54 protein-coding genes (2 of these 54 only partly in view) are annotated in these 55,651 nt (G+C 73.5%); 24 read left to right on the top strand and 30 right to left on the bottom strand.

Annotation, left to right across the window (positions count from 1 at the left end; all coding sequences use genetic code 11):
• Positions 1-875: the 5' portion of a trypsin-like peptidase domain-containing protein gene (locus tag PO879_RS03075; protein WP_278236471.1), read on the bottom strand. The gene continues 787 nt to the left of window position 1, outside the view; 875 of the gene's 1,662 nt are visible here — the first part of the coding sequence; it begins with the start codon at positions 873-875; the stop codon falls past the left edge of the window.
• Positions 876-977: 102 nt separating this feature from the next.
• Between PO879_RS03075 and PO879_RS03070 the strand changes: the two genes are divergently transcribed.
• The gene (locus PO879_RS03070) at positions 978-1,133 is read left to right on the top strand and encodes a hypothetical protein (RefSeq protein ID WP_278236470.1); all 156 of its coding nucleotides are present in this window, start codon (positions 978-980) and stop codon (positions 1,131-1,133) included.
• On the opposite strand, the gene menD is transcribed toward PO879_RS03070, so the two are convergent.
• The 3 genes from menD to PO879_RS03055 all read right to left on the bottom strand — a co-directional run bounded on the left by menD (position 1,130) and on the right by PO879_RS03055 (position 4,224).
• Entirely contained in the window at positions 1,130-2,962 is a 1,833-nt protein-coding gene (gene menD, locus PO879_RS03065) for a 2-succinyl-5-enolpyruvyl-6-hydroxy-3-cyclohexene-1-carboxylic-acid synthase (RefSeq protein ID WP_278236469.1), read from the bottom strand. The two genes, PO879_RS03070 and menD, sit on opposite strands and share 4 nt — an antisense overlap.
• Positions 2,959-3,975 (bottom strand): o-succinylbenzoate synthase, encoded by a 1,017-nt coding sequence (locus PO879_RS03060; RefSeq protein ID WP_278236468.1) that lies wholly within the window; start codon positions 3,973-3,975, stop codon positions 2,959-2,961. The genes menD and PO879_RS03060 overlap by 4 nt, the downstream gene beginning before the upstream one ends.
• Positions 3,976-4,038: 63 nt before the next feature.
• Positions 4,039-4,224 carry a hypothetical protein gene (locus PO879_RS03055; RefSeq protein WP_278236467.1) on the bottom strand — a complete coding sequence of 62 codons (186 nt, stop codon included), beginning with the start codon at positions 4,222-4,224 and terminating at the stop codon, positions 4,039-4,041.
• A gap of 92 nt (positions 4,225-4,316) precedes the next feature.
• Between PO879_RS03055 and PO879_RS03050 the strand changes: the two genes are divergently transcribed.
• Entirely contained in the window at positions 4,317-5,315 is a 999-nt protein-coding gene (locus tag PO879_RS03050) for a 1,4-dihydroxy-2-naphthoyl-CoA synthase (protein WP_278236466.1), read from the top strand.
• Here the strand turns inward: PO879_RS03050 and PO879_RS03045 are convergent.
• Positions 5,309-6,391, bottom strand: coding sequence for a DUF3048 domain-containing protein (locus PO879_RS03045; RefSeq protein WP_278236465.1), 1,083 nt, complete (start codon positions 6,389-6,391; stop codon positions 5,309-5,311). The two genes, PO879_RS03050 and PO879_RS03045, sit on opposite strands and share 7 nt — an antisense overlap.
• 48 nt (positions 6,392-6,439) lie before the next feature.
• Positions 6,440-7,522, bottom strand: coding sequence for a DUF3048 domain-containing protein (locus PO879_RS03040; protein ID WP_278236464.1), 1,083 nt, complete (start codon positions 7,520-7,522; stop codon positions 6,440-6,442).
• 74 nt (positions 7,523-7,596) lie between these two features.
• On the opposite strand from PO879_RS03040, the gene PO879_RS03035 reads away from it, so the two are divergent.
• Together PO879_RS03035 and PO879_RS03030 are read left to right on the top strand one after the other, a co-directional pair.
• Positions 7,597-8,754: an AMP-binding protein gene (locus PO879_RS03035; RefSeq protein ID WP_278236463.1), complete on the top strand. Its 1,158-nt coding sequence runs from the start codon at positions 7,597-7,599 to the stop codon at positions 8,752-8,754.
• Positions 8,755-8,765: 11 nt separating this feature from the next.
• Entirely contained in the window at positions 8,766-9,635 is an 870-nt protein-coding gene (locus PO879_RS03030; protein ID WP_278236462.1) for a 1,4-dihydroxy-2-naphthoate polyprenyltransferase, read from the top strand.
• A gap of 13 nt (positions 9,636-9,648) precedes the next feature.
• Here PO879_RS03030 and PO879_RS03025 read toward each other — a convergent pair whose 3' ends face one another.
• The gene (locus tag PO879_RS03025; protein WP_278236461.1) at positions 9,649-9,981 is read right to left on the bottom strand and encodes a DUF4229 domain-containing protein; all 333 of its coding nucleotides are present in this window, start codon (positions 9,979-9,981) and stop codon (positions 9,649-9,651) included.
• Between the two features lie 70 nt (positions 9,982-10,051).
• Between PO879_RS03025 and PO879_RS03020 the strand changes: the two genes are divergently transcribed.
• The gene (locus PO879_RS03020) at positions 10,052-10,414 is read left to right on the top strand and encodes a PLD nuclease N-terminal domain-containing protein (RefSeq protein ID WP_278236460.1); all 363 of its coding nucleotides are present in this window, start codon (positions 10,052-10,054) and stop codon (positions 10,412-10,414) included.
• A 298-nt stretch (positions 10,415-10,712) separates the two neighbouring features.
• Here the strand turns inward: PO879_RS03020 and ccsB are convergent, their stop codons facing one another.
• The 5 genes from ccsB to PO879_RS02995 are packed head-to-tail and all read right to left on the bottom strand — an operon-like array spanning position 10,713 to position 15,446.
• Positions 10,713-11,690 carry a c-type cytochrome biogenesis protein CcsB gene (ccsB, locus tag PO879_RS03015; protein WP_278236459.1) on the bottom strand — a complete coding sequence of 326 codons (978 nt, stop codon included), beginning with the start codon at positions 11,688-11,690 and terminating at the stop codon, positions 10,713-10,715.
• A gap of 1 nt (position 11,691) precedes the next feature.
• A complete protein-coding gene (locus PO879_RS03010; RefSeq protein WP_278236458.1) occupies positions 11,692-13,425 on the bottom strand; it encodes a cytochrome c biogenesis protein ResB in 1,734 nt (577 codons plus the stop codon).
• Positions 13,425-14,219 (bottom strand): cytochrome c biogenesis protein CcdA, encoded by a 795-nt coding sequence (locus PO879_RS03005; protein ID WP_278236457.1) that lies wholly within the window; start codon positions 14,217-14,219, stop codon positions 13,425-13,427. Before PO879_RS03005 ends, PO879_RS03010 begins: the two co-directional genes overlap by 1 nt.
• A gap of 1 nt (position 14,220) precedes the next feature.
• A complete protein-coding gene (locus tag PO879_RS03000) occupies positions 14,221-14,802 on the bottom strand; it encodes a TlpA disulfide reductase family protein (RefSeq protein WP_278236456.1) in 582 nt (193 codons plus the stop codon).
• Positions 14,802-15,446: a histidine phosphatase family protein gene (locus tag PO879_RS02995; RefSeq protein WP_278236455.1), complete on the bottom strand. Its 645-nt coding sequence runs from the start codon at positions 15,444-15,446 to the stop codon at positions 14,802-14,804. The genes PO879_RS03000 and PO879_RS02995 overlap by 1 nt, the downstream gene beginning before the upstream one ends.
• Positions 15,447-15,675: 229 nt before the next feature.
• Here PO879_RS02995 and PO879_RS02990 point away from each other — a divergent pair, with 229 nt between their 5' ends.
• Positions 15,676-16,227: a YceI family protein gene (locus PO879_RS02990; protein WP_278236454.1), complete on the top strand. Its 552-nt coding sequence runs from the start codon at positions 15,676-15,678 to the stop codon at positions 16,225-16,227.
• A 215-nt stretch (positions 16,228-16,442) separates the two neighbouring features.
• Here PO879_RS02990 and PO879_RS02985 read toward each other — a convergent pair whose 3' ends face one another.
• Together PO879_RS02985 and PO879_RS02980 are read right to left on the bottom strand one after the other, a co-directional pair.
• The gene (locus PO879_RS02985; protein ID WP_278236453.1) at positions 16,443-17,135 is read right to left on the bottom strand and encodes a redox-sensing transcriptional repressor Rex; all 693 of its coding nucleotides are present in this window, start codon (positions 17,133-17,135) and stop codon (positions 16,443-16,445) included.
• Positions 17,132-17,374, bottom strand: a complete 243-nt coding sequence (locus PO879_RS02980) for a glutaredoxin family protein (protein WP_278237443.1) — start codon at positions 17,372-17,374, stop codon at positions 17,132-17,134. Before PO879_RS02980 ends, PO879_RS02985 begins: the two co-directional genes overlap by 4 nt.
• Before the next feature lie 80 nt (positions 17,375-17,454).
• On the opposite strand from PO879_RS02980, the gene PO879_RS02975 reads away from it, so the two are divergent.
• Positions 17,455-18,270 (top strand): HAD-IB family hydrolase, encoded by an 816-nt coding sequence (locus tag PO879_RS02975; RefSeq protein ID WP_278236452.1) that lies wholly within the window; start codon positions 17,455-17,457, stop codon positions 18,268-18,270.
• 105 nt (positions 18,271-18,375) lie between these two features.
• On the opposite strand, the gene PO879_RS02970 is transcribed toward PO879_RS02975, so the two are convergent.
• Complete coding sequence (locus PO879_RS02970; protein WP_012085056.1) at positions 18,376-18,474, bottom strand: AURKAIP1/COX24 domain-containing protein; 99 nt, start codon at positions 18,472-18,474, stop codon at positions 18,376-18,378.
• A 169-nt stretch (positions 18,475-18,643) separates the two neighbouring features.
• Entirely contained in the window at positions 18,644-19,819 is a 1,176-nt protein-coding gene (locus PO879_RS02965; protein WP_278236451.1) for an acetoin utilization protein AcuC, read from the bottom strand.
• An 85-nt stretch (positions 19,820-19,904) separates the two neighbouring features.
• On the opposite strand from PO879_RS02965, the gene PO879_RS02960 reads away from it, so the two are divergent.
• The 5 genes from PO879_RS02960 (at position 19,905) to PO879_RS02940 (ending at position 24,915) form a co-directional block, all read left to right on the top strand.
• Positions 19,905-21,299 (top strand): potassium transporter TrkG, encoded by a 1,395-nt coding sequence (locus PO879_RS02960; protein WP_278236450.1) that lies wholly within the window; start codon positions 19,905-19,907, stop codon positions 21,297-21,299.
• Positions 21,300-21,330: 31 nt separating this feature from the next.
• Positions 21,331-21,999 (top strand): TrkA family potassium uptake protein, encoded by a 669-nt coding sequence (locus tag PO879_RS02955; protein ID WP_278236449.1) that lies wholly within the window; start codon positions 21,331-21,333, stop codon positions 21,997-21,999.
• A 179-nt stretch (positions 22,000-22,178) separates the two neighbouring features.
• The gene (locus tag PO879_RS02950; RefSeq protein WP_278237442.1) at positions 22,179-23,231 is read left to right on the top strand and encodes an ABC transporter permease; all 1,053 of its coding nucleotides are present in this window, start codon (positions 22,179-22,181) and stop codon (positions 23,229-23,231) included.
• Entirely contained in the window at positions 23,231-24,043 is an 813-nt protein-coding gene (locus PO879_RS02945; RefSeq protein ID WP_278236448.1) for an ABC transporter ATP-binding protein, read from the top strand. Before PO879_RS02950 ends, PO879_RS02945 begins: the two co-directional genes overlap by 1 nt.
• Positions 24,040-24,915 carry an ABC transporter ATP-binding protein gene (locus PO879_RS02940; protein WP_278236447.1) on the top strand — a complete coding sequence of 292 codons (876 nt, stop codon included), beginning with the start codon at positions 24,040-24,042 and terminating at the stop codon, positions 24,913-24,915. Before PO879_RS02945 ends, PO879_RS02940 begins: the two co-directional genes overlap by 4 nt.
• On the opposite strand, the gene PO879_RS02935 is transcribed toward PO879_RS02940, so the two are convergent.
• From PO879_RS02935 to PO879_RS02925, 3 genes are read right to left on the bottom strand one after another with little or no spacing between them, the layout of a single operon-like run.
• A complete protein-coding gene (locus PO879_RS02935) occupies positions 24,881-25,492 on the bottom strand; it encodes a TetR family transcriptional regulator (protein WP_278236446.1) in 612 nt (203 codons plus the stop codon). The genes PO879_RS02940 and PO879_RS02935 overlap by 35 nt on opposite strands.
• A 19-nt stretch (positions 25,493-25,511) precedes the next feature.
• Entirely contained in the window at positions 25,512-26,339 is an 828-nt protein-coding gene (proC, locus tag PO879_RS02930) for a pyrroline-5-carboxylate reductase (RefSeq protein WP_278236445.1), read from the bottom strand.
• Positions 26,340-26,350: 11 nt separating this feature from the next.
• A complete protein-coding gene (locus tag PO879_RS02925; protein ID WP_278236444.1) occupies positions 26,351-27,013 on the bottom strand; it encodes a hypothetical protein in 663 nt (220 codons plus the stop codon).
• A gap of 112 nt (positions 27,014-27,125) precedes the next feature.
• On the opposite strand from PO879_RS02925, the gene radA reads away from it, so the two are divergent.
• Positions 27,126-28,556, top strand: a complete 1,431-nt coding sequence (gene radA / locus PO879_RS02920) for a DNA repair protein RadA (RefSeq protein WP_278236443.1) — start codon at positions 27,126-27,128, stop codon at positions 28,554-28,556.
• Positions 28,557-28,587: 31 nt separating this feature from the next.
• A complete protein-coding gene (disA, locus tag PO879_RS02915; RefSeq protein WP_278236442.1) occupies positions 28,588-29,673 on the top strand; it encodes a DNA integrity scanning diadenylate cyclase DisA in 1,086 nt (361 codons plus the stop codon).
• Between the two features lie 3 nt (positions 29,674-29,676).
• Here disA and PO879_RS02910 read toward each other — a convergent pair whose 3' ends face one another.
• Positions 29,677-30,567, bottom strand: coding sequence for a hypothetical protein (locus tag PO879_RS02910; RefSeq protein WP_278236441.1), 891 nt, complete (start codon positions 30,565-30,567; stop codon positions 29,677-29,679).
• Between the two features lie 561 nt (positions 30,568-31,128).
• Between PO879_RS02910 and PO879_RS02905 the strand changes: the two genes are divergently transcribed.
• Positions 31,129-31,998 (top strand): A/G-specific adenine glycosylase, encoded by an 870-nt coding sequence (locus PO879_RS02905; protein WP_278236440.1) that lies wholly within the window; start codon positions 31,129-31,131, stop codon positions 31,996-31,998.
• A 173-nt stretch (positions 31,999-32,171) separates the two neighbouring features.
• Here PO879_RS02905 and PO879_RS02900 read toward each other — a convergent pair whose 3' ends face one another.
• The 4 genes from PO879_RS02900 to PO879_RS02885 all read right to left on the bottom strand — a co-directional run bounded on the left by PO879_RS02900 (position 32,172) and on the right by PO879_RS02885 (position 37,531).
• Positions 32,172-34,214, bottom strand: a complete 2,043-nt coding sequence (locus tag PO879_RS02900) for a beta-galactosidase (protein ID WP_278236439.1) — start codon at positions 34,212-34,214, stop codon at positions 32,172-32,174.
• 85 nt (positions 34,215-34,299) lie between these two features.
• On the bottom strand, positions 34,300-35,634 hold the full coding sequence (locus PO879_RS02895) for a sugar ABC transporter substrate-binding protein (RefSeq protein WP_278236438.1): 1,335 nt from the start codon (positions 35,632-35,634) through the stop codon (positions 34,300-34,302).
• Between the two features lie 59 nt (positions 35,635-35,693).
• Positions 35,694-36,611, bottom strand: coding sequence for a carbohydrate ABC transporter permease (locus tag PO879_RS02890; protein ID WP_278236437.1), 918 nt, complete (start codon positions 36,609-36,611; stop codon positions 35,694-35,696).
• A gap of 2 nt (positions 36,612-36,613) precedes the next feature.
• A complete protein-coding gene (locus PO879_RS02885) occupies positions 36,614-37,531 on the bottom strand; it encodes a sugar ABC transporter permease (protein ID WP_278236436.1) in 918 nt (305 codons plus the stop codon).
• 171 nt (positions 37,532-37,702) lie between these two features.
• Here PO879_RS02885 and PO879_RS02880 point away from each other — a divergent pair, with 171 nt between their 5' ends.
• Positions 37,703-38,773: a LacI family DNA-binding transcriptional regulator gene (locus PO879_RS02880; RefSeq protein WP_347568613.1), complete on the top strand. Its 1,071-nt coding sequence runs from the start codon at positions 37,703-37,705 to the stop codon at positions 38,771-38,773.
• A 10-nt stretch (positions 38,774-38,783) separates the two neighbouring features.
• Here the strand turns inward: PO879_RS02880 and PO879_RS02875 are convergent, their stop codons facing one another.
• Together PO879_RS02875 and PO879_RS02870 are read right to left on the bottom strand one after the other, a co-directional pair.
• A complete protein-coding gene (locus tag PO879_RS02875) occupies positions 38,784-39,302 on the bottom strand; it encodes an amino-acid N-acetyltransferase (protein ID WP_278236435.1) in 519 nt (172 codons plus the stop codon).
• 73 nt (positions 39,303-39,375) lie between these two features.
• Positions 39,376-40,329, bottom strand: coding sequence for a sugar-binding domain-containing protein (locus PO879_RS02870; RefSeq protein WP_278236434.1), 954 nt, complete (start codon positions 40,327-40,329; stop codon positions 39,376-39,378).
• A gap of 111 nt (positions 40,330-40,440) precedes the next feature.
• Between PO879_RS02870 and PO879_RS02865 the strand changes: the two genes are divergently transcribed.
• The 4 genes from PO879_RS02865 (at position 40,441) to PO879_RS02850 (ending at position 46,136) form a co-directional block, all read left to right on the top strand.
• On the top strand, positions 40,441-42,183 hold the full coding sequence (locus PO879_RS02865) for a glycerol-3-phosphate dehydrogenase/oxidase (RefSeq protein ID WP_278236433.1): 1,743 nt from the start codon (positions 40,441-40,443) through the stop codon (positions 42,181-42,183).
• 123 nt (positions 42,184-42,306) lie between these two features.
• Complete coding sequence (locus tag PO879_RS02860) at positions 42,307-43,041, top strand: MIP/aquaporin family protein (RefSeq protein WP_278236432.1); 735 nt, start codon at positions 42,307-42,309, stop codon at positions 43,039-43,041.
• A 61-nt stretch (positions 43,042-43,102) separates the two neighbouring features.
• Positions 43,103-44,617 carry a glycerol kinase GlpK gene (glpK, locus tag PO879_RS02855; protein WP_278236431.1) on the top strand — a complete coding sequence of 505 codons (1,515 nt, stop codon included), beginning with the start codon at positions 43,103-43,105 and terminating at the stop codon, positions 44,615-44,617.
• 202 nt (positions 44,618-44,819) lie between these two features.
• The gene (locus PO879_RS02850; protein ID WP_278236430.1) at positions 44,820-46,136 is read left to right on the top strand and encodes an alpha/beta fold hydrolase; all 1,317 of its coding nucleotides are present in this window, start codon (positions 44,820-44,822) and stop codon (positions 46,134-46,136) included.
• 168 nt (positions 46,137-46,304) lie between these two features.
• On the opposite strand, the gene PO879_RS02845 is transcribed toward PO879_RS02850, so the two are convergent.
• Positions 46,305-46,730 (bottom strand): DUF4260 domain-containing protein, encoded by a 426-nt coding sequence (locus PO879_RS02845; protein ID WP_278236429.1) that lies wholly within the window; start codon positions 46,728-46,730, stop codon positions 46,305-46,307.
• Between the two features lie 127 nt (positions 46,731-46,857).
• Here PO879_RS02845 and PO879_RS02840 point away from each other — a divergent pair, with 127 nt between their 5' ends.
• Positions 46,858-48,183, top strand: coding sequence for a hemolysin family protein (locus PO879_RS02840; RefSeq protein WP_278237440.1), 1,326 nt, complete (start codon positions 46,858-46,860; stop codon positions 48,181-48,183).
• Here PO879_RS02840 and PO879_RS02835 read toward each other — a convergent pair.
• Complete coding sequence (locus PO879_RS02835; protein WP_278236428.1) at positions 48,180-49,661, bottom strand: helix-turn-helix transcriptional regulator; 1,482 nt, start codon at positions 49,659-49,661, stop codon at positions 48,180-48,182. The genes PO879_RS02840 and PO879_RS02835 overlap by 4 nt on opposite strands.
• 128 nt (positions 49,662-49,789) lie before the next feature.
• On the opposite strand from PO879_RS02835, the gene PO879_RS02830 reads away from it, so the two are divergent.
• Together PO879_RS02830 and PO879_RS02825 are read left to right on the top strand one after the other, a co-directional pair.
• Entirely contained in the window at positions 49,790-51,706 is a 1,917-nt protein-coding gene (locus PO879_RS02830) for a phosphoenolpyruvate carboxykinase (GTP) (protein WP_278236427.1), read from the top strand.
• Between the two features lie 136 nt (positions 51,707-51,842).
• Positions 51,843-53,105 (top strand): cation:proton antiporter, encoded by a 1,263-nt coding sequence (locus PO879_RS02825; protein WP_278236426.1) that lies wholly within the window; start codon positions 51,843-51,845, stop codon positions 53,103-53,105.
• Between the two features lie 10 nt (positions 53,106-53,115).
• Here the strand turns inward: PO879_RS02825 and PO879_RS02820 are convergent, their stop codons facing one another.
• Complete coding sequence (locus tag PO879_RS02820; RefSeq protein WP_278236425.1) at positions 53,116-54,174, bottom strand: proline racemase family protein; 1,059 nt, start codon at positions 54,172-54,174, stop codon at positions 53,116-53,118.
• A complete protein-coding gene (locus PO879_RS02815) occupies positions 54,164-55,273 on the bottom strand; it encodes an alcohol dehydrogenase family protein (protein ID WP_278236424.1) in 1,110 nt (369 codons plus the stop codon). The genes PO879_RS02820 and PO879_RS02815 overlap by 11 nt, the downstream gene beginning before the upstream one ends.
• Before the next feature lie 137 nt (positions 55,274-55,410).
• On the opposite strand from PO879_RS02815, the gene PO879_RS02810 reads away from it, so the two are divergent.
• Positions 55,411-55,651 carry the 5' end (the start) of a tRNA (cytidine(34)-2'-O)-methyltransferase gene (locus PO879_RS02810; RefSeq protein WP_278236423.1) on the top strand. Its footprint extends 251 nt past the window's final position, so the window shows 241 of its 492 coding nt (coding positions 1-241); its start codon is at positions 55,411-55,413; its stop codon lies beyond the right edge, outside the window.

Raw genomic sequence — 55,651 nt, 5'->3', positions numbered from 1 at the left:
GGGTTGCCGACGGCCAGCACGGAGTCGCCCACCTGCACGCTGTCGGAGTCACCGAACGCCGCGGGCTGCAGGTCGTCCGGCGGGTCGGTCAGCTGGACCACGGCGAGGTCCGTCGTGGCGTCGGTCCCCACGATGGTCGCCTCGTACAGTCGGCCGTCGGACAGCGTGACCTGCACGGTGTCGTTCGAGGCGCCGGAGACCACGTGGTTGTTCGTCAGGACGTGCCCCGACTCGTCGAGGACGACGCCGGAGCCCTCGGACCCGCCGGCCTGGCTGGTGACCTGGATCGCGACGACGGAGGGCGCCACTGCGGAGGTGACCGCCTGCCAGTCCGGGTTCTCGCTCGTGGAGCTCGCCACGGGGGCCGCGTCGGAGCTCTGCGAGGTGCCGACCTCGGCGAGCGAGGAGCCGGCCGCGTCGTCGTCGAGCAGCGTGATGGCACCGGCGGTGGCCGCGCTGGCGATCACGGCCGCCCCGGCGGCCACGGCCACGATCGGCACCCACGGGGTGCGACGCCGCTCCGGGACCGGCTGTAGGTTCTGCTGGTGCGCCGGCGGGTAGGACGTCGGGCCGCCACCGTGCCCGCCGTACGCGGGAGCCGCCTGGTACGCCGGTGCACCGAACGTGCCAGCGGGCTGCTGCGGGGCGTGCGGAGTGCTCGGCTGCTGCGGAGCCTGCTGGGCGGCCGACTGCTGCGCGTGCTGCGCGCTCGGCTGCGCAGGCGCTGTCGCCGGCTCCGCGGACGCCGTCGTCTGCTCCGCGGCCTCGGTGTCGCGCTGCGGGGCCGCCGTCGTCGGCAGCGGGGTGGTCGGCTGCTCGACGGGGTGCTGCGGGCCCGACGGCTGCTGCGGTGCGGGGGTGTGGTCGGTGCTCATGTGCCCTCCTCGATGTCTGCACCCCACACAACACCCTCATCCTTGGCCGTCCCTTGGGCGAACCTGAGAGTTCCCTGTCAATCGGCGTCGGCCTAGGCTGTCGTGACCAGCCGCACGACTGCGCAGGCCTTCCGGGGCGCGGAGCTGACGACCCTGGTCGTCGCGGCGATCACCGTCGCCGGCGCGGGCGGACTGCTCGTGCTCGTGGGAGCCGGTTCGGTGCTGGCCTCGGCCCTGGCCCGCCACCGCGTCGACTAGCGGGTCGCCGCGCGCACCGCCTCGGCGACCCGCGTAGCCAGACCGCGGGACTCGGCGAGCCGGTCGGCCCGCGGCAGCCGGACCTCGACCACGCTCACCCCGGCGGGCGGCTCCGCGAGCGCCGCACGCAGCGCGGCCACGTCCCCGACCCGTCGGTGAGCCACGCCGTAGCCGGCGCACAGCGCCCCCAGGTCGGCGCCGTGCGGGGTGCCGAACACCCGCTCGAAGGTCGCGGCCGCCGTCGGCCCGTCCTGGGCGAGCTGCCCGTGCTCGAGGGTGGCGAAGATGGAGCCGCCGTCGTCGTTGGCGACGACGACCTGCAGGTCGACGGGGTCCTCGTCCGGACCGCGCAGCAGGCCGCCGACGTCGTGCAGGAACGTCAGGTCGCCGACGAGCGCCCGCGTGCGCAGCCCACGGCGCGCGGCGGCCAGCGCGACGCCGGTGGCCGTGGCGACCGTCCCGTCGATGCCGGCCAGCCCGCGGTTGGCCAGGATCTGCGGCGGCGGGGCGTCCTCGGCGACGTCCAGCCCGACGACGAGGTCCACGTCCCGCACCGGGTTGGAGGCCCCGACGACCAGGACGTCCTCGGGACCGGTCGCCGCGACGACGGCCCGCGCGACCGCGAGCGCCGCGTGCGGCCCCATGGACAGGTCGGCGCCGACCGCCGGATCCCGCGTGGCGGCGTCGACCTGCCCGGCGGCGGCCCGGCTCGCCGCCGCCCAGCGGGCGGCGAAGGTCCCGCCGTCGGAGGGGTCGGCCGGGACGAACCACCGCTCGGCGAGCCGTTCGACGACGCGGGCGGCATGCCGCGCGGGGTCGGGCCAGGGACCGCCGCCGGGCGCGACGACGGTGACGGTGACGTCCGGGCGAGCGAGCAGCCGCTGGACGGGCCGGGACAGCGTGGGGCGGCCGAGGACGACGACGTGCTCGACGTCCGCGGCGATGCCGTCGGCGCCCAGCACGGAGCGGTAGGCGGCCACGGCCCGCGGTCCCCCGCAGGCGCCCGACGTCGGTTCGGCGAGCAGGGGCCAGCCGCGGGCCTCGGCGAGCCGCCGCGCGTCGGGTCCCGCGCCGTCGCCGGCGACGACCAGGGTGCGGGCGGGGTCCCCGGGCAGGGCCGGGTCCGCGCCGGGGCCGGGTGCGGGCGGCACCACCTCGACCCCGGGCGAGGGTTCCGGGGCGGCCGGTGGCTCCGGACCGTCCGTGGGGTGCAACGGGTCGCGGTAGGCCAGGTCGAGCTGGACGGGGCCGGGACGCCGGTCGCGCAGCCCCCGGGCGGCGGCCAGCGCCCGCCGGGCCGTGGCCAGCAGGTCGCGGACCTCGCCGTCGCGGCCGTCGGGTGCCGGGACGTCGACGGCGTACCGCACCGCGGTGCCGAAGATCCCGACCTGGTCGGTCGTCTGCGAGGCCCCGGTCCCGCGCAGCTCGTGGGGGCGGTCCGCGGTCAGCACGACCAGCGGCAGGCCGGCGTGCGAGGCCTCGAGGACCGCCGGGTGCAGGTTGGCCACCGCCGTGCCCGACGTCGTCACCACCGCCACGGGTGCCGGAGCGGCCGGGGCGTCCGCGACCTCCGGGGCACCGTCCGCGACGGCGCCCGGCAGGGCCGACCCGCGCGACAGCCCGAGGGCGAGGAAGGCCGCCGACCGCTCGTCGATCCGCACGTGCAGCCGCACCCGCCCGGCGGCGGCCGCCTCGGCCAGGGCGTACGCCAGCGGGGCCGACCGGGAACCGGGTGCCAGGACGACGTCGTGCACGCCCTGGGCGGCGAGGTCGGCCACCAGGGCAAGGGCGGAGTCCACGGCGGGACTCCCGGAGGCCGCGGCGCTCATGCGCGAGCCCGGTCGAGGACGGCGGCGAGCCGGTCGTGGCGTTCGAGCCAGCGCTGCTCGAGGTCCGGCGGCGCGGCGACGGCCGCGAGCGCACCGGCGTCGGGGGCGACCCGGCGCACGGGCAGGGCCCCGTCCACCGGCCGCAACGGGTCGTCGGTGACGTCCCGGGTGAGCAGCTGCGAGGTCGCCAGGCCGCAGGCGTGCGGGAGCTCCGGCAGCGCCGCGGCGAGCGCCACCCCGGCCGCCAGCCCCACCGAGGACTCCAGCGCGGAGGACACCACGACCGGGAGCCCGACCTGCTCGGCCAGGTCGAGGCAGGCCCGCACGCCGCCCAGCGGCTGGACCTTGAGCACGACGACGTCGGCCGCCTCGGCACGCACGACCCGCAGCGGGTCCTCGGCGCGGCGGATGGACTCGTCGGCGGCGACCGGGACGTCGACGCTCCGACGCACGGCCGCGAGCTCGTCGACGGTGCGGCACGGCTGCTCGACGTACTCCAGCCCGCCGGCCGCGGCGTCGAGCCGGGGGATGCGTCGCCGGGCCTCGTCGACGGCCCAGGTGCCGTTGACGTCGACCCGGATCCGGCCGACGGAGGGGCCGTGCAGCGTGTCGAGCACCTCGCGCACGGCCTGCACCCGCTCGACCTCCGCCTCGACGGGTTCCACCGACCCGTCGGCGAGCCGTTGGCCCACCTTGATCTTCGCCGTCGTGCACCCGCCCGAGGCGAGCACGATCTCGCGAGCGCGCTCCGCGTCGACCGCGGGCACGGTGACGTTGACCGGCACGCGGTCGCGGACCGGGGCGGGGAAGTCGAGGTCCGCCGCCTCCCGGGCCGCGCGCAGCCATGTGGCCGACTCGGCGTCGTCGTACTCCCAGAAGGGGCTCAGCTCGCCCCAGCCGGCGTCGCCGCGCAGCAGCAGGCCGTCGCGGCTGGTCAGGTCTCGGAAGCGTGTGCGCAGCGGCGTGGACCAGACGAACCGGCGCTGCAGCGTCGCGGACAGGGAGGCGGACACGTCCTCAGGGTAGGAGGTCGCCCGCCGTGCGCCAGTGCGCGCGGCGTCCCGGCCGGTCCGGGATCAGTCCGTGAACTCGTCCGGCGTGGTGCGGAACGTCCAGGCCCCGGGCGCGCTCACGGTGGTGACGGGCAGGGCCTGCGTCGTGGCGGTGGCACGCCGTACCTCGGCCGCGTCGTAGGCGATCAGCTCGTCCACGACCTCGTCCGGGTCAGCGACCTCGGAGCTGTGGGATCGCGTCATGTTCATGCCTCTATGGTGCATCGACCGGTGTGCAGATTCAGCGGATGACGCGCACATCTCGGGTGATCGGTGTGTCGAGCCGCGACTACCCTGAGGCCGTGAGCCGATCCGACAGCACGCCCGACGTCCCCGCGCAGGTCTCGCACACCTTCGACCCGAGGCGATGGCGCACGGTCGCCGGGTTCGAGGACCTGACCGACCTGACCTACCACCGGGGTGTGGAGCGGTCGACGGCGGACGACGGGACCGAGCAGGTGCGCGACCTGCCCGTGGTGCGGGTCGCCTTCGACCGCCCCGAGGTGCGCAACGCGTTCCGGCCGCACACCGTCGACGAGCTGTACCGGGTGCTCGACCACGCCCGCATGACCTCCGACGTCGGCACCGTGCTGCTCACGGGCAACGGACCGAGCCCCAAGGACGGCGGCTGGGCGTTCTGCTCCGGCGGCGACCAGCGCATCCGCGGACGGTCGGGCTACCAGTACACGACGGCCGACGAGGCGGGACGCCTCGGTGTGGACGCGGACGCCGTCGACCCGGCGCGGGCCGGACGCCTGCACATCCTCGAGGTGCAGCGGCTGATCCGCACCATGCCCAAGGTGGTGATCGCCGTCGTCGACGGCTGGGCCGCCGGGGGCGGGCACTCGCTGCACGTGGTCGCCGACCTGTCCATCGCCTGCCGCGAGCACGGGCGGTTCAAGCAGACCGACGCCGACGTCGGCTCGTTCGACGGCGGCTACGGCTCGGCGTACCTGGCCAGGCAGGTGGGTCAGAAGCGCGCCCGGGAGATCTTCTTCCTCGCCCGGGAGTACTCCGCCGACGACGCCGAACGCTGGGGCGGCGTCAACGAGGTCGCCGAGCACGCCGACCTGGAGTCCCTGGGCATCGAGTACGCCCGCACCGTCGCCGGCAAGTCGCCGCAGGCGATCCGCATGCTGAAGTTCGCGTTCAACCTGGCCGACGACGGCCTGATGGGGCAGCAGGTGTTCGCCGGGGAGGCCACACGCCTGGCGTACCTCACCGACGAGGCCGTGGAGGGCCGCGACGCGTTCCTGGGCAAGCGCGAGCCCGACTGGAGCCGGTTCCCCTACGCCTACTGAGGGGGCCCGGCGGTCCACGAGCCGCCGTCGCGCGGCACGAGCTCGATCCAGGTGCTGCCCGGGGCGAGCTCCACGGGCTCGCCGTCGCGGGTGAGCTCGATCGGGTCGGACAGCGAGCCCTTGGACCACTGCGCCGCGACGTACCCGCCGGCGCTGGCGACCAGGGCGACGCCCTCGGAGTCGACGAGCTGCGTCTCCGGCACCGCCGCGCCGGAGGCGTCCCGGTACGGGGTGTCGACGACCTCGACCCGCAGCGCGACGACGTTCGTCGCGGCGTGCTGCACGCCGGACGTGGACATCGACGGGCTCGACCCCTCGCTGCGCAGCCACGTGCCGGAGCCGGCGTCCCAGGCCCAGCGGGTGCGCTGCGCCGGGGACAGCCGCACGTCGATCTCGACCGACGAGGAGGCGTCCCCCGCGGCGGTGGCCCGCGACGCCTCGGGGGCGTACCGGAAGAGCTGCGGGGGCGGCGTCGTGCGCTGCCCGTCGTCCTGGGCGAGGAAGGTCTCGGGGTCACCGATGACGTCGTGCGGCGCGGGCCGGGCCGGGTCGCGCCGGAAGCCCGGGTCGCCGGCGTCCATGATCACCGACTGCGTCCCGGAGTCGCGGACGTCGGCGATGAAGGGCGGCTGGGCGCCGGAGTAGGCGAGGATGCCGTCCAGCGGGGCGACGATGGCCGGGTCCATGGGTCGCACGGACCGCACGGGCTCGACCGCCTCGGGGATCTGGGAGTGGTACACGGCCAGGAACCGGGAGATGCCGCCCTCGACGACCTCCTCCCAGACCAGGTCGGCGTCCTCGAGACCGGCCTGGGGGCGCGCCTGCGGCGAGTTCTCGATCTTGACGCCGAGGGCGGGCCGGTCGGCGACCGTGTCCGTCTCCACCCCGGTCAGGGGCCACACGGTCGCGACGTCGGGGTCGGGCGGCAGCCCCTTCGCCACGGGTCCCGTCGAGGCCGCGACCGTCGTGGTCGGGGCCGGGGCGGGCTCGCCGCCGGTGCAGCCGACCAGTCCCGCAGAGAACACCAGCAGCCCGGCGACCGCCGCCGTCGTCCGTCCGTGCGCACCGTGCCGCATCCGTCCTCCGTCCCGTGGGTGGCGACACTGTACCGATCGCGCCGGAGGTCAGGACACGGACCAGGACCCGTCCCCGCGCGGGACGAGCTCGACCCACGTCGTCCCGGGGGCCAGGCGCACCGGGTCGCCGTTCGGCCGGGTCAGGCGCAGCGGCTTGCGCGGGCCCTTCTTGGACCACTCGACCGCGACGGACCGGCCGCCGCTGAGCACGCGGCCGGTGCCGGTGCCCACCAGCTCGGTCTTCGGCACCCGGGCTCCGGAGGCGTCCCGCTGGGAGGTCAGGCTGACCTTCATCCGCAGCAGCACGACGTTGCGGGCGGTGACCCGCTGACCGGAGGAGATCGAGGGGGTCCCGTTGTCGCTGCGGCGGTACGCCCCGTCGCCACGGTTCCACGTCCAGGTGGTCCGCTGGGCCGCGGACAGCCGCACGTCGGCCGTCCGGGCCCGCTTCCCCTCGGTCCGGGCCGTGGCCTTCTTCGCCCCGGGGGCGTACCGGAACTGGGCGGGCGGCGGCTCGGCGCGGCGGCGGTCCGCCTGCCGGGCGAAGGTCCGCACGTTGCCGTACACGTTGTGCGGGGCGTACCGGCCGGACCAGCGCCAGAACCCCGGGTCGCCGTCGTCGTTGATCACCAGCTGGGTGCCCCGGCGCTCGACGTTCCGCAGGTACGAGCCGATCCCCCCGGACGCCGCCAGGAGGCCACGCATCGGGGCGACCGTCGCCGGGTCCATCGGCCGCACCGACCGGATCGGGCCCACCTCGTCCGGGTAGTCCGAGTGGTAGACGGCCACGAACCGCGTGATGCCGCCCTCGACGACCTGCTCCCACACGACGTCGGCGCGGTACAGCCCGGTGTGCGGACGCGCGGCCGGGGAGTTCTCGATCTTCACCGCGACCGCCGGTCGCTTCGGCACCTTGTCCGTGCGCTGGCCGGTCAGCGGCCAGCGCGGCACCTCCGGGGTCGGCGACGGCGTGGGCTCCGGCGCCGGCGGCGACGGCGGCGCGATCTTCGCCCGCGACACGTCCGGCGCCACCGTGACCGTGGGCGCCTCGAGCGGCGGCTGGTCGGAGCACGCGCCCAGCGCGAGCAGCGCCAGCACCAGGGCGAGCGCCACGGGACGTCGTGCGGCCACAGCCATCCTCCTCGGGGCAGGGTGGGAACAGGCTACGCGCACCCCGCCGCGCACGGCGGACTATCGTGACCTGCGTGCTCCACCCCGAGGTGTCCGCGTTCGTGGACCGCGCGCGCCGCGCCCTGGACGACGGCCCTCCGGTCGTGCCGCTGCCCCGGCTGAGCGACGCGGAGGCACCGCCGGGCACCGCGGCCGTCGTCCGCACGTCCGGGTCGACGGGCACGCCGCGCGAGGTGGCGCTCAGCGCCGCGGCGCTGCGGGCCTCCGCGGCCGCCACGGCGGAACGGCTCGGGTCTCCGGGCCGATGGGTGCTGACCCTGCCGACCACGCACGTCGCCGGGGTCCAGGTCGTGGTGCGCTCGGTGCTGGCGGGCACGCCGCTGGTCGCGGCGCCGCCGGAGGCGCCGTTCACCCCGGCCGGCCTCGCGGACCTGCTCGCCGAGGCGCTGTCCGGGCACGACCCCGTGCACGTCTCGCTCGTCCCGACCCAGCTGCACCGGGTCGTGCAGGCCGCCGACGACGGCGCCCCGGCCGCCCTGCGGGCGCTGGCCCGGTGCGGGGCCGTCCTGCTCGGCGGGGCCGCCGCGCCGGCCCCCCTGGTCCGCCGGGCGCGCGAGGCCGGCGTCCCCGTGGTGCGGACCTACGGCATGTCCGAGACGTCGGGCGGCTGCGTGTACGACGGCGTCCCGCTGCCCGGCGTGCGCGTCCGGGTCGACCCGGTCACCGGCGGGCAGGGTGTGGTCGAGCTCGCCGGGCCGGTGCTGGCCACCGGGTACCTGGGGGACGACGCCGCGACGGCCGCCGCGTTCGGTGACGGGCCTGACGGCCGCTGGTTCCGCACCAGCGACCTGGGCCACCTCCAGGCCGGCGTGCTGCAGGTGCTCGGCCGGGCGGACGACGTCGTGGTCACCGGGGGCGAGAACGTCGCGCCGGCCGCCGTGGAGGCGGTGCTGGCCGAGCTGCTCGACGGCGAGGTCTGCGTCGTCGGCGTGCCGGACCCGGAGTGGGGCCAGGCCGTCGTGGCGGTCGTCGGCCGCCCGGGGACCCCGGCGGGCACGTGGCTGCCGACGGAGCGGCTGACGTCGGCACGGTCCGAGGTCGCGGCTAGGCTGGGCCGGCCCGCGGCCCCGCGACGGATCCTGCAGGTCCCCGAGCTCCCGCGGCGCGGACCCGGCAAGGTCGACCGCGCCGCCGTCGTCGATCTCGTGCGTCGTCACGACGCGCGCCGCTGAGAGGAGTACGCATGGCCACCGCCGCCGAATGGGTCGCCGGCGCCCGCCCCCGCACGCTGCCGGCCGCCGCGGCCCCCGTCGCCGTCGGGACCGGCGCGGCCGCGCAGGTCGACGCCTTCGGCTGGCTGCCCGCCGTGCTCGCCCTCGGCGTCGCGCTGGCGCTGCAGATCGGGGTCAACTACGCCAACGACTACTCCGACGGCGTGCGCGGCACCGACGTCGACCGGGTCGGCCCGCTGCGGCTCACGGCCGCCGGCCTGGCCCGCCCGGAGCACGTCAAGGCGGCCGCGTTCGGGTCGTTCGGCCTCGCCGGCGTGCTGGGGATCGCCCTGTGTGCCGTCTCCGGGCACTGGTGGCTGATCGCCGTCGGTGCGCTGAGCATGGCGGCCGGCTGGTACTACACCGGTGGGAAGCGGCCGTACGGTTACGCGGGGCTCGGCGAGGTCGGGGTCTTCGTGTTCTTCGGCCTGGTCGCCACGCTCGGCACCACGTACACCCAGGCCGACCGGATCACGTGGCCCGCCGTGCTGGGCGCCGTCGGCGTCGGCCTGATCGCCTGCGCGATCCTCATGGCCAACAACCTGCGCGACATCCCCACCGACGTCCTGGCGGGAAAGCGCACGCTCGCGGTGCGCGTCGGCGACCACCGGGCCCGCCGGCTGTACGCGCTGTGGCTGGTCGTGGCGGTGCTGCTCGGCCTCGCCTGCGCGGTGTGGAACCCGTGGGCCTTCCTGGTGACCCTGCTCCTGCTGCCGACGGTGCTGCTCGTGGTCCCGGTGCTGGCCGGGGCGCAGGGGCGCGCACTGGTCCCGGTGCTGGCCGGGACCGGCCTGTTCGAGCTCGCCTACGGGGTGCTGCTGGGGCTCGGTCTGGCGCTCTGAGAGCGGGCCGGTCTCAGGAGCGCTGCTGCGGGCTGTCGGCCGGGTCGTCCGTCCGCTCGGCCGGGCCGTCCGTCCGCGCCGCCGGATCGCCGTCGAGCGCGGCGTCCTCGGCGGCGGCGTCCTCGTCGACCAGCCGCTGTCGGCGTTCCTTGCGCTCGCGGTCACGCTCGGCGAGCCAGAGCGCGGCCGCCTCGCGCTGCCGGGGCAGGGCGAGGTAGGAGACGGCGAACGCCACGACGAGGGCCACCAGCGGCAGGAGCCACCCGCCCAGACCGACGACGTAGCCGAGGACGAGCACGGCCACGAGGATGAGCAGCCGCAGCGCGGAGTAGATGAGCAGAGGCACGTCACCAGGGTACGGCGGCGGCAGGGGCGGTCGGTTCGGGGCACCGCCCCGGGCGTTCTAGGGTGGAGGCATGTTCCGCGTCGTGGTGGTCCTCCTCGTGATCGGCCTGATGGTCTACAGCCTCGCCGACCTGGCCGGGTCGGAGGAAGAGGATCGTGGCGGCCTGCCCACCTGGCTGTGGCTGATCATCATCGTGTTCCTGCCGGTCTTCGGTCCGATCACCTGGATCGTCACCAAGCGCACGCGTCGTCGCGGGTCCGGCGGCCTCACGGGCCGTCCAGGACGCGGACCGCGGCGCCCGTCCGGACCCGTCGCGCCGGACGACGACCCGGACTTCCTGTGGCGCATCGAGCAGGAGAAGCGCCGTGAGGAACGTCGCAGGAAGAAGAGCGACGGCGAGGGGCCCGACTCCCCGCCCGCCGACGACGCCTGACGGAGTGCGTGCCGGCCTGTCGGCGGCGGACCCCGCCGAGGTAGGCAGGATCCCGCCGAGGTAGGCAACCGGTCGGCCGAGGTAGGCAAGATCCCGGCGAGGTAGAGCAGGGCCGCCCGACCCGGGGACTCCCCACCGGAGATGGCCTACCTGGCGGTTGTCGTTGCCTACCTCGCCGCAACCCGGCCTACCCGGCGCACAAGTTGCCTACCTCGCCGCAACCCGGCCTACCTGGCGCACAAGTTGCCTACCTCGGCCCGACCTGGCCTCTCTGAGGACAGACCTGCCCGCCCGGGGGTCAGCTGATGCCCGAGTACGAGTGCTTGCCGTTGAAGATCAGGTTCACGCCGGTGAAGTTGAACAGCACGCAGGCGTAGCCGACGACGACGAACCAGGCGGCCCGCCGTCCGGACCAGCCCCGCGTCGTGCGCGCGTGCAGGTAGGCCGCGTACACGACCCAGATGATGAAGCTCCAGACCTCCTTGGGGTCCCAGCCCCAGTAGCGGCCCCAGGCGTCCTCGGCCCAGATCGCGCCGCCGATGATCGTGAAGGTCCACATCACGAAGCCGACCGCGTTGAGCCGGAACGACATCGACTCCAGCGACGTCGGGGTCGGCATCCGGTCGAGCCAACGGAACCCGGGCCGGGTCAGGAACGGCGACCCGGTGTCGCGCGCGTCCCGCAGCAGCTGCAGGGCGGAGAGCACGAAGGCGATCGTGAAGATCCCGGTCGCCGCGATCGCGACGCCGACGTGGATGACCAGCCAGTAGTTCTGCAGCGCAGGCTGCACGCCGGTCGCCGCGACGTGGAACGAGTTCAGCCCCACGACGATGAACAGGGTGACCAGGCCGGTGACGAACGCACCGAGGAACCGCACGTCGCGGCGCAGGTTCCACACCAGGAACACCGTCATCGCCACGAACGACCCCACGAGCGTGAACTCGTACATGTTGGCCCACGGCGTTCGTCCGGCCGCGACGCCGCGGAGCAGGATCGCGACACCGAGCAGGATCGTGCCGAGCCAGGACGTCGACATGCCGATCCCGGCGGCCCGGCGAGGAGGCGCGGAGGACTCGGCGGGCACGGAGCCGCCGCCCGACGCCGACCCCGCCTCCGGCGCGCCGACCCCGGCACCGATGGCGGCCCGGGTCTCGGTGCGCGCCTCGAGGCGTTCGTCGGTGCGACGTCCCAGGTCGATCGCGAACGCGATCATCGCGAGGGCGAGGGTCGTCGCCGCCGCCCACACGAGCAGGTCGCTCAGGTCGCCGATCTCCATGTCAGTCTTCCTCGCTCGTTCTCGTCGGTCGGGCCCGCTCCAGGCCGGGCAGCGCGGTCAGCAGCCGGTCGACCTCGGGCTCCAGCCCGGCGTCGTCCCCGCGGGCCAGGCCGGCGACCTCTACCTGCGTGACGCCGTCGGACGTCCATGATCGCACCCAGACACGCCTCCGCGGCAGGAACAGCGAGCCCGTCAGGCCCAGCAGCGCCAGCAGCGCGAAGGACAGCACCCACGCCAGCGACGGGTCGTGGCGCAGGTCCAGGGCGACGAACCGGGGCACGTCCTCACCGAGGGTGACCGTACCCAGCCCGTCGGGCAGCTCGACGGTGTCGCCGGGTTCGAGCAGCAGCGTGACCCGTTCGCCGTCGTCGTCCACCGAGGCGGTGAGGTTCGCCGTGTCCAGGCGGTAGACGTTCTGCGGGACGCCCTCGTCGAGCCCCAGGTCGCCGCGGTACACCTCGAGCACGAGCAGCGGGTCCTCCGGCAGCGGGAACACCGACTCGGCGGTCCCGTCGTCGTTGAGCACCGCCGTGGGCAGGAAGTACCCGATGAGCCCGATCTGGTCGAGACCCGGCGAGACGTCCGGGACCTTGACCACGCCGCGCGAGGTGTACACCTGGTCCTCGGGCAGGAAGGGCACGCGTCCGTCGAACGCCGTGGCGCCTTCGGCGTCGGTGACGCTGATCTCCGGGGCGTAGCCGTTGCCCTGCAGGTAGATCTTCGCGCCGTCGACGTCGAGCGGGTGGTTGACCTTGATGGTCTCGGCCCGCGACGACCCGTCCGGCTCGTGCACGGTGACCTCGGCGGTGAAGTCGCGCGACTGGGCGAACGCCACGGTGTCGGTGGCGAACTCGGACTCGAAGGCGTCCAGCGTCATCGCGAACGGCACGAGGGACTCCGGGGAGAACCACGCGCCGGACTCGAACGTGTCGTAGTCGACGACGGCGTTGGCGAAGCCGCGGTCCTCGGTGATGATCGCCTGGCCGCGGTAGTGCAGGAGCTGGCCCACAGCGACGGAGATCACGAGGCCCACCAGCGCCAGGTGGAAGAGCAGGTTCCCGGTCTCGCGCAGGTACCCCCGCTCGGCGGCGACGGTCCGCGTGGCCGGGCGCGCCGGGACCTTGCCCCGGGCGGGCCGGGCGTCCTCGGCCCCGGCCTCGACGCGGAACGTGGGCATCCGGCGCCACCGGCCGCGCAGGTGCGCGGCGGCCGCCGCGGCGACCTCGTCCGGGCTCTCCGCCGTCGTCCCGGTGACGTGGACCGGGAACCGTTCGAACCGGACGGGGGTCCGCGGGGGCCGGGCCCGCAGCGCCCGGGCGTGCGCGATCGTGCGCGGCACGATGCAGCCCACCAGGGAGACGAGCAGCAGCAGGTAGATGGCCGAGAACCAGACCGAGGTGTAGACGTCGAAGAAGCCGAAGCGGTCGAGCCACTCCCCCGCCGTCGGGTGCTCGCCGAGGTACTCCACCACGGCGGAGGGGTCCTGGTCGCGCTGCGGCAGGATCGACCCCGGCAGAGCCGCGACGGCCAGCAGCATGAGCAGCATCAGCGCCACGCGCATGCTCGTCAGCTGGCGCCAGGTCCAGCGGAGCATCCCGCGCCAGCCGAGCTGCGGGGCGCGGGGGGCCGACGGCGGCTGCCCGGCCGCTCCGGGCACCGCGTCCGCCGTCGAGGTCGGCGCACCGGTGGTGAAGTCGTCCGCGATTCCCTCGGGACGGTAGGTCCGCTCGCTCATCACACCACCGTCGTGTATCCGCTGATCCAGCTCTGCAGCAGGCTGGTGGTCGCCCCCCACAGGCCGGTCACCATCGCCAGGCCGATCACGATGAGCAGTCCGCCGCCGACGCGCATGATCGTGCGGCGGTGGTCGCGCAGGAAGCCGAGCATCCGCTGCGACGACTGCAGGCCGAGCGCCACCAGCAGGAAGGGCACGCCGAGGCCGACGCAGTACGCGATGCCGAGGACGACGCCGCGCGTGGCGGAGGCCTCGTCGAGGGCGAGGGACTGCACGGCGGCCAGCGTCGGCCCCAGGCAGGGCGTCCAGCCCAGCCCGAAGACCACGCCGAGCAGCAGAGCCCCCCACAGCCCGGTCCTCGGGCTGACGTGCAGACGGCGTTCGCGCTGCAACCAGCCGATCCCGCCGAGGAACGCCACCCCCATGAGGATGACGACGACGCCGAGCACCCGCGTCAGGAGGTCCTCGTAGCGCACCAGGTACGCCCCGACGGCGCCCGCGGCGGCCATGAGCGCGACGAACACGGCGGTGAAGCCGAGCACGAAGAGCCCGACCCCGGCCACGACGCGACCGCGGGCCGGTGCGGCCGGCGGTGCCGCCGTCGTCGTGCCGCCCCGGGAGGCCGGTGCCGGGCCGGCGTTCGCCGCGGCCATGCCGCCCACGTAGCCGACGTACCCGGGAACCAGCGGCAGCACGCAGGGCGAGGCGAAGGAGACCAGCCCCGCGACCAGCGCGACCGGGACGGCGAGCAGCATCGAGCCGCTCACCGCCGTCGTCGCGAAGATCTCCCCCATGTCAGGCGTCCGCCAGCGCGTCGTCGATCAGACCGTTCAGGGTGGTGCCGGAGACCTCGCCGACGACGCGTGCCGCCACCCGGCCCTCGGCGTCGAGCACCACCGTGGACGGGACGGCCTGCAGGGGCACGACGCCGGAGAGGCCGGCCACGACCTGGCCGCTGCGGTCCTCGACGGACGGGTAGGGCACCTCGAAGGTGCGCTGGAAGGCCAACGCGGCACCGGCCTCGTCCTCGGTGTTGATCCCCAGCAGGTGCACGCCCTCGTCGGCGCGCTCGGTGGCGATCTCGACCAGGGCCGGCGCCTCGGCGCGGCAGGGCGCGCAGCCGGCGTACCAGGTGTTGAGCACGACGACGTCGCCGCGCCAGTCGGCGGTGGAGACCTCGTCGCCCTCGAAGCTGGTTCCCTCGACGACCACCGTGTCGGTGCGGTCGTCCGGTTCCCACTGCTGGACGGTGCCGTCGCCGGAGACGAAGCCCTGGCCGACGACGTCGCCCGCGCCGGAGTCGGCGGCACCGCAGCCGGCCAGGCCGACGGCCGCGCCGAGGGCGAGCGCGAGGCCCGCCGCGTGGCGGCGCCGCATCAGGCGCCCGGGGTGGGGTTGGCGCCGACGAGCAGGTCGGCCGCGGGCTCCGCGTAGTGCAGGGCGGCGAACCGGTCGTCGGTGAAGGTCAACGACGTCAGCGAGGCGAGGGAGCACTGGCGGCGTCGCGGGTCGTGCGCCAGTCGGCGCCCCTCGTAGGACCGACGCGTCAGCCAGACGGGGAGCTGGTGGCTGACCAGGACGACCTCGTGCCCGGCGAAGGCGCGGCGTGCGTCGTCGACGGCGGCCCGCATGCGCACGACCTGGTCGGCGTAGGCCTCGCCCCACGACGGCCGCAGCGGGTTCCACAGCAGCTTCCAGAACCGCGGGTGCGCGAGCTGGCCCGGGTTCTTGCCGATCGTCGTGCCCTCGAAGCGGTTGCCCGCCTCGATCAGGCGGTCGTCGGTGGCCAGGTCGAGCGCGAAGGCGTCGGCGATCGGCTGCGCCGTCTCCTGGGCACGCTGGAGGGGGCTCGCCACGACGGCGGCGACGTCCCGGCCCGCGCCGGACAGGTGCTCCGCGACACGCCGGGCCATCTGCTGGCCGCGGTCGGACAGCCGGTACCCGGGGATGCGTCCGTACAGGACGCCGTCGGGGTTGTGGACCTCGCCGTGCCGCAACAGATGGACGGTGGTGGTGGCCATGAGCCTTAGTGTCCCAGATCCTGCGGGTGCTCCCGCCGTCCGGGCCGCCGTCGTGAGGCGGGTCACGGTGTCCCGACGACGGGTCGGGCGCCATCGGCTCACATCGACGGCGGCGACCGGGAATACTCCGGCGGGGCGCCATGTTCATGCGTTTCGATGGAATCGCCCCGGGTCCGCCCCGGGACGGTTGCCACACGTCCAGCAACACCACTCGACAAGGAGCCCCTCCATGGCCACGCCCCTGCCTTCGGACCTGTCCACCGGTACCTACACCGTCGACGCCGGCCACTCCACCGCGTCGTTCTCCGTCCGCCACGCCGGGATCTCGAAGGTCCGCGGGACCATCGGCATCACCGCCGGCACCATCACCGTCGGCGAGGACCTCGAGTCCTCCGCCGTCGCCGTCGAGCTCGACGCCGCCGCGATCAACACCGGTGACGAGAACCGTGACCAGCACCTCAAGAGCGCAGACTTCTGGCACGCCGAGGAGCGCCCGACCTGGACCTTCAACTCGACGGCCGTCACCGCCGACGACGACGGCTACGTCGTGACCGGCGACCTGACGATCAACGGCGTGACCCAGAGCATCGACCTGCCGGTCGCCTTCGAGGGCGCCGCGGTGGACCCGTTCGGCAACAAGCGTGCCGGCTTCGAGTCCGAGCTGGTCATCAACCGCAAGGACTTCGGCCTGACCTGGAACGCCGCGCTCGAGACCGGCGGCGTCCTGGTGGGCGAGAAGGTCAAGATCGCTCTGGACGTCTCGGCGATCGAGCAGAACTGACCCCTGCGGCGAGGTAGGCAACTTCTCCCCGAGGTAGGCGAACTACCGCCGAGGTAGGCGAGCGACCGCCGAGGTAGGCAACTTCTCGGCCAGGTAGGAGAGCTGCGCGTCAGGACGGCGGGAACCGCGTCGGACGCACCCCGGGGCGGAGTTGCCTACCTCGCCGTCTTGGTGCCTACCTCGCGGGGAAGTTGCCTACCTCGCCGGAGGTTCGCCTACCTCGCGGGGGCGGCCGGGGCGGCCCGGCCGTCGACCGTCGCGCCTTCCTGCGCGTGGCGTGCCGCCGCGTGGAACGCGAGGATCTGCAGCTCGCCGGCGACGTCGACGCTGCGCACGACGACGTCGTCGGGCAGCTGCAGCGCCACCGGGGAGAACGACAGGATCTCCCGGACACCGCACGCCACGATCCGCTCGGCGACGACCTGCGCCGCCGCGCCGGGGGTCGCCAGGATCACCATGGACACTCCCCGCGCGGCCAGGATCTCCTCGAGCCCGTCGGAGTGCTCCACCTCCAGACCTGCCGCGCGTCGACCGACGACGTCGGGGTCGGCGTCGATCAGCGCCACGAGCCGGAACCCCCTCGCCGCGTAGCCCGAGTAGTTCGCCAGCGCGTTGCCGAGGTTGCCGACGCCGACGATCGCGAGCCGGTGCTCCGAGCCCAGACCCAGCGCCGTGCTGATCGAGGACGCCAGCGTCTCGACCTCGTAGCCCACGCCGCGCGTCCCGAACGACCCCAGGTAGGACAGGTCCTTGCGCAGCTGCGCGGAGCCCACGCCGGAGCGTTCCGCCAGCGCCGAGGACGACGTCGTGGTCACCCCGTCCCGCAGCAGGTCGCGCAGGGCGCGCAAGTAGTACGGCAGCCGCGACACCGTCGCCGCGGGCACCGTCACCTCGCCGATCTCGATCACGTCCGCTTCCCTCCCGCAGGTGCCGCCAGACGTCGCGCCAGCCTCGCCGCGTCCACCCGCCAGAACCCCTGCTGCACGCCGTCCACCTCGACGACGGGCACGTAGTCGCCGTACCGCTCGGTCAGCGCGGCATCGGTCTCGATGTCGATCTCCCGCCAGGCCGCGCCCGCCCGCTCGCACACCGAGGCCACGACCTCCCGTGCGTCGTCGCACAGGTGGCAGCCGGGGCGGGTGTACATCACCACCCGTGCCGTCTCCTCGGGTGTCGTCGGGGCGCTGCTCACGAGGACAGCGTATCGGCGCGACTACAGTGGGCCGCATGCCGTCTCATGCCGACTCCCCGGCCAGCCCACCGGCGGCAGCCTTCTTCGACGTCGACAACACGATCATCCGCGGCGCCAGCTCGTTCCACCTGGCCCGCGCGCTCTACCGGCGTCGGTTCTTCGGGACCGTGGACCTGCTGAGGTTCGGGGTGATCCAGGCCAAGTACCTGCTCTTCGGCGAGTCGCGCTCCCAGATCGAGACCGTCCGCAGCCGCGCGCTGTCCCTCATCGCGGGCCGCTCGGTCGCCGAGATCACCGCCGTCGGCGACGAGGTGTACGACACCGTGCTGGAGCTGCGGATCTTCCCCGGCACCAAGCGACTCCTCGACGAGCACCTGGCCGCCGGCGACCAGGTCTGGCTCGTCACCGCCACCCCCGTGGAGATCGGCGGCCTCATCGCCCGCCGGCTCGGGGCGACCGGCTGCCTCGGGACGATCGCCGACCACGAGGGCGGGTACTACACGGGAGCCCTCGTGGGAGACCTCATGCACGGCGAGGCCAAGGGCGCGGCGGTGCGCGAGCTCGCCGAGCGCGAGGGCCTGGACCTGGAGGGGTCCTACGCCTACGGCGACTCGCTGAACGACCTGCCGATGATGCGGTCGGTCGGGCACCCGTGCCCGATCAACCCGGACGCACGCCTGCGTCGGTACGCCAAGGAGGTCGGCTGGCCGATCCGGGAGTTCCGCGGGCGGGGACAGCGCGTCGCCCACCGCGGGGTGCGGACGGCGTCCTGGGCCGGCGCGGCCTGGGTCGCCGGCCTCGTGCTCCGGGCGGCGCAGCGCACCGTGCGCCGACGCATCCGGGGCCGCTGAACGGGCGCTCGCCCCGTCCCGGCTCCCCCGCAGACGCAGCGAGCCCGGCACCCCCGAGGGGTGCCGGGCTCGCTCAGCACGGCCCGCCGGACGGCGGGCGGCGCCTCACTTCTTGTTGCGACGCTGGTGACGCGTCCTGCGCAGCAGCTTGCGGTGCTTCTTCTTCGCCATGCGCTTGCGGCGCTTCTTGATGACGGAGCCCATGAGGTCCTCACAATGCTGATCGGTGGTCGGACGACGTTGGTCCCGGCGCCCGTGAGCCCGGGTGAGCCGACCAACGCGAGAAAAGTCCGTCGATCAGGATACCCGATCGCCGCCGGTGCCCCGGCCCGCCGACGGCGTGCTCCCGGTCACCCCGCGGGCGCCGGCCGCGTCAGTCCAGGTACGGGTCCAGCCCGAACTCGGGGAAGACGTGCCGTCGGGTGGCCAGGACGGCCCGGTCGATCGGGTCCGAGGGGTCGTACCCCTGCGACCAGGGCTGCCAGGAGACCTCGCCCCGGCCCAGCATCGAGGCCGCCCGCAGCCCCGACATCTCCTCGGCCGCCTCGCGCCACGCCGTCGGCACCGGCATCCCCGTCGTGAGCGGCGCGTGCGCCGCCTCGGCCACGAGGGCGGCCCAGACGAGGGGGACGACGTCGACGACGGCGTAGCCCCCGCCGCCCAGGGCGACCCACCGGCCGTCGCAGAGCTCGTGCGCCAGGTCGTGCACCCAGTGCGCCGCCGTCTTCTGGGCGTGGACCCCCACCGACAGGTCGGTGAGCGGGTCGTTGCCGTGGGCGTCGGCGCCGTGCTGGGACACGATGGCGTCGGGGGCGAACTCGCGCAGGACCGTCGGCAGCACCGCGTCGACGGCGCGCAGCCAGCGCGCGGAGTCGGTCCGCGGCGGGACCGCCACGTTGACCGCGGTGCAGTGGTGCAGACCGGCGCCCGTGTCGGCCGGGTTCCCGGTGCCCGGGAAGAGCGTGTGGCCGTCCTGGTGGATCGAGAAGGTCAGCACCCGCGGTTCGTCCCAGAAGATGGCCTCGACGCCGTCGCCGTGGTGGGCGTCGAGGTCGACGTACGCGACACGCTCGGCGCCCCGGTCGAGGAGGCGCTGCACGGCGGCCGCGGCGTCGTTGTAGACGCAGAACCCCGACGCCGCACCTCGCTGGGCGTGGTGCATGCCGCCCGCGATGTTCAGCGCGTGCTGGGCGCGGCCCTCCCACACGGCGTCCGCGGCGGCGACGGAGGCGCCGACGAGACGGGCAGCGGCCTCGTGCATGGCCGGGAACACGGGGTCGTCCTCGGTCCCGAGCCCGCGGGCGACGTCCGGCTCCCCCGTCTCGGCCGCCCGCCGCACGGCGGCGACGTACTCGGCGTCGTGCACCGTCTCGACGACCTCGTCGGGCGCGCAGACCGGGTCGACGACCTCGAGACCGGGCGCGTCGAGCAGCCCGAGGGCCTCCACGAGGCGCATCGTCAGGTCGAGCCGCGCCGGTGCCATGGGATGACCGGGGCCGAAGTCGTAGCGCAGCAGCTCGGGACTCCACAGCAACTGGGCGACCGACATCCCGCCACGGTAGCCCAAGCCGTGGCAGGCTGGGCGGCGAGTGCGGTGGACGAGACTGGTGGACGGGACGAGGAGGGCGCGGCCGGTGGCACGATCGGTGCAGGACCGCGCGACCTCGGTCCGCGAATGGGTGGACCGGACGGCACGGGAGTACCCGGCACGTCTGGCCATGACCGTCTTCGCCGCCGTCATCACGCTGTTCACGCTGCTGCTCCTGCCACCGTGGGCGACCGCGTCCGACACCGGGGCACGGTTCGTGGACGCGTTGTTCACCGCGACGTCCGCGGTCTGCATCACCGGCCTGACGGTGGTGGACACCGCCACGTACTGGTCGGAGTACGGGCGCGCCGTCATCCTCGTCGGGATCAAGGTCGGGGGCCTGGGCGTCATGACGCTCGCCTCCCTGCTCGGGCTGGCGGTCTCCCGGCGCATCGGTCTGACGCAGAAGCTGCTGACCGCCTCGGAGACCAAGACCGGTACCACGCGGCTCGGTGAGGTCGGTTCCCTGATCCGGCTGATCATCGTGGTGTCCACCTCGATCGAGCTGGCGATCGCCCTGATCCTGCTCCCCCGCTTCATCGCCCTCGACGAGCACCTGGGGCTCGCCGTCTGGCACTCGACGTTCTACGGCATCTCGGCCTTCAACAACGCCGGCTTCGTCCCGACCGTGGACGGCCTGGCGCCGTACGCGTCGGACTGGCTGGTCATCGTGCCGATCGTCCTGGGGGTGTTCATCGGCGCCCTCGGGTTCCCGGTGATGCTGAACCTCCTGCAGGCGCGCCGGTACGGACGCCGGTTCGTGCGGCACCTGTCGCTGCACACCAAGCTGACGATCACGACCAGCGTCGCCCTCATGGTCGCGGGGTTCGTGACGATCGGGGCGATGGAGTGGGCGAACCCGGCCACGCTCGGCGGTCAGGACCTGCACACCAGGTTCCTCTCGGCCCTCATGGCGGCGGTGATGCCGCGCTCGGGCGGCTTCAGCACCTTCGACGTGGGCGAGATGCGGGCGGAGTCGTGGCTCATCACCGACGCGCTGATGTTCGTCGGCGGCGGGTCCGCGTCCACGGCCGGCGGCATCAAGGTCACCACCCTGGCCGTCATGCTCCTGGCGATCGTGGCCGAGGCGCGCGGCGACCGGGACGTCGACGTCTTCGGCCGACGCATCCCGCGGGACACCCTGCGCCTGTCCATCGCGGTGGTGTTCATCGGCGCCACGATGGTGCTGGTGTCCTGCATCGCGCTGGTCCGGCTCACCGACTTCTCGCTCTCGCAGATCCTGTTCGAGGTCATCTCCGCCTTCGCGACGGTGGGACTGTCGACGGGGATCACCGGTGACCTGCCGGACGGGGCGAAGTACTGGTTGAGCGCCCTGATGTACCTCGGCCGCGTCGGCACGATCTCGGTGCTCGGTGCGCTGGCGCTGCGCGACCGGCGCCGCGTCATACGCTTCCCCGAGGAGCGCCCCATCATCGGGTGAGGCCCGAGACCCCCCACACCGGAGGAGAACCGTGGCAGAGAAGAAGGACGACCGCGACGCCGGCGTGCTGGTCATCGGGCTGGGCCGCTTCGGCTCGTCGTTGGCGACGACCCTGGACCGGCTCGGCCAGGACGTCCTCGCCGTCGAGAACGACGACCGCCTCGTCACGCAGTGGTCGGGGCGCCTGCCGCTGGTCCAGGCGGACGCGTCCAACCCGGAGGCGCTCGAGCAGCTCGGTGCGCAGGACTTCGGCGTCGCGGTGGTCGGTGTGGGCACGGAGCTCGAGGCGTCGGTGCTCATCACCGGCAACCTCGTCGACCTGGGCACGCCGCAGATCTGGGCGAAGGCGGTCTCGGCCGAGCACGGTCGCATCCTGACCCGGATCGGTGCCCACCACGTGGTCTACCCCGAGTCCGACGCCGGTTCGCGGGTCGCGCACCTGGTCAGCGGCAAGATGCTCGACTACATCGAGGTGGAGGACGGGTTCACGATCGTCAAGATGCGTCCGCCGCGCGAGATGCAGGGGTTCACCCTCGCCCAGTCGGACATCCGCAAGAAGTACGGCATCACGGTGATCGGCGTGAAGTCGCCGGGCATCGAGTTCACCTACGCGACCCCGGAGACGCGGGTCAGCGCCAACGACCTGCTGGTCTGCTCCGGCCACGCGGACCTGCTGGAGCGGTTCTCGGCGCGGCCGTGAGCACGGCCCGACCGTGCGGTCGCCTACCTCGACGGCTTCGAGGCGCCGACGCCGGACGAGGGCCCGCTCGTCGTGCTCGACGGGGCTGACCGCGCCACGATCGTGGAGTAGGGTCGAGCCAAGAATTCCTCACCCGAGGAATTATGGGTCGTGGACCGAGGGAGCCCGTCGTGCGCGCGATGATCGTCAAGGAGTTCCGCGAGCTGCGCCGCGACCGGCGCACCGTCGCGATGCTCGTCGCCCTGCCCCTGCTGATGCTGGTGATCTTCGGGTACGCCGCGAACTTCACCGTCGACGAGCTGAGGGTCGCCGTCGTGGGCGACCTGGCCGAGCAGGCCGAGCAGCAGATCACCCAGCAGGTGCCCGCCGACGCGCCCGCCACGCTGGACCTGGTCGACGTCGACCCGGACGCCGGGGCGCAGCAGGCACGCGACGCGCTGCGCGACGACGAGGTCGACCTCGCGATCCTCACCGGGGACGCGTCGGACGCCGACGGCGGTCGCCCCACCGTCCTCGTCGACGGCTCCAACCTCTTCGCCGCCCAGAGCGCGTCGGTCCTGGTCGCCCAGCTCGGCGACCGCGTCGAGTCCGAGATCCTCTACAACCCGGACCTCGAGACCTCCTGGGTGATGGTCCCGGCGATCATCGGCCTGATCCTGACCTTCATCGGGACGATCATCACGAGCATCGGGCTCGTCAGGGAACGGGAGGCGGGCACCCTCGAGCAGCTCGCGGTGATGCCGCTGTCCCCGACGTCGGTCGTGACGGGCAAGATCTCGCCGTACTTCCTGCTCGCCTGCTTCGACATGGTCCTGGTGACCCTGCTCGGCGTCTGGCTGTTCGGGGTCCCGTTCCGCGGCTCGGTGCTGCTCTTCGCCATCGGCGCGGCGATCTTCCTGTTCGCCGTCCTCGGCATCGGCGTGCTCATCTCGACGGTCTCGCAGACCACCGGCCAGGCCGTGCAGGTCGCCCTGATGACGATGCTGCCGCAGATCCTGCTGTCCGGGATGATCTTCCCCCTGGACGCCATGGCCGCGGGCGTGCGCTGGATCGGCTACCTGCTGCCGCTGACGTGGTTCGTCAAGCTCTCCCAGGGCGTCATGCTGCGCGGCGCCGGCTGGGAGTCGATGTGGCTGCCCGTCGTCGTCCTGACCGGGATGGCGATCCTCGTCTTCGGCGTCGCGGTGATCCGCCTGCGCCGCGACATCGCCCCGGCACGGGGAGCCCGCTGATGCCCGGCGCCCGCGACCTCACCGTCGAGCTGGGCGGCACGACGGCGCTGTCCGGCGTGAGCGTCGACCTCCCCGCCGGCCAGGTGACCGCCGTCGTCGGCGGCGACGGAGCCGGCAAGACGACGCTGCTGCGTGCCCTGCTGGGCCGCGTCGCCACCAGCGGCGGCACGGTGGACGTCCCGCCCCCGGAGCGCATCGGCTACGAACCGTCCACGTCCGGGGTCTGGCCCACCCTGTCGGTCAGCGAGAACGTCGAGTTCGTCGGCTCCGCCTACGGGCTCTCCGGCGACCGGCTCCGCTCCCGCGCCGCCACGCTGCTGGCGACGGCCGGGATCGACGACGTGCCCGACCGTCTCGGTCGGGACCTGTCCGGCGGGATGCGGCAGAAGCTCGGGTTCTGCCTGGCGATGCTGCACTCCCCCGACCTGTTGCTGCTGGACGAGCCGTCGACCGGCGTCGACCCGGTCAGCCGGGTCGAGCTGTGGCGGCTCGTCACGGCCGCGGCCCGGGACGGGGCCTCCGTCCTGATGACCACGACCTACCTCGACGAGGCCGAGCGGGCCGCGACGGTCGTGGCCCTGCAGGAGGGCCGTGTCCTCGCGTCCGGCGGGCCCGACGACGTCGTCGGCACCGTGCCGGGGACGGTCTCGGTCGGCGACGCCCCGCCCGGTGGGCGCCGTGCCTGGCGGCGCGGGCGCTCGTTCCACAGCTGGACGCCCGACGGCGAGGAGCCTCCGGGCCGACCGGTCGTGCCGGACCTCGAGGACACCCTCATCGCCCTGACGCTCGCCCGATCCGAGGAGCCCCGATGACCGTCCTCGTCCGCGCCGACGACGTCACCAAGCGCTTCGGCCGCTTCGCCGCCGTGGAGGACATGTCCCTGGAGGTCCGTCCCGGGGAGATCGTCGGCCTGCTCGGGTCCAACGGCGCCGGCAAGACCACCCTCCTGCGCGTGCTGCTCGGGCTCGAGGCCGCCGACGCGGGCCGCGTCGAGGTCCTCGGCGACCCGCCGGCCGACGCCGACCGGCACGCCCTCGGCTACGTGCCCCAGGGGCTCGGGCTCTCGCAGTCGCTCAGCGTGCGGCAGAACGTCGAGTTCATGGCCGCCACCTTCTCGGTGCGCCACGCCCCGGCGCTGCCCGCGGCCCTGCAGGCCGTCGCCGACGAACCCGTCGGGCGCATCGGCCTCGGTCGCCAGCGCCAGCTCGCCTTCCACTGCGCCCTGCTGCACTCCCCGCGGCTGCTCGTGCTCGACGAGCCGACCTCCGGCGTCGACCCGCTCGCCCGGGCGCGGCTGTGGGACACGATCCACGCCCAGGCCGAGGCAGGGACCGGTGTGCTCGTCACGACGCACTACATGCAGGAGGGCGAGCAGTGCGACCGCCTGGTGATCATGTCCCGGGGACGCGGCGTGGCCCGCGGCACGGTCGACGACATCACGGCGTCCTCGCGGACCGCCGTCGTGCGCGCCGAGGACTGGGCCGCGGCCTTCGCCGCGCTGGACGACGCCGAGCTGCCCGTCGTGCTCGCGGGCCGCACCAGCCGCGTGGCCGGCACGGATCCCGGGGACGTGCGGGCCGTGCTGGACGCGGCGGGCGTGGACGCCGAGGTCACCGCGGAACCGGCCACCCTCGAGGAGGCGATGGTGCTCATCGAGCAGTCGTCGCGTCCAGGTCCCCGGTGAGATAGCGCTGCAGCGTCGGGCCCACCAGCGGCGCGAGCTCGTCGGCCGGCAGGGACGCCAGCGGTTCGACGCCGACCACGTAGCGCAGCATCATCAGCCCGGCCACCTGCGACCCGGCCAGCGTGGTGCGCAGCTCGGCGTCCGAGACGTCCAGCCGCCGCACGATCGGCCCGAGCACCTCGGCGCCCAGGAACCGCTGCAGCAGGGTCCGCAGCCCCGGGTCGGCCATGATCGCCGGGACCACCATGCGCACCGTCGCGCCGCCGTCGGCGTCCCACGCCCGCACGACCGCCCGCACGAGCCGTTCGCCCAGGTCCTCGACCGGGCCCTCGGCGGCGGACCGGGTGATGGCCGACGGGTCGATGTCGGTCAGGCCCAGCGTGGCGGCGAGCAGCTCGGTCTTGCCGGCGAACCAGTGCCGCACGGTGCCCGGGTCGACACCGGCCCGCCGGGCCACGCCGCGCACGGACACGGCCTCGTAGCCCCGCTCGTCGAACTCCGCCCGGGCGGCCTCCAGCACCGTCCTGCGGGTGCTGTGACCGGCAGGACGGCGTCCGCGGCGCGGCTGGTCGGACATCGGTCGGCGGCCCTCCGGCTCAGCCGAGCTCGCGACCGAGCTCCGCCGAGCGGTCCCGTGCCGCCTCCAGGGCGGTGAGGAAGGCCGCCCGGACGCCGCCGTCGTCGAGCCGCTTGAGCGCCTGGATCGTGGTGCCGCCGGGCGAGGAGACCTTCTCGCGCAGGATCGCCGGGTGCTCCCCCGTCTCGGCGAGGAGGCGCCCGGAGCCGAGCACCGTCTGCACGGCCAGGCTGCGCGCCACCTCGCGGGTCAGGCCCATGAGCACGCCGGCCTCGGCCATGGCGTCCACGACGTAGAACACGTAGGCGGGGCCGGACCCGGCGAGCGCGCCGAACGCGTCGATCTCCTTCTCGGTGATGCGCAGGGTCTGCCCGGTCCCGGCCAGCAGGGCCTCGACGAGGGCGACGTCGGGCTCGGCGGTCGTCGGTCCGGGCACGACGGCGGTGACCCCGGCGCCGACCTGCGCCGGCGTGTTGGGCATGGTGCGCACCACGGGCTGGCCGTCGGGCAGGTGCCGGGCGTACAGGGACAGCGGCAGGCCGACGGCGACGCTGACGACCACGGCGTCCGCGGGCAGGGCCGGACCGATCTCGTCGAGCACCGCGGCGACGTCCTTGGGCTTGACCCCGACGAGGACGACCCGTGCGTCGGCCACGGCGGCGGCGTTGTCCGTCGTGGTGGCCACGCCGTAGGTCCGGGCCAGCTCGGCCCCGCGGGCCTCGCGCCGCGCGGTGGCCACGACGTCGGCCGGCTCGAGTCCCGAGGCCAGGGCACCGGCCAGGACGGCCTCCGCCATCGTCCCGGTCCCCACGACGGCGACCCTCGTCCCGGCGATCTGCGTACTCACGTGCGGTCTCCTCACATCGGGAAGGTCTCGTAGAAGTCCTGGACGAGCTGGTCGGGGCCGGTGGCCTGGAAGACGGCCGTGTCGTTGCGCCAGGTGACCACGGACTCGCCCGCCGCCGACCCGGGGGTGACGGCGTAGTCGCCGACCGCCTCGCCGCCGACCGTCACGTCCCCCTCGGCGACCGGCTCGCCGGCGGCCTGCAGCAAGGAGGTGTAGACCTCGGCGGCCGCGTCCCCGTCGGGCCACTGACCGGTGACGAGGTCGACCTGCTCACCGCCCTCGGACCCGTCGGCGTACACGATCTCCCACGCCTCGACGGCGTCGACCTCCTCGATCCACCCGCCCTCGGCGGTGTCGAGACGCACGAGCTGCAGCGCGGAGTCCGGCATCGCGGACAGGAAGTCGGTGGCGTCCTCGGGCAGCGGGCTCGCCTCGGCCGTGGGCGTCGGCGGGGCCGCGGTGACGGTGACCTCCGGGAGGGGCTCGGCCTCCTGCCGGGCGAACCCGGGCCAGAAGAACGCGGTGACGACGGCGACGACTGCCACGACGAGGAGCACGACGGCCAGGACGACGCGGCGGCGGCGCACCTGCGCCGCACGTGAGCTCTTCTGGTGCACCTTCTCCCCCGGTGTCCGGAATCCCGGGGTCATGTACCCCGGCTTGCGGTCGGCCATCGACGTCCTCCTGCTCTGCTGCCCGTGGCGTGCGCCGACGTCGGCGTCGCCGTGCAGCCTACGACGTCCGGGCACCGGCGGGGTGTCGGTGGCGCCGCCTAGCGTGACCTTCGTGAGCACCACGACCTCCTCGCGCGCGGGCCGCGCCAAGAGCTCCCGGCCGACCTTCCGCTGCACCGAGTGCGGCTGGACGACGGTGAAGTGGGTGGGTCGCTGCGGAGAGTGCCAGGCGTGGGGCACCGTCGCCGAGGAGGGTCCGGCGGCCGCCGGGCCGCGCACGACGGCGGTGAACCCGGTGCGCTCGGCCGCCCGGCCGATCGCGGAGATCGACGTCGACGCGGCACGCGCCACCCCGACGGGCGTGGCGGAGCTGGACCGCGTCCTGGGCGGCGGGCTGGTGCCGGGAGCGGTCGTCCTGCTCGCCGGCGAGCCCGGCGTCGGCAAGTCCACGCTGCTGCTGTCCGTCGCCTCGAACGCGGCGCGCGGCGCCGACGGCGAGGGCCCGCGCACGGTGCTGTACGTGACCGGCGAGGAGTCGGCCGGTCAGGTGCGGCTGCGCGCCGAGCGGATCGGCGCGCTGGCCCCCACCCTGCTCCTGGCGGCGGAGACCGACCTGGCCACCCTGCTCGGCCACCTGGACGCCGCCGACCCCGCGCTGCTCGTCGTGGACTCGGTGCAGACGATCGCCTCCGCCGAGGTCGAGGGGGTACCCGGCGGCGTCAGCCAGGTGCGCGAGGTCGCCGGCGCGCTCATCGCCGCCGCGAAGGAGCGGCAGGTCCCGGTGCTCCTGGTCGGGCACGTGACGAAGGACGGCGCCGTCGCCGGCCCGCGGACCCTGGAGCACCTGGTCGACGTCGTCTGCCAGTTCGAGGGGGACCGGCACTCCCGGCTGCGGATGGTCCGGGCGGTCAAGAACCGTTTCGGCCCGACCGACGAGGTCGGGTGCTTCGACCTGTCCGAGTCGGGCATCGAGGGGCTGAGCGACCCGAGCGGGCTGTTCCTCTCCCACCTGGGGGCCGGCGTGCCGGGCACCTGCGTGACGGTCACGCTGGAAGGACGTCGTCCGCTGGCGCTGGAGATCCAGTCGCTCGTGGCGCCGTCGCCCCTGGCCAACCCGCGCCGAGCGACCAGCGGCGTCGAGTCGCAGCGGCTCGCGATGATCCTCGCGGTGCTGCACCGGCACGCCGGCCTGCGCCTCGCCGACGCCGACGTGTACGCCTCCACGATCGGCGGGGCCCGGGTCACGGAGCCCGCCGCCGACCTGGCCACCGCCCTGGCGATCGTCTCCGCACGCAACGGCGAGGCGCTGCCCGCCGGCACCGTCGCCGTCGGGGAGGTCGGGCTCGCCGGCGACATCCGTCCGGTGACGGGTCTGGAGCGGCGGCTCACCGAGGCGGCCCGGCTCGGGTTCAGCCGCGCCGTCGTCCCGGCAGGCGTCTCGGTCCGCGCGCCGGCGGGTCTGCGACTGGCAGAAGCGCGGCACATCGCCGAGGCCGTCGAGCTGGCCTCCGCCGCGCCGGCCGAACCCGGCCGTAGCCGCTGAACAGAACGCCGTCAGGCCGTAGAATGCCCAGGTGGCCCCCTCCATCGCGCAACCCGACGCCCTGCTGCGGGAGACGCTTGCCGCCGTCGCGCCGGGCACCGAGCTCCGCGACGGTCTGGAGCGCATCCTGCGGGGCCGCACCGGCGCCCTGATCGTGCTCGGCCTGGACAAGACGGTCGAGGAGATCTGCTCCGGCGGGTTCGAGCTGGACGTCGAGTTCTCCGCGACGCGCCTGCGCGAGCTGTCCAAGATGGACGGCGCGGTCGTGCTCGACCGGGACGCCACCCGCATCCGCCGCGCCGCCGTCCAGCTGCTGCCGGACCCGACCATCGAGACCAGCGAGTCGGGCACCCGGCACCGGACCGCCGAGCGGGTCGCGAAGCAGACGGGGTTCCCCATCGTCTCGGTCAGCCAGTCGATGCGGATCGTGGCGATCTACACCGGGTCGGTGCGTCACGTGCTGGAGGACTCCGACACCATCCTGGGCCGCGCCAACCAGGCCCTGGCCACCCTCGAGCGCTACCGCTCCCGCCTCGACGAGGTCTCCGGCACGCTGTCCGCGCTGGAGATCGAGGACCTGGTCACCGTGCGGGACGTCTGCGCGGTGGTCCAGCGCCTCGAGATGGTCCGGCGCATCTCGGACGAGATCGACGGCTACGTGGTCGAGCTCGGCACCGACGGGCGCCTGCTCGCGCTCCAGCTCGACGAGCTGCTCGGCGGCATCGGCTCGGACCGCGACCTCGTCGTGCGCGACTACGTCGACGTCGAGCGCACCGGCCGCAGCCTGACGGCCGTGCACGCCGACCTGGCGCGGCTCGACTCCTCCCAGCTCCTCGACCTGTCGGAGATCGGCCGGGTCCTGCGGATGCCCGGTGCGGGCGTCGCGCTCGACGCCGCCGTGGCGCCGCACGGCTACCGGCTGCTGTCCAAGGTCCCGCGCCTGCCCGGCACCATCGTCGAGCGTCTGGTCGCCCACTTCGGGGGCCTGCAGAAGCTGCTCGCCGCGAGCGTCGACGACCTCATGAGCGTCGAGGGCGTCGGGGACCACCGGGCACGCGCCGTCCGCGAGGGCCTGTCGCGTCTGGCGGAGTCCAGCATCCTCGAACGGTACGTCTGAGCCTCAGTCCCCGCCCCGGCCGCCGCGGTCGGACGCCTCGCCGTCCTGCTTGTCCCCCTTCTTCTGCCCGGACTCGGACCGGCCGCCCGACTTCTCGGACGCCTTGTCCCCGGGGCCGTCCTGCTCGGAGGTCTCGCCGTCGGCCTGCTCCTGGGTACCGTCCGCCGTGTCCCCGGACGCCTCGCCGTCGGCCGCCTGGGCGCCCTCCTCGTCCTGCGGCTCGGGCTCCGGCGCCTCCTCCACCGCGATCGTGAGCGGCTCGCCCCGCACCCCGGGGACGTCGTCGAGCCGGACCGAGGCCGTGTAGGCGCCGGCCGGGACGTCACCCACCGACGCGCAGTCGGGCGTGGAGCCGCTGCCGGTCCACCGGACCGTCAGCTCCCAGCGCTGGTCGGTACCGAGCAGGACGAGCTCCTCGCCCCCTCCGACGCAGTCCGCCGAGGACCAGACACGGTCGCCGCCGTCCGCCTCCGTGACGACGACCTGCATGCTCGAGCGGTGCCCGTCCAGCAGGCACGGCACCCGTCCCCCGTTGGTCACGCTCATCGTCATCGACATCGCCTCGTCCAGCACGAGAGAGGTCCGGTTCCCGGTGAGCTCGGCGCGGACCGCCGAGGGGTCGCAGGTCTCGGCGACACCCGCGGGGTCGAGCGCCTCGGGCGGCGCGGCCTTGTCGGCCACCAGCTCCAGCGGCGGCTCGGGCCAGGCGTCACGGACCCAGTCCACGGCCCGGCCGATGCCGTAGCCCGCCGCCGTCCCGGTGCCGACGAGCAGCCCGATCACCAGCAGGACGACGGCGAACCCGCGGTGGGTGCGCCGTCGACGCTTCGCCGGGGCCGTGCGCGACCGGGGTCGCGGCGTGCTCCCGGGGGCCACCAGCCCGTTGGTCGTCACCGTCCGACGACCGCCGCCCCGGGACCCTGAGCGCGCGGCCGGTCGCTGCCCCGCACCGGTCGACCGGCCCGACCGCGCGGCGTTCGACGGCGCGCGCCGGGTCGAGGACCCCGAGCGTGCGGAGCCGCTCGCACCGGCGCCGCTCCGACCCCGCGACGTGGAGCTCTGGGTGCGTGAGCGGGAGGAGCCGGTGGCCGTCGACGAGCGTCCGGTGGCCGGCTTCTTCGGGGCCGGCTTCTGGGCAGCCGGCTTCTTGGCAGCCGGCTTGGTCGCGCTGCCGCCGGACGACGCGGACGAGCGCCCGGTCGTCGGCTTCCGCGCAGTCGAGCCCTGTCGCGCCGTGGAGCGCGACGTCGACGAGCGCGTCGACGCGCCCCGCGCCGAGGGCGTCTGGCGCCCCCGCGCAGAGCCTCCTCGACCTCGGTCCTTCGCTGTCGCCACCCTGTCCCCGCATCTCGACGAACTTCCTGCTGAGCGTCACGCTACGTCGTGGCAGGGCACCGGTGGTGATGCCGCGCCGCCGTGCCGGACACGCCGGGCGAACAGGCACAATGGGCGATCGTGGATGCTCTGGTCGAACGAGTCACGGCATGGTTCGCCGACGTCGCACGCGACCTGCCCTGGCGCGCCCCGGACCGGACGCCCTGGGGCGTGCTCGTCAGCGAGGTCATGCTCCAGCAGACCCCCGTGGTCCGCGTCGAGCCGGTCTGGCACGAGTGGATGGGACGCTGGCCGAGCCCGGCCGACCTCGCCGCGGCGCCGACGTCCGAGGTGCTGCGCGCCTGGGGCCGGCTCGGCTACCCCCGCCGGGCGCTGCGGCTGGCCGACTGCGCCCGGGCGATCGTCGAGCGCCACGGCGGCGCCGTGCCGTCCGACGAGAAGGCGCTGCGAGCGCTGCCGGGTGTCGGCGAGTACACCGCCGCGGCGGTCCGGGCCTTCGCCTTCGGGCGCCGGGCCGTCGTGGTGGACACGAACGTGCGCCGCGTGCAGGCACGCGCGGTCACCGGCGACGCCCTCCCGGCGCCGTCGTACACGGCGGCCGAGCGTCGGCTCGCCGCGTCCCTGGTGCCCGACGGCGACACGGACGCCGCCGCGTGGGCCGCGGCCTCGATGGAGCTCGGTGCCGTGGTGTGCACGGCCCGTGTCCCGCGGTGCGACGTCTGCCCGGTCCGCGACCTGTGCGCCTGGCGTGTGGCGGGCTTCCCCCCGGACGAGCACGCCCACCGCCGGCGCACCCAGTCGTGGGACGGCACCGACCGACAGGTGCGTGGTCGGGTGATGGCGGCGCTGCGCGGCGCCGACGGTCCGGTCCCCCGCGAGCTGCTCACCGACGCCGGCCCCGAGGCCCAGCTCGACCGGTGCCTGGCCGGGCTCGTCGAGGACGGGCTCGCCGAGACCGACGAGGCGGGTCGCTTCATGCTCCCGGTCTGACACGGCTTCGGCACCGCTCGGGAGTACCGCACTCCTCCGCTGTGGGCATGAAATCTGCAGCTCTGGATCACTCCAGAGCTGCAGATTTCATGCCCACAGCGGGGGCTCGTCAGTCGAGCACGGTGCGCCGCCAAGGATCGGGTGGCGCCCCGCGGACGGGGCGCCACCCGAGATCAGGCGGGTCGGCGCAGCACGACGACGCCGCGGGGCTGCAGGTGGTCGGGTCCGGCGTCGTCCCCGGCCCCGGTGCTCGCCAGGACCTCTCCCTCGATCCCCGCCAGCGGGAGCGGCTCCGCGGTGCGGTTGACGAGGAACCAGAACGTGACGTCGTCCCGGTGTCGCACCGCGAGCTCGACCTTCCCGCGCAGCGTCGTCGGCAGCTCGCTGGTCACGCCGGCGTCGGCGAGCAGCCGCTCGACGACGGGCACGAGCCCGTGGCGCCCGAGCCGCGTGGCGACGTAGGCGGCCGAGCCCCGGCCGACCGGACGGCGGGTGATCGCCGGGCGGCCCGCGTACCGGCCGTCGGCGTAGGAGGCGAGCACGGCGACGTCCTCGGCGACCACGTCGACCGGGTCGGCCCACAGCGTGCCGACCGAGCCGTCGTCGAGGCGGACCTCGTCGCCGTCGCGCAGCGGGGAGAACTGCTCGACACGGATGCCGAGCACGTCGCGGAAGGCGCCGGGATACCCGCCGAGCCAGATGTGGTCGTCGGTGTCCACGACGCCCGAGAAGTAGGTGGTGACCAGGTGGCCGCCGTGCTCGACGAACTCCCGCAGGCTCGCGGCGCGCTCGGCCGAGACCATGTGCAGCACCGGGGCCACGACGACGTCGTACCCCTCGACGTCGGTGGCCGCGGGGACCACGTCCGCCCGGTGGCCCGCGGCGAGGAACGCGGAGTACCAGTCCAGGGCCTCCTGGCGATAGCGGAGCCGCTCGGTGGGGTGCGAGTCGAGCTCGCTCGCCCACCAGGACTCCCAGTCGAACAGGATCGCCACCCGTGCTCGGGCACGACCCGCACCCACGACGGGGGCCAGGCCGGCCAGCGTCTCGCCGAGCGCGACGACGTCCCGGAACAGCCGGCTGTCCTCGCCGGCGTGCGGGACCATCGCCGAGTGGTACTTCTCGGCCCCGGCCGCGGACTGCCGCCACTGGAAGAAGCAGACGGCGTCGGCACCGTGCGCCACGTGCGTGAGCGAGTCCCGCGCGAGCTCGCCGGGCAGCTTGGGGGTGTTGATCTCCTGCCAGTTCACGGCTGACGTGGAGTGCTCCATGAGGAACCAGGGGTCTCCGCCGGCCACGCCGCTGGTGAGGTTCGCGGAGAACGACAGCTCGTCCATGCCCTGCGGGCCGGGGTGGAGGTAGTGGTCGTTGGACACGAAGTCGATCTCGGGCGCCCAGGTCGGGTAGTTCATGGCCTGGGTCTCGCCCATCACCATGAAGTTGGTGGTCACGGGGATCCCGGGCGTGATGCGGCGCAGCACGTCGCGCTCGACGCGCAGGTGCTCGACCAGGGCGTCCGAGGAGAACCGCTTGAAGTCGATCTGCTGGGTGGGGTTCGGGTACGACGCCGCGAGCCGCGGGGGCAGGATCTGCTCCCAGTCCGTGTACCGCTGCGACCAGAAGGCCGTGCCCCAGGCCTCGTTGAGCCGGTCCAGCGTCGTGTACCGCTCCTGGAGCCAGTGCCGGAAGGCGCGCGCGGCGTCGTCGGAGTAGTCGTGCGCGTTGTGGCAGCCGAGCTCGTTGCTGACGTGCCACCCGGCGAGCGCCGGGTGGTCGCCGTAGCGCTCGGCCAGCCTCTCGACCAGGGCCAGGGCGTACCGGCGGAACACCGGCGAGGTGGGTCGCCACTGCTGGCGGCCGCCCGGCCACAGCGTCTCCCCGGTCCGGGTCACGGGCAGGATCTCGGGGTGCAGCGCGGTCAGCCACGGCGGGGGCGAGGCCGTCGCGGTGGCGAGGTCGACGCTGATGCCGTGGGCGTGCAGCAGGTCCATGACCTCGTCGAGCCAGGCGAAGTCCCACTCCTCCGGGCCGGGCTGCAGCCGCGCCCAGGAGAAGATGGCGAGCGAGACGACGTTGACACCCGCAGCCTGCATGAGCCGGGCGTCCTCGGCCCACACCTCGCGCGGCCACTGGTCGGGGTTGTAGTCGGCGCCGAAGCCGATCCGTGGCGGGATGTCGAGCTCGGGACCGCCGAGCAGACGGCGTGCGTCGGTCATGGGTGCTCCTGCGTGCTGGGTTCTGACGTGGGCAGGGCCCGGGGCGTGAGCCGCCCCGGGCCCTGGGTCGACGGACGGGTCGGCGTCACTCGGTGACGGTGAAGCCCTGCTCGTCGCCGTACGCGACCGAGCTCTCCTGCCAGGCGGCGAGACCCTCGTCGAGCGTGGTATCGGAGACGTAGGCCTGGCCGACGGTGTCGTTGAAGATCGAGTTGGCGTAGACCTGGAACGGCAGGTACTGCCAACCCTCGGCGACCTGAGCCGCCGAGTCGGCCAGCACCTCGTTGACCGCCTGACCGCCGAAGTACTCGAACTCCTCGCCCCGGAACTCCGGGTCCTCGAGCTCGGCCACCGTCGCGGGGAAGGCGCCCTCCTCGACCCGGGTCGCGATGCCCTCGCCGACCGTGGCGTACTCGACGAACTCGTAGGCGAGCGCCGCGTTCTCGCTCGCCGCCGGGACCGCCAGGGACGACCCTCCGTTCTCGGCGGTGACCGACTGCCCGTCCTCCCACTGCGGCATCGGCGCCACGGCCCAGTCCCCTGCCGCGTCGGGCACCGACGACTCGAGGTTGCCGCGCATCCAGGCGCCGATCACCAGCGACGCGATCGATCCGTCGGAGAGCCCCTGGTACCACTCGTCGCTCCAGGAGCCGATCGGGGCGACGAGGTCGTCGTCGATCATCGTCTGCCAGGTGTCCACGAACGTACGGGTGCCGGGGTCGGAGAAGTCGATCGTGACGTCGGTGCCGTCGACCTGGTACGGGCGGCCGCCGGCCTGCCAGATCAGGCTGGTCGTGAAGCCCGCGTCACCGACGTCGTTCGTGAGATAGGCGTCCGGGTCGGCGTCGTGCAGGGCCCGCGCGACCTCCTCGTACTCCGCCCACGTGGTGGGCACCTCGAGACCGTGCTCGTCGAAGACCCGCTGGTTGTAGAACAGGGCCATCGGCCCCGAGTCGGTCGGCAGGGCCGACACCCCGCCCGAGGCGGTCACGGACTGCCACGGACCGGGGGTGAACGTGCCCTCGAGCTCGTCGGCGCCGAAGGTCGTCAGGTCGGTCAGGGACTGGGCGAGAGCGAACTGGGGCAGCGCGTAGAACTCGATCTGCGCGACGTCGGGCACCCCGTTGCCGGCGGCGACCGCGTTCTGGAGCGCCGTGTACTGGTCGTTGCCGGTCCCGACGTTCTCCAGGTTCACGGTGACGTTCGGGTGCTCGGCCTCGAAGTCGGCGGCCACCGACTCCAGCGTCGGGTCCCAGGCCCACACGGTGATCTCGCCCCCCTCCTCGAGCGCCGTCTCCGAGTCGACGGGATCCTGCGAGGAACCTGCGGTGTCGCCACCGCCGGCACAGGCGGTCAGGGCCAGGGAAGCGACGCCGAGCAGGGCGGCGGCGCGCAGGGCGCGACGGGGTCGTGCGGTCATGGTGGAGTCCTCACTTCGTTGTTCGGTGCGGTCGGTGGGGTGGTGCGCGGGTGCCGGGCTCACTCCTTGACGCCTCCGGCGGCCAGACCCGACTGCCAGTAGCGCTGGAGCAGGAGGAAGGCGACGATGAGCGGAAGGATCGTCAGCAGGGAACCGGTGATCACGAGGTTGAAGATGGCCTCGCCGCCGGCGGTGGCGGCCTGGGCGTTCCAGGCGTTGAGGCCCAGGGTCAGCGGGTACCAGGAGCTGTCGCGCAGCATGATCAGCGGCAGGAAGTAGTTGTTCCAGGTCGCGACCATCGTGAACAGCAGGACGGTGACGATGCCGGGCGCGAGCAGGGGCAGGCTGATGCGGAAGAACGTCCGGAACTCGCCGGAGCCGTCCATGCGGGCGGCCTCGAGGAGCTCGGTGGGGATCGCCTCGGCCGAGAACGTCCACATCAGGTAGAGCCCGAACGGTGCGATGAGCGACGGGATGATGACCGACCACGGGGTGTTGGTCAGTCCCATCTGGCTGAACATCAGGAAGGTCGGCACCGCGAGCGCGGTGCCGGGCACGGCGACGGCGCCGATGACGATCGCGAACACCCAGCGCTTGCCGGGGAAGTCGAACTTCGCCAGCCCGTACCCCCCGAGGATCGCCAGGAAGGTGGCGCCGCCGGCCCCGAGCACCACGTACAGCAACGTGTTGCCGAACCAGCGCAGGAAGATGCCGTCGTCGTAGGTCAGCGTGTCGACGACGTTCTGCCACAGGGCGAAGTCCGCGCCGAACCAGAGCCCGAAGGACGTGAACAGGTCGGCCTGGGTCTTGGTGGCGTTGATGACGAGCCAGACGAGCGGCACCAGGGAGTAGACCAGGACGATCCCGGTCAGGACGGTCGTCAGCGTGCTGCGCGGCCGGCGGGGACGGTCGGGGCGCAGCGTGGAGCGCAGCCGGGGGCTGGGACGGCCGGTGGCGGACGCGGTGAGGGCGGTCATCGTCAGGACTCCTTGCGCATGCCGCGCAGCTGCACCACGTAGGCGATCACCATCGTGATCAGGCCCATGATGATGGCGACCGTCGCGGAGTAGTTGTACTGCTGGCCGGAGAACGACAGCGAGTAGGCGTAGAGGTTCGGGGTGTACGACGTCGTGATCGCGTTGGGTGCGAGGCTCTGCAGGATGCTCGGCTCATTGAAGAGCTGGAAGCTGCCGATGATCGAGAAGATCGTCGCGATCACCAGGGCGCCGCGGATCGCGGGGATCTTGATGGCCCGGACCACCTGCCACTGCGACGCCCCGTCGATCTCCGCGGCCTCGTACAGCGAGTGCGGCACGACGCGCAGCGCGGAGTAGAAGATCAGCATGTTGTAGCCGACGAACTCCCAGGTCACGATGTTGCCGATCGCGGCCAGGATGAGGTCGGGCGACAGCGGGTCGGGGATGGCGGTCCCGAGCAGATCGTTGAGGTTGCCGACCAGCCCGAAGCGGGTGCCGTACATGAAGCCCCACATCAGGGAGGCGACGACGGCAGGGACCGCGTACGGCATGAAGATCGAGATGCGGAAGAAGCTCTTGCCGTAGAGCCGCCCGCCGTCGATGGCGAGCGCGACGAGCAGGGCGATGCCGAGCATGATCGGCACCTGCACGACGAGGAACAGCGAGACCCGCCCGAGGCCGTCCCAGAACAGCGGGTCGGTCAGCGCCTGCCGGTAGTTGTCGAACCCGACGAACGACGTCCCGCCGACGAGCTGCGTGCGGAAGACCGAGAGGTAGATCGAGTAGGCGATCGGGGCCAGGAACACCAGGGCGAACACGGCCATGAACGGCCCGATGAACTGCCATCCGACCCAACGGCGCCGTGAACGGCGCCAGGCCGGAGCGGCGACGGGTGTCGCCACGGGAGACGTCGTCGTCATGGTCCTCGTCTTCCTCGAAGGGATGGTCGGCTTCCGATGTTGACGTAAACATCGCGATCCGCGGTGACGGATGTTGACGTAAACATGGACTAGGGTGATCGTGCACCCGCCCCCCGGCGGTCGTCAACCCCAGCGGAGCGGCACCGTCGCCGAGACCCGAGGAGCAGCACCGTGACCGAGCGGATCACCGAGGACCCGGGCGCCGCTGCGCCCGCGGCCGTCCGCCCGCTCCCCCCAGCGCCCGTCCGACGGGTCTCGATGGCCGACGTCGCACGCCGCGCCGGGGTGTCCTCGCAGACGGTCTCCCGCGTGTCGAACGGGTACCCCGGCGTCGTCGAGGCGACGCGGCGCCAGGTCCTCGACGCGATGGCCGAGCTGGGCTACCGACCGAACAGCGCGGCGCGGGCGCTGCGCAGCGGCCGGTTCCGCACGATCGGCGTCATCCTCTTCTCGCTGTCCACCACCGGCAACGTGCGCACCCTCGAGGCCATCGCGACGTCCGCCGCCGCCCAGGGCTACGCCATCACGGTGATCCCGGTCGAGGCCCCGACCCAGGGCGGCGTGCGCGGCGCCTTCACCCGGCTCGGCGAGCTCGCCGTGGACGCCGTCATCCTGCTGATGGAGGTGCACCTGCTCGACGCGGCCGACCTCACCCTGCCGGACGGCGTCCCCGTCGTCGTGGCCGACTCCGACGCCGACGACCGGTATCCCGTCATCGACACCGACCAGGCGGACGGCAGTCGCACGGCCGTGCAGCACCTGCTCGACCTCGGTCACCGCACGGTCGTGCACCTGGCGGGCCCGGAGCAGTCCTTCGCCGGCCAGCGTCGCGAGGACGCGTGGCGGCGCACCCTCACCGACGCCGGGTGCGAGGTCCCCGAGGTCTACCGGGGGGACTGGAGCGCCTGGTCCGGGTACGAGGTGGGCCGCGAGATCGCGCGCACCGACGCCACCGCCGTCTTCGCCGCCAACGACCAGATGGCGCTCGGGCTGATGCGTGCCCTCGCCGAGTCGGGACGCGCGGTCCCCGACGACGTCAGCGTCGTCGGGTTCGACGACGTCCCCGACGCCGTGGCCTACCGACCGCCGCTGACCACCATCCACCAGGACTTCGCCGAGGTCGGACGGCGGTGCGTCGAGCTGGTCCTGCAGCGGCTCGACGCCGGTGCGGCCGACCACGGGACCACCCTGGTCCCGGTGCGGATCGTCGAGCGGGCGAGCACGGCCCCGCCGCCCTCCTGACCCGGCCGGGTCAGAGGTCCAGGAGCATGCGGGTGTTGCCGAGGGTGTTCGGCTTCACCCGCGCGAGGTCGAGGAACTCGGCGACACCGTCGTCGTGCGACCGCAGCAGCTCGGTGTACACCTCGCCGGTCACGGGCGTGCCGTCGATCTCGTGGAACCCGTGCGCGGCGAAGAATTCCACCTCGAAGGTCAGGCAGAACAGGCGCTGCAGACCCATCTGGCGCGCCCGCAGGATCAGCTCCTCCACCAGCGCGTGCCCGAGCCCGCGCCCCTTCCACGTCGGGTCGACGGCGAGCGTGCGGATCTCGGCGAGATCGGACCACATCACGTGCAGGGCACCGCAGCCGACCAGCCCGTCCGGCCCGGCGTCGGCCACCAGGAACTCCTGCACCGACTCGTAGTAGCCGACCAGCTCCTTGGCCAGCAGGATCCGCTCGGCGGCGTAGGGCGCCACCAGGTCGCGCACGCCGCGGATGTCCGCAGGGAGCGCGGGCCGGATGCGGAAGGGCGCGTTCTGGTGGTGGGGCACGTCAGAACCCTACGCGCGCCGCCCGCCGGCGGTCCCGCAGAACCGCCGGGCGCACCGGGGCCCGCGGGAGTCGTCAGTCCTGGCCGACGAGCCGCGCTGCGGTGATCTCGTCGATCACCAGGTCGGTGACGACGCCGGCGGCGAGCGCCGCCCGCAGCGGTGCGACCTTGTTGTCGCCCGCGGCGGCGCACAGGCGACGACGGAACCGCCGCAGCTGGTCGGGCGTGGGGCCCGTCGCCCGGGCGTTGATGGCGATGTCGCGGAACGACCCGTCGGGGCGCAGGAACACCGTGCAGACGTCCCCGACGACGTCGGCGGCCTCCAGCGCCGCCACGTCCTCGGGCTCGAGGTAGCCCGCGGTGTACACGTGCGACGGGACGCCGCCGGTCAGCGCCCCGACGGAGAACACGGCGAGGTCGGTCCGGGCCTGCACGTCCAGCACGCGGCGCACCGACCGCTCCCGCCACATCGCGTCGCGGGTCTCGGCGAAGTCGAAGAAGGCGGGCACCGGGAACGGGTGCGCCTGGGCCTCGAAGGTCGCCGCGATCCGGTCGAGCAGGTCGCCGGCGTAGGCGACCCCCGAGGTGCGGTTGTTGGCCGCGCCGTTGAGCTGGACGACGGCGGACCCTCGCGTGGGCTTGTCCATGAGGTGCTCCGCGACGGCGGCCAGCGTCGTGCCCCAGGCGATGCCCAGGACCATGTCGGAGTCGAACCACCGGGTCACGAGTCGCGCCGTCGTGCGGGCCACCTGCCGGAGCCGCTCCGCGTCGTCGGCGGCGTCCGGGACAGGCACGACGTAGGTGTCGATGTCGTGCTCCGCCGCGAGCCGCTGCCCCAGCCCGGGTGCACGCGTGTGCGTCGGGCGCAGCGTGATCTCGACGACGCCGGTCTCCCGCGCCCTCTTGAGCAGCCGCGAGACCGTCGACCGCGAGGTGCGCAGGTGCCTCGCGATCGACTCCATCTTCATGTCCTGCAGGTAGTACATGGTCGCCGCCATGACCACGTCCCGCTCCCGATCGGTCGTCACCGGACCAGCATGGCGCGATCGCCGCGCGTTTGCACGTTCGTGCATCCCGCTTGCGAGAACGTTCGACCGGTGTTGCTCTGGGTACCTGCCCGACCGAGAGGAGCACGACCGATGGCCTCCCGACTCACTGCCGAGTCACGCACCCGCGCCCTGGCGGCGCTCGAGAGCTCGCAGGACTCCGCCACCGAGCTCGACGTCCTCGTCATCGGCGGCGGCGTCACCGGCGCCGGCATCGCGCTCGACGCCGTCACCCGCGGCCTGTCCACCGCGATCGTCGAGGCCCAGGACTGGTCCGCCGGCACCTCGAGCTGGTCCAGCAAGCTCGTCCACGGCGGTCTGCGCTACCTGCAGATGCTCGACTTCTCCCTCGTCCACGAGGCCCTGACCGAGCGCGACCTGCTCCTCAAGGAGCTCGCCCCGCACCTCGTCAAGCCGGTCCCGTTCCTGTACCCGCTCGAGCACCGCATGTGGGAACGCGCCTACGTCGGCGCCGGCATCGCCCTGTACGACACCCTCGCCTCGGTCGCCCCCGGCAAGCGCGCGATGCCGCTGCACCGGCACCTGACGCGCCGGCAGATCAGCCGCAAGTTCCCCGACCTGGCGCACGAGGCCGCCATCGGCGCCGTCCAGTACTGGGACGCGTCGGTGGACGACTCGCGCCTGGTCGCGACCCTCGTGCGCACCGCCGTCGACTACGGCGCCCACGCCGCGACCCGCACCCAGGTCGTCGAGCTCACCAAGAGCGCCACGGGCACGGTCAACGGGGCCGTCGTCGTCGACCTGGAGACCGGTCGCGAGATCACCGTCCGCGCGCGGCACGTCATCAACGCCACCGGCGTGTGGACCGAGGACACCGAGGCCCTCGCCGGCGACGAGGGGGGCCTGCACGTGCTGGCCTCCAAGGGCATCCACATCGTCGTCCCCCGGGAGCGCATCAAGGGGCAGGTCGGCCTGATCCTGCAGACCGAGAAGTCGGTGCTGTTCATCATCCCCTGGTCCCGGTACTGGATCATCGGCACCACGGACACCCCGTGGGAGCTGGACCCGGTGCACCCGGTGGCCACGGCCGCCGACATCGACTACGTGCTCGACCACGCCAACGCCGTGCTGGCCCACCCGCTCACGCGCGAGGACGTCATCGGCACCTACGCCGGCCTGCGCCCGCTGCTGCAGCCGGGCACCAAGGAGGGCACGAGCTCGGCGAAGGTCTCGCGCGAGCACACCGTCGCCTCCCCCGCGCCCGGCCTGACCGTCATCGCCGGCGGCAAGCTGACCACCTACCGCGTCATGGCCAAGGACGCCGTGGACTTCGCCATCGGCCAGCGGGCGCACGCCCTGCCGTCGGTGACCCACCAGATCCCGCTCGTCGGCGCGGTCGGGCTGTCCGCCGTCCGGCGCCAGGCCCGGTCGTGGGCGCAGCGGTACGGCTGGAGCCCGGCGATGGTCGACCACCTCCTGCACCGGTACGGCTCCGCGCTGCGCGAGCTCGTCACGCTGTGCGAGGAGGACCCCACGCTCGCCGAGCCGCTCGAGCACGCGCCGGCCTACCTGCGCGCGGAGATCCACTACGCCGTCAGCCACGAGGGCGCGCTGCACCTGGAGGACCTGCTGGTCCGCCGGACGCGGCTCGTCTACGAGGTGGCGGACAAGGGCCGGGCCGCGCTGCCCGAGATCGCCGACGTCGTCGCACCCCTGCTGGGCTGGGACGACGCCACGAAGCAGAGCGAGATCGACAGCTACACCGCCCGGGCCGAGGCCGAGGACGCGGCAGCCGCCGCGCCCGACGACGAGGGCGCTGCCGCCGCGCGCGGCAGGGCCGGTGACGTGGCGTCGATGCGGCCGCTGCGCACCTGAGAAGACTCCGGCCCGGCCGCCACCTGCTGGTGGTGACCGGGCCGGGACCGGTACGTCGCGGCACCGCTGCCGCGGCACGACGACCCGGGCGAGGTCCCGGGAGACCAAGAAAGCGAGACGACGATGTCAACAGGCGAACTCTTCGTCACCGAGATGCTCGGGACCGGGATGCTGCTGCTCCTCGGTGCCGGCGTGGTGGCGAACGTCATCCTGCCCAAGAACAAGGGCTTCAACGGGGGATGGCTGCTCATCAACTTCGGATGGGGCCTGGGTGTGTTCTCCGGTGTGTACGTCGCCTTCGCGAGCGGCGCGCACATCAACCCGGCCGTCACCTTCGGCATCTGGGCCAGCGGCGCCGCGGAGTTCGGCCCCGGTATCCCCGTCACGCTGGCGAACGGCGTCACCTACATCGGTGCACAGATCGTCGGCGCGGCGCTCGGTTCGGCGATCGCGTTCCTCGCCTACAAGAAGCACTTCGACGAGGAGGCCCCGGCGGCGACGAAGCTCGCGGTCTTCTCCACCGGACCGGAGATCCGCTCCTACCCGTGGAACTTCGTCACCGAGGTCATCGGCACCTTCGTGCTGGTGTTCGTGGTGCTGAACTTCGGCAACTGGCCCGGTGACATCGGACCGCTCGCCGTCGCCCTGCTGGTGGTCGGGATCGGTGCAAGCCTCGGTGGCCCCACCGGCTACGCCATCAACCCGGCCCGTGACCTCGGTCCCCGCATCGCGCACGCGCTGCTGCCGATCAAGGGCAAGGGATCCAGCGACTGGGGCTACTCCTGGGTGCCGGTCCTCGGCCCGATCGTCGGCGGCGTGCTCGCCGGCTTGCTCGCCCCCGTGGTCGCCTTCGGCTGAGACGCCCGCACGACCACCACCACCTACCGCAACGACGCACGAACGACACGAAGGACCCACCATGGCTGACTACGTCCTCGCGATCGACCAGGGCACCACGAGCTCCCGGGCGATCATCTTCGACCACTCCGGCCGGATCGTCTCGACCGGCCAGCTCGAGCACGACCAGATCTTCCCGCAGGCGGGCTGGGTCGAGCACAACCCCGAGCAGATCTGGAACAACGTCCGCGAGGTCGTCGGCCTCGCTCTCACCCGCGCGAACCTCTCGCACGACGACATCGCCGCCGTCGGCATCACCAACCAGCGCGAGACCACCGTCGTGTGGGACAAGAACACCGGCAAGCCGGTCTACAACGCCATCGTCTGGCAGGACACGCGGACGCAGGCGATCGCCGACCGCCTGGCCGGCGACGAAGGGCCCGAGAAGTACAAGTCGATCGTCGGCCTGCCCCTGGCGACCTACTTCTCCGGACCGAAGATCGCCTGGATCCTCGAGAACGTCGAGGGCGCCCGCGAGGCCGCCGACCGCGGCGACCTGCTGTTCGGCAACACCGACACCTGGGTGCTGTGGAACATGACCGGCGGGACCGAGGGCGGCGTCCACGTCACCGACGTCACCAACGCCTCGCGCACGATGCTCATGGACCTCGACACGCTCTCGTGGCGCGAGGACATCGCCGCGGACATGGGCGTCCCGCTGTCGATGCTGCCGGAGATCCGCTCGTCGTCCGAGATCTACGGCCACGGCCGGGCCAAGGGCATGGTCCCGGGAGTGCCCATCGCCGGCATCCTCGGCGACCAGCAGGCCGCCACCTTCGGCCAGGCGTGCTTCGAGGTCGGTACCGCGAAGAACACCTACGGCACCGGCAACTTCATGCTGCTCAACACCGGCACGGAGAAGGTGGCCAGCGAGAACGGCCTGCTCACCACGGTCTGCTACAAGGTCGGCGACGCTCCCGCCGTCTACGCCCTCGAGGGAGCCATCGCCGTCACCGGGTCGCTGGTGCAGTGGCTGCGGGACAACCTCGGCCTGTTCGACGACGCCCCGGACGTCGAGTACCTCGCGGGCAAGGTCGACGACAACGGCGGGGCGTACTTCGTCCCGGCGTTCTCCGGTCTGTTCGCCCCGTACTGGCGCCCCGACGCCCGCGGTGCCCTCGTCGGTCTGACGCGGTACGTCAACCGCAACCACGTCGCCCGCGCCGCCCTCGAGGCCGTCGCGTTCCAGACCCGCGAGGTCATGGACGCCATGCGGGCCGACTCCGGGGTCGACCTGACCGAGCTCAAGGTCGACGGCGGCATGGTCGCCAACAACCTGCTCATGCAGTTCCAGGCCGACCAGGTCGGGGTCGACGTCGTGCGGCCCGAGGTCGCCGAGACCACGGCCCTCGGTGCGGCCTACGCCGCCGGTATCGCCGTCGGGTTCTGGCAGGGCGAGCAGGACGTCCGCGACAACTGGGTCGAGGGCCAGCGGTGGACGCCGTCCATGCCGCAGGACGAGCGTGAGCGGCTGTACCGCGAGTGGAAGAAGGCCGTCACGAAGACCTTCGACTGGGTCGACGCCGACACCAAGTAGTTCCTGAGCACGGGCCGGGGGCCGGCACCGTGCGAGCAGTCGCGTTCACGGCCGCGGGGCGGCCTCCACTTCGGGACGTCGACGACAGCTCGCACGGTGCCGGCCCCCGGCCCAGTCGTGCACCACCGGTCGCACGGGTCGTGCCGGCCCCTCGGCTCGTCCGCGCCCGTGCGGTGCGGGGCGAGGCTCGTAGGCTGGCGTCGTGAAGAGCACCGTCACGAGCGAGTCCTCGTACACGATCCCCGGCGTCCACGTCACCGACCGCACCCTCACGGTCCCCCTCGACTGGACCGCTCCCGCCGACGACCGCACGCTGAGCGTGTTCGTCCGCGAGCTGGTCGCCCCGACCAAGCGGTCCGAGGACCTGCCTCTGCTGGTGTTCCTCCAGGGCGGCCCGGGCGGCAAGGGGCCGCGCCCCACCGGCGCCGAGGGCTGGGTCGGCGAGGCGTTGAAGCGGTTCCGGGTGGTGCTGCTCGACCAGCGCGGCACGGGACGCTCGACGGCGGTGCGCGCCGGCGCGCTGCAGCGGCTCGGCTCGCCGGAGGCGCAGGCGGAGTACCTCACCCACTTCCGCGCCGACTCGATCGTGCGCGACGCCGAACACGTGCGGAACACCGTCTACGGCGGTCGGCGGTGGTGCAGCCTCGGGCAGTCCTACGGCGGGTTCATCACCCTGACCTACCTCTCCTTCGCCCCCGAGGGCCTGGCGGCCTGCTACGTCACGGGCGGCCTGGCCGGCCTGCACGACAGCGCCGAGCAGGTCTACGAGCGCACGCAGGCGCGCGTCGTCGCGAAGAACGCGCAGTACCGCGAGCGCTACCCCGCCGACGTCGAGCGGATCGCGCGGATCGCCGACCGGATCGCCGTCGGTGACGTGCACCTGCCCGGCGGTGACCTGCTGAGCGTGGAACGCTTCCAGTCCCTGGGCATGGCCTTCGGGATGGGCCCCGGGTTCGAGCGGGTGCACTGGATCGTCGACGAGGCGTTCGACGACGTCGCCCCGGACGAGCTGACCGACACCTTCCTGGCCGAGGTGGAGGCCGCGACGTCGTTCGCGACGAACCCGCTGTACGCCGTCCTGCACGAGTCCATCTACGCCGAGGGCGGGGCGTTCGTCCCCTGGGCCGCCGCGGAGGTCCGCGCCACCGACGGCGCGTTCGGACCCGACGAGCGCCCGCTGCTGTTCACCGGCGAGATGATCTACCCCTGGATGTTCGACCAGATCAGCGCCCTCCGCCCCTTCCGGGACGCGGCACACGCGCTCGCAGCCCGACGCGACTGGCCCGCGCTGTACGACATGGAGGTGCTCGCCGCCAACGACGTGCCCCTGGAGGCCGCGGTGTACTTCGACGACATGTTCGTCGACGCCGACCTGTCCCTCGACACCGCGGATCACGTGCGCAACGCCCGGGCCTGGGTGACCAACGAGTTCGAGCACGACGGGCTGCGCGCCGGGAACGTGTTCACCACGCTCCTGGACCGGCTCGACGCCCGCGGCGGCCCCCTCCCCGCGAGGTAGGCAAACCTTCGGCGAGGTAGGCAAGTCTCTCGCGACGTAGGCAATTCCCCGGCGAGGTAGGCCAACTTCGCCGGGGAGTTGCCTACCTCGCGCCAGGGTTGCCTACCTCGCGCCAAGGTTGCCTACCTCGCGCCACCGGAGGCCGCGCTCGGCGGGCAGGGCTGCTGGTCACGCCCGCTCCTCGGGACTCCGCGACGACCGGCCCGCCAACCACCCCAGGTGCGTGTGGTGGAAGGAGTCGGGCTCCTTGAGCCCGTAGCCGAACGCCCGGTCGACCGCGACGTGGAACCCCCAGGTGAGCGCCGTCGTCGTGCACACCACCTGCGCCGTGCCGTCCGCGCCGCTCACGGCCAGGCCGCCCGCCACGAGGCCGAGGAGGACCGGTCCGACGGTCGAGTGCCCGGCGTTGTACCAGGCGGCCCCCGCTCGGGGACCGCGCAGGTACCCGAGCGCCGACAGGTCGACCAGCAGGAAGCCGGCCGGCAGCACCCACCACCAGTCCGGGACCAGCCACACGGCCGCCCCGAGCAGCGCGACGGCGAGGACCAGGCCCTCGAGACGCAGCACGACGCGCGGTCGGGTCAGGACGCTCATGCCGGCACCGTACGCGCACCCGGCGGAGCCCACCCGGCCAGGACCGTGCGGCTCGCGAACGGCGCCGACCTGCGGAAACCTCGTGACCAGCGACGCCGCGACGGCGGCCTGGACCCGGAGGGAGCCCGTGGACGCGGAGACCTGGTGGAACATCGCCCTGGTGCTGGGCTTCGTGCTGCTCGGCGGGGTGTTCGCCGGGACCGAGTTCGCGCTCGTCTCGCTGCGCGAGGGGCAGATCGACGAGCTGGAGCGCCACGGGTCGCGCGGACGCCGGGTGGCCGCGGTCGCACGGGACCCGAACCGGTTCCTGGCCGCCGTGCAGATCGGCGTCACCGTGGCCGGCTTCTTCTCCGCGGCCTACGGGGCCTCGACCCTGGCGCCCGACGTCGCTCCGTCGCTGGAGGCGCTGGGACTGACGCCGGGCGCGGCCTCGACCGTCGCCCTGGTCCTGCTGACGCTGCTGGTCGCGTACGCCTCGCTCGTGCTGGGCGAGCTGGTGCCGAAACGCCTGGCGCTGCAGCGCTCGGTCCAGGTGTCGCTCGTCGTCGGACCACCGCTGGACCGCTTCTCCCGCCTGATCCGACCGGTCATCTGGCTGCTGTCCCGGTCCACCGACGCCGTGGTCCGGCTGCTCGGCGGCGACCCGGGCGTGCGTGCGCCGCAGATGTCGGACGAGGAGCTGCGTCGCATCGTGCTCGAGCACCCGGGACTCTCGCGCGAGGAGCGCGACATCGTCACGGACGTCTTCACCGCCTCCGAGCGCCGGCTCACCGAGGTCATGCGCCCCCGCACCGACGTGACGTTCCTGGTCTCGACCCTCGACGTCGCCGAGGCGGTCGACGCGGTGCACGACCAGCCGTACTGGCGGTTCCCCGTCGTCGGCGAGGGTGTCGACGACGTGGTCGGGTTCGTCCATCTGCGCGACCTCGTGCGCGAGCTGCGCGCGCCCACGGGCCGACGACGGCGGACCGTGCGCGACCTCGCCCGGCCCGCCCTGGAGATGCCGGGCACGAACCGGCTCCTGCCCTCGCTGACGACGATGCGCGAGGACGGCGTGCACCTCGCCGTCGTGCGGGACGAGTACGGCGGGACGGACGGGATCGTCACGCTGGAGGACCTCGTCGAGGAGCTCGTGCGGGACATCCGCTCCGAACCGGACCCGGGCCGCCCCGAGCTCGGTGCCGACGAGGTCGACGCCGGCCTGTCCCTCGAGGACTTCGCCCGGGAGACCGGTGTCGTGCTGGCCGAGGGACCGTACGAGACCGCCGCCGGGTTCGTGCTCGCGACGCTCGGACGTCTCGCGGTCCCGGGCGACGTCGTCGAGACCGACGGGGCCACGCTGACGGTGACCGCCGTCGACCGCCAGCGGATCCGGGCGGTGCGGGTCGAGCGTCCTGGTCCTGCGGACGACCCCGGCACCACGGACGACCCCGACGCCGCAGGTGACGTCTAGGCTCCCGCGCCGCCGTCCTCCGGGTCCGGGGCGTGCCGTTCGAGGAACCGGTAGACGTCGGTGTCGTCGACGCCGGGGAACACCCCGCGGGGCAGCGCGGCGAGGATCTGCTGGTGCATGCGGGCGCTCGGCCAGGAGGCCCGTTCCCACCGGTCGCTCAGGTCCTCCGGCGGGCGGCGGCAGCACGCCGGGTCGGGGCACGTCGAGGTCCGCCGCACCCGGGTGTCCCTCCCGCGGAACCACTTGGCGTGCGCGTACGGCACCCCCACCGTGATGGAGAACTGCCGCCCGTCCGCGGCGGTGCCGGTCTGCACCGAGTCCCAGAACGTCCCGGCCGGGGTGTCGGTGTACTGGTAGGACTCCGTGGCCCGGTCGCGCCGGGTGAAGGCCTCCCGCCCGGGCCACCACCGGCACACGAGCTGACCCTCGATGGCACCCGTGACGTCCTGCGGCAGGGGCAGCCCGTCGTTCGCGTAGCCGCGGAAGAGTGCGCCGTCGTCCCCCACCCGCAGGAAGTGCAGCGGGATGCCGAGATGGACGGTGGCGAGGTTGGTCAACCGCATCGCCGCCGCCTCGTGGGTGACCCCGAAGGAGTCCCGGAAGTCCTCGACGGCGAGGTCCTTGGCCCGCTTGCGCTGCTCGAGGAAGGCCACCGCCGCCGTCTGCGGCATGAGGCACGCCGCGGCGAAGTAGGTGATCTCGACGCGCTGGCGCAGGAAGTCGCCGTACGACCGGGGTCGCTCGTGCCCGAGCACCCGGTGCGCGATCGCCTGCAGCGCCAGCGACCGCAGCCCGTGCCCGCCCGGGATGGACGCGGGCGGCAGGTAGATGCGCCCGTTCTTCCAGTCGGTCACCGACCGGGCCGACCGGGGCAGGTCGTCCACGTGCAGGATCGTCAGCCCGAGAGCGCCTGCCATCTGCGCCACGGTGCGGTGCGTGAGCGCGCCCCCGGTGTACCCGGCACGCCGGGTCATGTCCTCGGCCAGGGACTCGATCTCCGGCAAGTGGTTGTCGCGCTCCTGGCGCTCGTGACGCAGCACCGTGTTGGCGCGGCGCGCCTCCTCCGGGGTGGCGATCGCCTCCTCCTCGCGGCGTGCCAGCTCCTCGTGCAGCCCGACGAGATGTTCCAGGACGGGCACCGGCAGCCGCTGGCTGGGTTTGACGACGGGCAGGCCGAGCGCGCCGAACAGCGGCCCGCGCTGCGCCCGCTCCAGCGCGATCTCCAGGGCGGCCCGGCGCGACGGCGGCTCGTCGGCGAGCAGGTCGGCCAGCGGCACCTCGAGCGCCTCGGCCAGGGACCGCAGCAGCGAGAGCCGGGGCTCGCGGCGCCCGTTCTCCACCAGCGACAGCAGGCTCGGGGCGGACTCCACCTGCTTGCCCAGGGCCTCGAGGGTCAGGCCGCGGGCGGTGCGCGCGTGCCGGATGCGACGGCCGAGGGTGATGAGGTCCGGGGCCTCCGACGACGGTTCGACGGTCATGGATTCACGCTACGTCAAGAAACGCCGATCTTCACAGCGGATTCGGGCCCAAAGCGTGGCGATGGGGGCCCAGAGTGTGAAGCAGAAGCCCGTCGCGTCGGCGGGCGCACCCGACGGACGGAGCAGCCATGACCTTCACCGCGAACCCCCGACGGACCCGGCTGGCCCTCGCCGAGCTCACCCCGGACATCCTCGACCGCACCGACGGCTTCGGCCTCACCGCGACCGACGCCGGACCGGCAGGCCACCCGTCGCCGCGGGACGTGCGCGCGTGGGTCGCCGAGATCGCCGAGCTCACCCAGCCCGACCGGATCGTGTGGTGCGACGGGTCGGCCGCGGAGAAGCAGCGCCTGATCGACGAGATGGTCGAGGCCGGGACCCTGGTCAAGCTCGCCGAGGACAAGCGCCCGAACTCCTACCTCGCCCGGTCGAACCCGTCCGACGTCGCCCGGGTCGAGTCCCGGACCTTCATCTGCTCCGAGCACGAGGAGGACGCGGGCCCCACCAACAACTGGTGCGACCCGGCGACCATGCGCGACGAGCTCGACGGCGTCTTCGAGGGATCGATGCGGGGCCGCACGATGTACGTCGTGCCGTTCTCCATGGGCCCCGTGGGCGGCCCGATCTCCCAGGTCGGCGTGGAGATCACCGACTCGCCCTACGTCGTCGTCTCCATGCACGTGATGACCCGCGTCTCGCCCCGGGTCGTCGACCTGATCGACGGCGGGCAGCAGTGGGTCCCGGCCGTGCACTCCGTCGGCGCCCCGCTCGCCGAGGGCGAGGAGGACGTCGCCTGGCCGTGCAACGACGACAAGTACATCGTCCACTACCCCGAGAGCCGCGAGATCTGGTCCTACGGCTCCGGCTACGGCGGCAACGCGCTGCTCGGCAAGAAGTGCTTCGCGCTGCGCATCGCCTCGGCCATGGCGCGCGACGAGGGCTGGCTGGCCGAGCACATGCTGCTCATCCGGGTCACCTCCCCCGAGCAGCGGCAGTACCACCTGGCCGCCGCCTTCCCCAGCGCCTGCGGCAAGACGAACCTCGCCATGCTGCAGCCGACGGTCCCCGGCTGGACGGTGGAGACCCTGGGCGACGACATCGTGTGGATGCGGCCCGGTCCCGACGGCTCCCTGCGGGCCATCAACCCCGAGGCCGGCTTCTTCGGCGTCGCGCCGGGGACGGGGCCCGAGACCAACCCGACCGCGATCGAGACGCTGACGCACGACGTCATCTTCACCAACGTGGCCCTGACCGACGACGGCGACGTGTGGTGGGAGGGGCTGACGCCCGAGCCGCCGGAGCACCTGATCGACTGGCGGGGCGACGACTGGACGCCGGACTCCGACCGGCCCGCGGCCCACCCGAACTCCCGGTTCACCGTCGCGGCCGCGCAGTGCCCGACGATCGCCGACGGCTGGGAGGACCCGGCCGGCGTCCCCGTCGACGCGATCGTCTTCGGCGGCCGCCGGGCGTCGAACGTGCCCCTGGTGACCCAGGCGACCAGCTGGGAGCACGGCGTCTTCATGGGGGCCACCATCAGCTCCGAACGGACCGCGGCCGCCGAGGGCGCCGTCGGCGAGCTGCGCCGCGACCCGTTCGCCATGCTGCCCTTCTGCGGCTACAACATGGCCGACCACTGGGCCCACTGGCTGCGGGTCGCGGGTCTCGTCGACGACGCCCGGCGGCCCAAGATCTTCCAGGTCAACTGGTTCCGCAAGGACGCCGACGGCGCGTTCGTCTGGCCGGGCTTCGGGGAGAACTCCCGCGTGGTGAAGTGGATCGCCGAGCAGATCGACCGCTCGCGCGGCATCCGCACCGACCGCGGCGCGGTGACCTCCCCCCTCGGCCTGCTGCCGGCGCCCGGCGCGCTCGACACGACCGGCCTCGACCTCACGGACGCCGAGCTCGACGCGCTCTTCGACGTCCCGGCCGAGGCGTGGCTGGCCGAGACCGACCTCACCGAGGAGTTCTTCGCCCGGTTCGGCGACCACCTGCCCGAGGAGATGACGCGTCAGCTCGAGCGGCTGCGCAGTCGACTCCGCTGACCCCTTTGTCACCATCGAGCGTGCTGGCTTCTCCCCTACCCAGCCAGGTCGAGGGAGAAGCCAGCACGCTCGTTGCGCATCGGAGGGGGCAGCGCAGCGCACGGCGGGCCGGCGGCCCTCCTGCCAGGATCGAGCCATGGGAATCGAGGTGCTCGCCCCGTTCGCCGTCCTGGTGCTCGCCTGGGCGCTCCTGTCCGGCGCTCTGCGGCGCCGGGAGGTGACCGGGCCGCTCGTCTTCGTCGCCGCGGGGGCCCTGCTCGCCAACGACGCCTGGGGCCCGTTCCCGGTGAACATCGAGACGGCCTCGGTCCACACCCTCGCCGAGATCACGCTGGCCCTCGTGCTGTTCACCGACGCCGCCCGCATCGACCTGCGCAACCTGCGCCGCAACGCGACCCTGCCGCTGCGTCTGCTCCTCGTCGGCTTCCCGCTCACGCTGCTGCTCGGGCTCGGGGCCGCGGTGCTGATCCTCTCCGACCTGCCGTGGGAGCTGGCGCTTCTCGTCGCCGCGGCGCTGGCCCCGACCGACGCCGCGCTCAGCGCCCAGGTGATCGGCGACCGGCGGGTGCCCGGACGGCTGCGCATCGCCGTCAACGTCGAGTCCGGGCTCAACGACGGCCTCGTCACCCCCGTGGTGACGCTCGCCGTCGCCCTGGCGGCGACGACGCTCGGGGTGGGGTCGCTCGAGCGCACCGGACCCGGCGACGCCCTGCTGGAGCTCGGCCTCGGCGTGCTGGTCGGCGGCGGGTTCGGCCTGCTCGGAGCATGGGGTGTCACGGCCTCGGCCCGGCGCGGGTGGGCCGAACCCGGTGCGCTGCCGATCGGGACGCTGGCCACCGGGGTCGCGGCCTTCTCCGTGTCGCTCTCCCTCTCCGGCAACGGGTTCGTGGCCGCGTTCGTGGGCGGCCTGGTCTTCGGTCTGGTCGTCGACCGCGAGCAGGGCGACGAGCACGAGCTCACCGAGCTGGCCGAGCTCGGCGGCGAGCTCATGACCCTGGTCGTGTGGTTCCTGTTCGGCGCCGCCCTGGTGCCGATCGCCCTGGAGCACCTGAGCCCGGCGACCGTGGGCTACGCCCTGCTGAGCCTGACGGTGGTACGCATGCTGCCCGTCGTGCTGGCGCTCGTGGGCACGGGGCTACCGCGCCGGGACGTGCTGTTCCTCGGCTGGTTCGGGCCGCGTGGTCTCGCCTCGGTGGTGTTCGCCCTCCTGGCGGTCGAGAGCCTCGGCGAGTCCGAGCCGGTGACGTCGGCCGTCGCGACGATCGCCACGACCGTGGTGCTGTCGGTCCTGCTGCACGGCGGGTCGGCGGGGCCGGTCGCCGCCCGGTACGGGATGCGGGACGACGTGCACGTGCGGGCACGGTCGAGCAGGCTCGGTCCGCCGCACGGACGCCGGTGACCCGACGGCGTCAGTACGCGCCGGGCGGCACGGGCGCCTGGGCGACCAGCACGTGCTCCAGGTCGGAGGCGTCCACGAGCGGGTCGTCCAGGTCGACGGTGATCTGCGAGTGCGCCAGCAGCCGGGCACCGCCGGTGATCGTCGAGTGCAGCGCCCCGTACTCGCCCACCCGCGCCTCGTCCAGCACGGTGCCGACGAACCGGTTGCCCCGGGGCGAGATCGTCTCGAGGGACTCCCCGCGGGCGATCTGGCCGCGACGGGCCATCAGGGCCAGGCGCGCCGAGGTCCCTGTCCCGGTGGGGCTGCGGCACAGCACGCCCGGGTGCACGTAGGTGGCCGACGGCGACTCGTAGCGCCCCTCGCCGAGCTGCCGGACCGGGCCCATGAAGTGGGCGAACGGCAGCGGGCCGACGTGGCCCAGCTCGGGGTGCTCCTCGCGCAGCCCGGGCCGCGCGGCCCGCACGAAGGCGTCGCCGAACGCGGTGAGCGCGATCTGGCTCTCGGCGTCGATGGTGAACCCGTACCGCCCGGCGTCGATGAGCGCGTAGTAGGCCCCGGACCACACGAGGTCGAACTCGACGTGGCCGTAGTGCGGCACCTCGACGGACAGCCCTTCGTCGGCCACGTAGGCGGGCTCGCCCTGGGTGGTGATGGACCGGACCCGGCCGCCCGCGTTGTGCGCCGTGACGCGGGCCAGGCCGGCCGGGGACTCGAGCACGACGCTCTGCTCCCCCTCGACCATCGGGATCATGCCGCTGGACAGCAGCGCCGTCGCCGTACAGATCGTGTTCGACCCGGAGTACAACGGGTAGCCCATCGCCTCCATGATGATGTACCCGGCCTGGGCCTCGGGGTGGCTCGGCTCGACGATGAGGTCCACCGACATCGCCGGGTCGCCGTACGGCTCGGACAGCAGCAGCCGCCGCAGGCCGTCGCCCTCGTGCTGCAGGTAGCGGGCCTTCTCGAGCACGGTGGCCCCGGGCAGGGGTTCGACGCCGGCGGTCACGATGCGCGAGACGTCGCCGCCGGACTGCGTGTCGATCAGGTGCAGCGTGCGCTCACGGTGCATAGGACGCCCCCACGGTCTCCCAGTGCCGGTCGGGAACCACGACCAGCTTGCCGATGTAGGTCTTGCTCATGAACGTGCGCTGCGCGTCGTGGAAGTCGGACAGCGGGAACGTCCGATCCAGCAGCGGCTCGATGTCACCGTTCTCGATGTACCGGACCAGCCGCCGGAACGCCGTGCGGGTGCCCTGCGAGGACCCGTGCAGCTCGAGCTGCTTGAGGTACATCGTGCGCAGGTCCAGGTTCACGACCGGCCCGCCGATCGCCCCGGCCGTGGTGTACCGGCCCTCCGGACGCAGGATGCGCAGCAGGTCGTTGAACATCGGTCCGGCCACGAGGTCCGCCACGACGTCCACAGGGCCGTCGACGACGCGCGCCACCTCGGACACGAGGTCGTCGGCGTCGCGCAGGATCACGTCCTCGGCGCCGATCTCGCGCAGGGCGTCCTCCTTGCCGGCGCTGGTGACCGCGTAGGGGATCGCGCCGCGGACCCGGGCGAGCTGGACGATCGCCGACCCCACGCCGCCGGAGGCCCCGGTGACCAGGACGCGCTCGCCGTCGGCCAGCCGGGCCCGGTCGAGCATCTGCTCGGCCGTCAGGTAGGCGCAGCAGAAGGTGGCGAGCTGGGCGTCGGTGATGTCGCTGGTGATCTCGTAGGCGTTCTCGGCCGGCACCGTCTGGTACTCCGCGTACCCGCCGTCGCGGCCGTGGCCGATGTAGTCGATGTCGGCCAGGGAGTCGTCGCCCTCCGGCCTGTTGTAGATCGAGAAGTCGACCATGACGCGCTCGCCGACCCGCCCGGCAGGGACGCCCTCGCCGACGGCGACGATCTCCCCGACGGTGTCGGTGCCCTGGATGCGGGGGAACTCGAGCGTCGACCGGCCGCGCCGCCAGGTGGAGACCTCAGCGGCGTCGGTCTCGGTGCCGTAGGCGCCTTCGCGCACCCACACGTCGGTGTTGTTCATCCCGCACGCGTGGACGTCGATGAGGACCTCGCCGGGCCCGGGCGTCGGGGTGGGGACGTCGTCACGGAACACGAGCTGGTCCAGGCCTCCGTGACCCACGAGCTGGACCGCCTTCATCTGGGCTGGGATCGGCTCCATCCATTGAGCCTAGGGGCGGAGGCCGGATCCTCGCCCGATCTGGTCGGCAGTTCGTCGCGGGATCGGCACTCCGGACTGCCGATCCGGCGACGAGCTGCCGACCCGACACCCTGACGCGCGGTGGGAGAATCGTCGTCGTGCCCGCCCCAGACCAGCCCACCGCGCCGTTCGCCCACATCGTCTACTTCGAGCCGCGCATCCCCGGCAACACCGGCTCGGCGATCCGGCTCGCCGCGGTGACCGGCGCGCGGCTGCACCTGGTCGAGCCCCTCGGTTTCGACCTGTCCGAGGCGAAGCTCAAGCGGGCCGGCCTCGACTACCACGACCTGGCCGTCATGGACGTGCACCCCAGCCTGGACGCCGCCCTCGACGCCCTCC

It is taken from the genome of Isoptericola sp. AK164, assembly GCF_029643425.1.
GTDB lineage: Bacteria > Actinomycetota > Actinomycetes > Actinomycetales > Cellulomonadaceae > Isoptericola > Isoptericola haloaureus.
This window is presented reverse-complemented; position numbering and strand designations above follow the sequence as displayed.

What these genes read in the sequence shown, in the direction of transcription:
- menD (WP_278236469.1), bottom strand. Translation starts at nt 2,962, where the DNA reads ATGAGCGCCGCGGCCTCCGGGAGTCCCGCCGTGGACTCCGCCCTTGCC.
- PO879_RS03055 (WP_278236467.1), bottom strand. Translation starts at nt 4,224, where the DNA reads ATGAACATGACGCGATCCCACAGCTCCGAGGTCGCTGACCCGGACGAG.
- PO879_RS03045 (WP_278236465.1), bottom strand. Translation starts at nt 6,391, where the DNA reads ATGCGGCACGGTGCGCACGGACGGACGACGGCGGCGGTCGCCGGGCTG.
- PO879_RS03030 (WP_278236462.1), top strand. Translation starts at nt 8,766, where the DNA reads ATGGCCACCGCCGCCGAATGGGTCGCCGGCGCCCGCCCCCGCACGCTG.
- PO879_RS03020 (WP_278236460.1), top strand. Translation starts at nt 10,052, where the DNA reads ATGTTCCGCGTCGTGGTGGTCCTCCTCGTGATCGGCCTGATGGTCTAC.
- ccsB (WP_278236459.1), bottom strand. Translation starts at nt 11,690, where the DNA reads ATGGAGATCGGCGACCTGAGCGACCTGCTCGTGTGGGCGGCGGCGACG.
- PO879_RS03010 (WP_278236458.1), bottom strand. Translation starts at nt 13,425, where the DNA reads ATGAGCGAGCGGACCTACCGTCCCGAGGGAATCGCGGACGACTTCACC.
- PO879_RS03005 (WP_278236457.1), bottom strand. Translation starts at nt 14,219, where the DNA reads ATGGGGGAGATCTTCGCGACGACGGCGGTGAGCGGCTCGATGCTGCTC.
- PO879_RS03000 (WP_278236456.1), bottom strand. Translation starts at nt 14,802, where the DNA reads ATGCGGCGCCGCCACGCGGCGGGCCTCGCGCTCGCCCTCGGCGCGGCC.
- PO879_RS02995 (WP_278236455.1), bottom strand. Translation starts at nt 15,446, where the DNA reads ATGGCCACCACCACCGTCCATCTGTTGCGGCACGGCGAGGTCCACAAC.
- PO879_RS02990 (WP_278236454.1), top strand. Translation starts at nt 15,676, where the DNA reads ATGGCCACGCCCCTGCCTTCGGACCTGTCCACCGGTACCTACACCGTC.
- PO879_RS02980 (WP_278237443.1), bottom strand. Translation starts at nt 17,374, where the DNA reads ATGTACACCCGCCCCGGCTGCCACCTGTGCGACGACGCACGGGAGGTC.
- PO879_RS02975 (WP_278236452.1), top strand. Translation starts at nt 17,455, where the DNA reads ATGCCGTCTCATGCCGACTCCCCGGCCAGCCCACCGGCGGCAGCCTTC.
- PO879_RS02970 (WP_012085056.1), bottom strand. Translation starts at nt 18,474, where the DNA reads ATGGGCTCCGTCATCAAGAAGCGCCGCAAGCGCATGGCGAAGAAGAAG.
- PO879_RS02965 (WP_278236451.1), bottom strand. Translation starts at nt 19,819, where the DNA reads ATGTCGGTCGCCCAGTTGCTGTGGAGTCCCGAGCTGCTGCGCTACGAC.
- PO879_RS02950 (WP_278237442.1), top strand. Translation starts at nt 22,179, where the DNA reads ATGATCGTCAAGGAGTTCCGCGAGCTGCGCCGCGACCGGCGCACCGTC.
- PO879_RS02945 (WP_278236448.1), top strand. Translation starts at nt 23,231, where the DNA reads ATGCCCGGCGCCCGCGACCTCACCGTCGAGCTGGGCGGCACGACGGCG.
- PO879_RS02940 (WP_278236447.1), top strand. Translation starts at nt 24,040, where the DNA reads ATGACCGTCCTCGTCCGCGCCGACGACGTCACCAAGCGCTTCGGCCGC.
- PO879_RS02935 (WP_278236446.1), bottom strand. Translation starts at nt 25,492, where the DNA reads ATGTCCGACCAGCCGCGCCGCGGACGCCGTCCTGCCGGTCACAGCACC.
- PO879_RS02925 (WP_278236444.1), bottom strand. Translation starts at nt 27,013, where the DNA reads ATGGCCGACCGCAAGCCGGGGTACATGACCCCGGGATTCCGGACACCG.
- PO879_RS02900 (WP_278236439.1), bottom strand. Translation starts at nt 34,214, where the DNA reads ATGACCGACGCACGCCGTCTGCTCGGCGGTCCCGAGCTCGACATCCCG.
- PO879_RS02895 (WP_278236438.1), bottom strand. Translation starts at nt 35,634, where the DNA reads ATGACCGCACGACCCCGTCGCGCCCTGCGCGCCGCCGCCCTGCTCGGC.
- PO879_RS02890 (WP_278236437.1), bottom strand. Translation starts at nt 36,611, where the DNA reads ATGACCGCCCTCACCGCGTCCGCCACCGGCCGTCCCAGCCCCCGGCTG.
- PO879_RS02885 (WP_278236436.1), bottom strand. Translation starts at nt 37,531, where the DNA reads ATGACGACGACGTCTCCCGTGGCGACACCCGTCGCCGCTCCGGCCTGG.
- PO879_RS02865 (WP_278236433.1), top strand. Translation starts at nt 40,441, where the DNA reads ATGGCCTCCCGACTCACTGCCGAGTCACGCACCCGCGCCCTGGCGGCG.
- PO879_RS02860 (WP_278236432.1), top strand. Translation starts at nt 42,307, where the DNA reads ATGTCAACAGGCGAACTCTTCGTCACCGAGATGCTCGGGACCGGGATG.
- glpK (WP_278236431.1), top strand. Translation starts at nt 43,103, where the DNA reads ATGGCTGACTACGTCCTCGCGATCGACCAGGGCACCACGAGCTCCCGG.
- PO879_RS02845 (WP_278236429.1), bottom strand. Translation starts at nt 46,730, where the DNA reads ATGAGCGTCCTGACCCGACCGCGCGTCGTGCTGCGTCTCGAGGGCCTG.
- PO879_RS02835 (WP_278236428.1), bottom strand. Translation starts at nt 49,661, where the DNA reads ATGACCGTCGAACCGTCGTCGGAGGCCCCGGACCTCATCACCCTCGGC.
- PO879_RS02830 (WP_278236427.1), top strand. Translation starts at nt 49,790, where the DNA reads ATGACCTTCACCGCGAACCCCCGACGGACCCGGCTGGCCCTCGCCGAG.
- PO879_RS02825 (WP_278236426.1), top strand. Translation starts at nt 51,843, where the DNA reads ATGGGAATCGAGGTGCTCGCCCCGTTCGCCGTCCTGGTGCTCGCCTGG.
- PO879_RS02820 (WP_278236425.1), bottom strand. Translation starts at nt 54,174, where the DNA reads ATGCACCGTGAGCGCACGCTGCACCTGATCGACACGCAGTCCGGCGGC.
- PO879_RS02815 (WP_278236424.1), bottom strand. Translation starts at nt 55,273, where the DNA reads ATGGAGCCGATCCCAGCCCAGATGAAGGCGGTCCAGCTCGTGGGTCAC.